General features: G+C 62.5%; 54 protein-coding genes, 1 tRNA gene and 1 CRISPR repeat array (1 of these 56 only partly in view). Of the genes, 22 read left to right on the forward strand and 33 right to left on the reverse strand.

Features of this window, described 5'->3' with window-relative positions:
- Positions 1-229, reverse strand: the 5' portion of a protein-coding gene (locus BN1134_RS11405; RefSeq protein WP_042047355.1) for a helix-turn-helix domain-containing protein. Its footprint begins 176 nt before the window's first position; 229 of the gene's 405 nt are visible here — the first part of the coding sequence; it begins with the start codon at positions 227-229; its stop codon lies off the left edge, out of view.
- Positions 230-325: 96 nt separating this feature from the next.
- Here BN1134_RS11405 and BN1134_RS11410 point away from each other — a divergent pair, with 96 nt between their 5' ends.
- Entirely contained in the window at positions 326-1,219 is an 894-nt protein-coding gene (locus tag BN1134_RS11410) for an aldo/keto reductase (RefSeq protein ID WP_042047356.1), read from the forward strand.
- A gap of 51 nt (positions 1,220-1,270) precedes the next feature.
- Here BN1134_RS11410 and BN1134_RS11415 read toward each other — a convergent pair whose 3' ends face one another.
- Entirely contained in the window at positions 1,271-1,555 is a 285-nt protein-coding gene (locus BN1134_RS11415; RefSeq protein WP_084214788.1) for an RNA recognition motif domain-containing protein, read from the reverse strand.
- Between the two features lie 189 nt (positions 1,556-1,744).
- Positions 1,745-2,305 (reverse strand): hypothetical protein, encoded by a 561-nt coding sequence (locus BN1134_RS11420; protein ID WP_052449474.1) that lies wholly within the window; start codon positions 2,303-2,305, stop codon positions 1,745-1,747.
- Positions 2,306-2,433: 128 nt separating this feature from the next.
- On the opposite strand from BN1134_RS11420, the gene mepA reads away from it, so the two are divergent.
- From mepA to BN1134_RS11445, 5 genes are all read left to right on the forward strand, one after another.
- Positions 2,434-3,171 carry a penicillin-insensitive murein endopeptidase gene (gene mepA, locus BN1134_RS11425; protein ID WP_042047358.1) on the forward strand — a complete coding sequence of 246 codons (738 nt, stop codon included), beginning with the start codon at positions 2,434-2,436 and terminating at the stop codon, positions 3,169-3,171.
- 59 nt (positions 3,172-3,230) lie between these two features.
- Positions 3,231-3,824, forward strand: coding sequence for a LemA family protein (locus tag BN1134_RS11430; protein ID WP_408862670.1), 594 nt, complete (start codon positions 3,231-3,233; stop codon positions 3,822-3,824).
- Complete coding sequence (locus BN1134_RS11435; protein ID WP_042047359.1) at positions 3,821-4,561, forward strand: TPM domain-containing protein; 741 nt, start codon at positions 3,821-3,823, stop codon at positions 4,559-4,561. Before BN1134_RS11430 ends, BN1134_RS11435 begins: the two co-directional genes overlap by 4 nt.
- Before the next feature lie 15 nt (positions 4,562-4,576).
- The gene (locus BN1134_RS11440; RefSeq protein ID WP_042047360.1) at positions 4,577-5,194 is read left to right on the forward strand and encodes a TPM domain-containing protein; all 618 of its coding nucleotides are present in this window, start codon (positions 4,577-4,579) and stop codon (positions 5,192-5,194) included.
- A 169-nt stretch (positions 5,195-5,363) separates the two neighbouring features.
- A tRNA-Ser gene (locus tag BN1134_RS11445) sits at positions 5,364-5,451 on the forward strand.
- Positions 5,452-5,563: 112 nt separating this feature from the next.
- Positions 5,564-8,157: direct repeats of the CRISPR family, unit length 29 nt; unit sequence CGGTTCATCCCCGCGGACGCGGGGAACAG.
- Between the two features lie 84 nt (positions 8,158-8,241).
- Here BN1134_RS11445 and cas2e read toward each other — a convergent pair.
- The 11 genes from cas2e to BN1134_RS11500 form a co-directional block, all read right to left on the reverse strand.
- Positions 8,242-8,535, reverse strand: coding sequence for a type I-E CRISPR-associated endoribonuclease Cas2e (gene cas2e, locus BN1134_RS11450; protein WP_042047361.1), 294 nt, complete (start codon positions 8,533-8,535; stop codon positions 8,242-8,244).
- Positions 8,532-9,449 carry a type I-E CRISPR-associated endonuclease Cas1e gene (gene cas1e, locus BN1134_RS11455; RefSeq protein WP_042047363.1) on the reverse strand — a complete coding sequence of 306 codons (918 nt, stop codon included), beginning with the start codon at positions 9,447-9,449 and terminating at the stop codon, positions 8,532-8,534. The genes cas2e and cas1e overlap by 4 nt, the downstream gene beginning before the upstream one ends.
- The gene (cas6e, locus tag BN1134_RS11460) at positions 9,449-10,060 is read right to left on the reverse strand and encodes a type I-E CRISPR-associated protein Cas6/Cse3/CasE (RefSeq protein WP_042047364.1); all 612 of its coding nucleotides are present in this window, start codon (positions 10,058-10,060) and stop codon (positions 9,449-9,451) included. The genes cas1e and cas6e overlap by 1 nt, the downstream gene beginning before the upstream one ends.
- Entirely contained in the window at positions 10,051-10,698 is a 648-nt protein-coding gene (gene cas5e / locus BN1134_RS11465) for a type I-E CRISPR-associated protein Cas5/CasD (RefSeq protein ID WP_042047365.1), read from the reverse strand. The genes cas6e and cas5e overlap by 10 nt, the downstream gene beginning before the upstream one ends.
- 1 nt (position 10,699) lies before the next feature.
- A complete protein-coding gene (cas7e, locus tag BN1134_RS11470) occupies positions 10,700-11,836 on the reverse strand; it encodes a type I-E CRISPR-associated protein Cas7/Cse4/CasC (protein ID WP_042047366.1) in 1,137 nt (378 codons plus the stop codon).
- Positions 11,837-11,856: 20 nt separating this feature from the next.
- Positions 11,857-12,372 carry a type I-E CRISPR-associated protein Cse2/CasB gene (gene casB / locus BN1134_RS11475; RefSeq protein ID WP_042047367.1) on the reverse strand — a complete coding sequence of 172 codons (516 nt, stop codon included), beginning with the start codon at positions 12,370-12,372 and terminating at the stop codon, positions 11,857-11,859.
- Positions 12,369-13,922: a type I-E CRISPR-associated protein Cse1/CasA gene (gene casA / locus BN1134_RS11480; RefSeq protein WP_232300633.1), complete on the reverse strand. Its 1,554-nt coding sequence runs from the start codon at positions 13,920-13,922 to the stop codon at positions 12,369-12,371. The genes casB and casA overlap by 4 nt, the downstream gene beginning before the upstream one ends.
- Positions 13,923-14,286: 364 nt before the next feature.
- On the reverse strand, positions 14,287-16,989 hold the full coding sequence (locus tag BN1134_RS11485; protein ID WP_042047369.1) for a CRISPR-associated helicase/endonuclease Cas3: 2,703 nt from the start codon (positions 16,987-16,989) through the stop codon (positions 14,287-14,289).
- A gap of 39 nt (positions 16,990-17,028) precedes the next feature.
- Positions 17,029-18,015, reverse strand: coding sequence for a helix-turn-helix transcriptional regulator (locus BN1134_RS11490; RefSeq protein WP_042047370.1), 987 nt, complete (start codon positions 18,013-18,015; stop codon positions 17,029-17,031).
- 245 nt (positions 18,016-18,260) lie between these two features.
- Positions 18,261-18,770: a GNAT family N-acetyltransferase gene (locus tag BN1134_RS11495; RefSeq protein WP_042047371.1), complete on the reverse strand. Its 510-nt coding sequence runs from the start codon at positions 18,768-18,770 to the stop codon at positions 18,261-18,263.
- 56 nt (positions 18,771-18,826) lie between these two features.
- The gene (locus BN1134_RS11500) at positions 18,827-19,426 is read right to left on the reverse strand and encodes a helix-turn-helix domain-containing protein (protein WP_042047372.1); all 600 of its coding nucleotides are present in this window, start codon (positions 19,424-19,426) and stop codon (positions 18,827-18,829) included.
- 43 nt (positions 19,427-19,469) lie between these two features.
- Between BN1134_RS11500 and BN1134_RS11505 the strand changes: the two genes are divergently transcribed.
- Entirely contained in the window at positions 19,470-20,168 is a 699-nt protein-coding gene (locus tag BN1134_RS11505) for a B3/B4 domain-containing protein (RefSeq protein ID WP_042047373.1), read from the forward strand.
- Positions 20,169-20,473: 305 nt separating this feature from the next.
- Complete coding sequence (locus BN1134_RS11510; protein ID WP_042047374.1) at positions 20,474-20,944, forward strand: DUF2919 domain-containing protein; 471 nt, start codon at positions 20,474-20,476, stop codon at positions 20,942-20,944.
- A 63-nt stretch (positions 20,945-21,007) separates the two neighbouring features.
- Here BN1134_RS11510 and BN1134_RS11515 read toward each other — a convergent pair whose 3' ends face one another.
- From BN1134_RS11515 to mltA, 3 genes are all read right to left on the reverse strand, one after another.
- On the reverse strand, positions 21,008-21,709 hold the full coding sequence (locus BN1134_RS11515; protein WP_042047375.1) for a hypothetical protein: 702 nt from the start codon (positions 21,707-21,709) through the stop codon (positions 21,008-21,010).
- A 50-nt stretch (positions 21,710-21,759) separates the two neighbouring features.
- A complete protein-coding gene (gene proC / locus BN1134_RS11520) occupies positions 21,760-22,572 on the reverse strand; it encodes a pyrroline-5-carboxylate reductase (protein ID WP_042047376.1) in 813 nt (270 codons plus the stop codon).
- A 157-nt stretch (positions 22,573-22,729) separates the two neighbouring features.
- A complete protein-coding gene (mltA, locus tag BN1134_RS11525; RefSeq protein WP_042047377.1) occupies positions 22,730-23,851 on the reverse strand; it encodes a murein transglycosylase A in 1,122 nt (373 codons plus the stop codon).
- A 169-nt stretch (positions 23,852-24,020) separates the two neighbouring features.
- Between mltA and BN1134_RS11530 the strand changes: the two genes are divergently transcribed.
- Positions 24,021-24,269: a DUF1289 domain-containing protein gene (locus BN1134_RS11530; RefSeq protein ID WP_042047378.1), complete on the forward strand. Its 249-nt coding sequence runs from the start codon at positions 24,021-24,023 to the stop codon at positions 24,267-24,269.
- Positions 24,270-24,320: 51 nt separating this feature from the next.
- Here BN1134_RS11530 and fruA read toward each other — a convergent pair whose 3' ends face one another.
- From fruA to fruB, 3 genes are read right to left on the reverse strand one after another with little or no spacing between them, the layout of a single operon-like run.
- A complete protein-coding gene (gene fruA, locus BN1134_RS11535) occupies positions 24,321-26,039 on the reverse strand; it encodes a PTS fructose transporter subunit IIBC (RefSeq protein ID WP_042047379.1) in 1,719 nt (572 codons plus the stop codon).
- Positions 26,036-26,986, reverse strand: a complete 951-nt coding sequence (pfkB, locus tag BN1134_RS11540; RefSeq protein WP_042047380.1) for a 1-phosphofructokinase — start codon at positions 26,984-26,986, stop codon at positions 26,036-26,038. The genes fruA and pfkB overlap by 4 nt, the downstream gene beginning before the upstream one ends.
- Complete coding sequence (gene fruB / locus BN1134_RS11545; RefSeq protein ID WP_042047381.1) at positions 26,983-28,110, reverse strand: fused PTS fructose transporter subunit IIA/HPr protein; 1,128 nt, start codon at positions 28,108-28,110, stop codon at positions 26,983-26,985. Before fruB ends, pfkB begins: the two co-directional genes overlap by 4 nt.
- A gap of 286 nt (positions 28,111-28,396) precedes the next feature.
- On the opposite strand from fruB, the gene cra reads away from it, so the two are divergent.
- Both cra and BN1134_RS11555 read left to right on the forward strand, forming a co-directional pair.
- Positions 28,397-29,380 (forward strand): catabolite repressor/activator, encoded by a 984-nt coding sequence (gene cra, locus BN1134_RS11550; RefSeq protein ID WP_042047382.1) that lies wholly within the window; start codon positions 28,397-28,399, stop codon positions 29,378-29,380.
- 214 nt (positions 29,381-29,594) lie between these two features.
- Entirely contained in the window at positions 29,595-30,788 is a 1,194-nt protein-coding gene (locus tag BN1134_RS11555) for an aromatic amino acid transporter (protein WP_042047383.1), read from the forward strand.
- A 58-nt stretch (positions 30,789-30,846) separates the two neighbouring features.
- Here BN1134_RS11555 and fbp read toward each other — a convergent pair whose 3' ends face one another.
- Positions 30,847-31,875 carry a class 1 fructose-bisphosphatase gene (fbp, locus tag BN1134_RS11560; protein ID WP_042047384.1) on the reverse strand — a complete coding sequence of 343 codons (1,029 nt, stop codon included), beginning with the start codon at positions 31,873-31,875 and terminating at the stop codon, positions 30,847-30,849.
- 308 nt (positions 31,876-32,183) lie between these two features.
- On the opposite strand from fbp, the gene BN1134_RS11565 reads away from it, so the two are divergent.
- Both BN1134_RS11565 and BN1134_RS19730 read left to right on the forward strand, forming a co-directional pair.
- Positions 32,184-33,797 (forward strand): peptide ABC transporter substrate-binding protein, encoded by a 1,614-nt coding sequence (locus BN1134_RS11565; protein WP_042047385.1) that lies wholly within the window; start codon positions 32,184-32,186, stop codon positions 33,795-33,797.
- A gap of 132 nt (positions 33,798-33,929) precedes the next feature.
- Positions 33,930-34,079, forward strand: coding sequence for a hypothetical protein (locus tag BN1134_RS19730; protein ID WP_156991747.1), 150 nt, complete (start codon positions 33,930-33,932; stop codon positions 34,077-34,079).
- Between the two features lie 108 nt (positions 34,080-34,187).
- Here the strand turns inward: BN1134_RS19730 and ppiD are convergent, their stop codons facing one another.
- From ppiD to BN1134_RS11600, 7 genes are all read right to left on the reverse strand, one after another.
- Positions 34,188-36,098 carry a peptidylprolyl isomerase gene (gene ppiD / locus BN1134_RS11570; protein ID WP_042047386.1) on the reverse strand — a complete coding sequence of 637 codons (1,911 nt, stop codon included), beginning with the start codon at positions 36,096-36,098 and terminating at the stop codon, positions 34,188-34,190.
- 122 nt (positions 36,099-36,220) lie between these two features.
- A complete protein-coding gene (gene hupB / locus BN1134_RS11575; RefSeq protein WP_042047387.1) occupies positions 36,221-36,493 on the reverse strand; it encodes a nucleoid-associated protein HU-beta in 273 nt (90 codons plus the stop codon).
- Positions 36,494-36,727: 234 nt separating this feature from the next.
- Positions 36,728-39,091, reverse strand: a complete 2,364-nt coding sequence (gene lon, locus BN1134_RS11580; RefSeq protein ID WP_042047388.1) for an endopeptidase La — start codon at positions 39,089-39,091, stop codon at positions 36,728-36,730.
- A gap of 140 nt (positions 39,092-39,231) precedes the next feature.
- Complete coding sequence (gene clpX / locus BN1134_RS11585) at positions 39,232-40,509, reverse strand: ATP-dependent protease ATP-binding subunit ClpX (RefSeq protein WP_042047389.1); 1,278 nt, start codon at positions 40,507-40,509, stop codon at positions 39,232-39,234.
- A gap of 77 nt (positions 40,510-40,586) precedes the next feature.
- Positions 40,587-41,210, reverse strand: a complete 624-nt coding sequence (gene clpP / locus BN1134_RS11590) for an ATP-dependent Clp endopeptidase proteolytic subunit ClpP (protein ID WP_042047390.1) — start codon at positions 41,208-41,210, stop codon at positions 40,587-40,589.
- Between the two features lie 86 nt (positions 41,211-41,296).
- Positions 41,297-42,604 (reverse strand): trigger factor, encoded by a 1,308-nt coding sequence (tig, locus tag BN1134_RS11595; protein WP_042047391.1) that lies wholly within the window; start codon positions 42,602-42,604, stop codon positions 41,297-41,299.
- Positions 42,605-42,893: 289 nt separating this feature from the next.
- Positions 42,894-43,274 (reverse strand): diacylglycerol kinase, encoded by a 381-nt coding sequence (locus BN1134_RS11600; RefSeq protein WP_042047392.1) that lies wholly within the window; start codon positions 43,272-43,274, stop codon positions 42,894-42,896.
- A gap of 142 nt (positions 43,275-43,416) precedes the next feature.
- Here BN1134_RS11600 and BN1134_RS11605 point away from each other — a divergent pair, with 142 nt between their 5' ends.
- The gene (locus tag BN1134_RS11605) at positions 43,417-44,481 is read left to right on the forward strand and encodes a 3-deoxy-7-phosphoheptulonate synthase (protein ID WP_042047394.1); all 1,065 of its coding nucleotides are present in this window, start codon (positions 43,417-43,419) and stop codon (positions 44,479-44,481) included.
- 5 nt (positions 44,482-44,486) lie between these two features.
- On the opposite strand, the gene BN1134_RS11610 is transcribed toward BN1134_RS11605, so the two are convergent.
- Both BN1134_RS11610 and btuC read right to left on the reverse strand, forming a co-directional pair.
- The gene (locus tag BN1134_RS11610; protein ID WP_042047395.1) at positions 44,487-45,218 is read right to left on the reverse strand and encodes an ATP-binding cassette domain-containing protein; all 732 of its coding nucleotides are present in this window, start codon (positions 45,216-45,218) and stop codon (positions 44,487-44,489) included.
- On the reverse strand, positions 45,202-46,194 hold the full coding sequence (gene btuC, locus BN1134_RS11615; protein WP_042047449.1) for a vitamin B12 ABC transporter permease BtuC: 993 nt from the start codon (positions 46,192-46,194) through the stop codon (positions 45,202-45,204). The genes BN1134_RS11610 and btuC overlap by 17 nt, the downstream gene beginning before the upstream one ends.
- Positions 46,195-46,464: 270 nt before the next feature.
- Between btuC and BN1134_RS11620 the strand changes: the two genes are divergently transcribed.
- The gene (locus tag BN1134_RS11620; protein WP_042047396.1) at positions 46,465-46,818 is read left to right on the forward strand and encodes a DMT family protein; all 354 of its coding nucleotides are present in this window, start codon (positions 46,465-46,467) and stop codon (positions 46,816-46,818) included.
- Positions 46,819-46,876: 58 nt separating this feature from the next.
- Positions 46,877-47,998, forward strand: coding sequence for a PilT/PilU family type 4a pilus ATPase (locus BN1134_RS11625; RefSeq protein ID WP_042047397.1), 1,122 nt, complete (start codon positions 46,877-46,879; stop codon positions 47,996-47,998).
- 33 nt (positions 47,999-48,031) lie between these two features.
- Here BN1134_RS11625 and BN1134_RS11630 read toward each other — a convergent pair whose 3' ends face one another.
- The 3 genes from BN1134_RS11630 to BN1134_RS11640 are packed head-to-tail and all read right to left on the reverse strand — an operon-like array spanning position 48,032 to position 50,765.
- The gene (locus tag BN1134_RS11630; protein WP_042047398.1) at positions 48,032-48,274 is read right to left on the reverse strand and encodes a FeoC-like transcriptional regulator; all 243 of its coding nucleotides are present in this window, start codon (positions 48,272-48,274) and stop codon (positions 48,032-48,034) included.
- Positions 48,271-50,541, reverse strand: a complete 2,271-nt coding sequence (gene feoB / locus BN1134_RS11635; RefSeq protein WP_042047400.1) for a Fe(2+) transporter permease subunit FeoB — start codon at positions 50,539-50,541, stop codon at positions 48,271-48,273. The genes BN1134_RS11630 and feoB overlap by 4 nt, the downstream gene beginning before the upstream one ends.
- The gene (locus BN1134_RS11640; protein WP_042047401.1) at positions 50,538-50,765 is read right to left on the reverse strand and encodes a FeoA family protein; all 228 of its coding nucleotides are present in this window, start codon (positions 50,763-50,765) and stop codon (positions 50,538-50,540) included. The genes feoB and BN1134_RS11640 overlap by 4 nt, the downstream gene beginning before the upstream one ends.
- A 120-nt stretch (positions 50,766-50,885) precedes the next feature.
- On the opposite strand from BN1134_RS11640, the gene BN1134_RS11645 reads away from it, so the two are divergent.
- The 6 genes from BN1134_RS11645 to BN1134_RS11670 all read left to right on the forward strand — a co-directional run bounded on the left by BN1134_RS11645 (position 50,886) and on the right by BN1134_RS11670 (position 55,269).
- Positions 50,886-51,215 carry a translation initiation factor gene (locus BN1134_RS11645; protein WP_042047402.1) on the forward strand — a complete coding sequence of 110 codons (330 nt, stop codon included), beginning with the start codon at positions 50,886-50,888 and terminating at the stop codon, positions 51,213-51,215.
- A gap of 243 nt (positions 51,216-51,458) precedes the next feature.
- A complete protein-coding gene (locus BN1134_RS11650) occupies positions 51,459-52,016 on the forward strand; it encodes a TMEM165/GDT1 family protein (RefSeq protein WP_042047403.1) in 558 nt (185 codons plus the stop codon).
- Positions 52,017-52,066: 50 nt separating this feature from the next.
- Positions 52,067-53,002: a DUF2157 domain-containing protein gene (locus BN1134_RS11655; protein WP_042047404.1), complete on the forward strand. Its 936-nt coding sequence runs from the start codon at positions 52,067-52,069 to the stop codon at positions 53,000-53,002.
- Positions 52,995-53,981 carry a DUF4401 domain-containing protein gene (locus BN1134_RS11660; RefSeq protein ID WP_042047405.1) on the forward strand — a complete coding sequence of 329 codons (987 nt, stop codon included), beginning with the start codon at positions 52,995-52,997 and terminating at the stop codon, positions 53,979-53,981. Before BN1134_RS11655 ends, BN1134_RS11660 begins: the two co-directional genes overlap by 8 nt.
- On the forward strand, positions 53,978-54,466 hold the full coding sequence (locus BN1134_RS11665) for a GDYXXLXY domain-containing protein (RefSeq protein WP_042047406.1): 489 nt from the start codon (positions 53,978-53,980) through the stop codon (positions 54,464-54,466). Before BN1134_RS11660 ends, BN1134_RS11665 begins: the two co-directional genes overlap by 4 nt.
- 68 nt (positions 54,467-54,534) lie before the next feature.
- Positions 54,535-55,269 (forward strand): substrate-binding periplasmic protein, encoded by a 735-nt coding sequence (locus tag BN1134_RS11670; protein WP_042047407.1) that lies wholly within the window; start codon positions 54,535-54,537, stop codon positions 55,267-55,269.
- The last annotated feature ends 845 nt before the right edge of the window (positions 55,270-56,114 follow it).

Genomic DNA, 56,114 nt, shown 5'->3' on the forward strand with positions numbered 1-56,114 from the left:
CCTCCCTGTCCACCACCTCGGCCTGGCGATAGAGATAACCGCAACCGGTCGCCAGCCACTCCAGCGAACAGTTCGCCCCCATGGCAATCTGGTTGGCCTTGGTCAGGCTCGGCTCGGCCCCCTTGAGGTATTTGCGAATAAGGGCCTCGGAGAGGCCGACTTTGCGGGCGAAAGCGCTGACGCTCCCCGCGCCGATGAGCTGGCTCAGGCGTTCGGCAAAAACAGACATTGTCGTACCATGGTTCGAACTGAATAGGGGTGGCCATCTTGCCATGCCCCCCCGGCTTGGCCAAGATGGGACACTTTCCGCCACGGAGCTTTCACCATGCAACGCCTCGCTTTGCACCCGCAAGGGCCTCAATTCTCCCGCTTCATCATGGGCTACTGGCGCCTGATGGAGTGGCAGCTCTCCCCTGCCGCCCTGCTCGATTTTATCAAGTTTCACCTCGATCTCGGGATCACCACCCTTGATCATGCCGACATCTATGGCGGCTACCAGTGTGAGCAAGCCTTTGGCGCCGCCCTGCGCCTCGAGCCCTCCCTGCGCGAACGCATGGAGGTGGTGAGCAAGTGCGGCATCGCCCTGACCGCAGATCCTGCCCATCAGCTCAACCACTACAACACCAGTCGCAATCACATCATCGCCAGTGCCGAGCGCTCCTTGAGCCACTTGGCGGTGGACAGTTTGGATCTGCTGCTCATCCACCGCCCCGATCCGCTGATGGATGCCGACGAGGTGGCCGAGGCCTTCGTGCGCCTCAAGGAAGCGGGCAAGATCCGTCACGCCGGGGTATCGAACTTCACCCCGAGCCAGTTCGCCCTGCTGCAATCGCGTCTGCCCTTCCCGCTGGTGACCAACCAGGTCGAGATCTCGCCACTGAACCAGAGCGCCACCCTGGATGGCACCCTGGATCAGTGCCAGCAGCTGGCCGTGCGCCCCATGGCTTGGTCCTGCCTCGGCGGCGGCCGGTTGTTCCATGCCCCCGAATACGCTCCGCTGCGCCATGAGCTGGAGACCATCCGCCACGAGGTGGGGGCCGAGACCATGGAGCAGGTGGTCTATGCCTGGGTGCTGATGCTCCCCTCGCGCCCCTTGCCCATCATCGGCTCGGGCAAGCGCGAGCGTATCGCCCAAGCCGCCCGCGCCAGCGACCTCGTCCTGTCACGCCAGCAGTGGTTTCGCATTCGCAAGGCGGCGCTGGGTTACGATGTGCCGTGACCCAAACAAAAGAAGGCACCCCGAGGGGTGCCTTCTTCTTATCTCAACGCATCAGCCGTGACGCGGCGGACGTGATGGACGGCGCGGAGCATCCGTCTTCGGTTTGGCCTGGTTGACGGTCAGGGTACGGCCACCGGTTTCGGTGCCGTGCAGACTCTTGATCGCCGCCTCAGCCTCACTGCTCACCGGCATTTCGATGAAGCCAAAGCCCTTGGACTTGCCGGTTTCACGATCGATGATGATGTCGACTTTGTCGACCTGGCCGAACTGGGCAAACAACTGTTGCAGTTCGTCACTCGTCATCCGGTACGACAGATTCCCTACGTAAATCTTCATGCCATCCACTCTCGATTCAAGGTGCCTTCACTGTGCATCACCACCAGCGGATAAGGCCACAACCCCGCCGATTGTCCGTCGGGACAGCTCCCGACCTCTCCCTGTCACAGCGAAACCACAGCGAGACAGGCAAGCCATTTCTTGGGTCAGTATCCTGTCTTTACTACGGATTGTCGAGAAAATAGTCGGTCACGCCCCCCGCAGTGGCGCCAGGATCGATCGTAACCTGCGCGGCCGCTGCCAGGCGCGGTGAAACGCAAAACGGTAGACATCGGGGGCAACCTGATAGGCCTGCTCAGGAGCCAGACGAAGCAGCGCCAGCCCCTGTGCCAGCATCGCTTCGCTCAACTGCAAATCCAGTGCAAAGCCCAACCACTCCCCTTGATGCCCCACCTGACGCTCCAGATGCACCTGTTGCAGCGCGCTGCGTGGCAGCGCCAACGCCATATCGCGCCCCCCATCGAGCAGATAAAGCTGTTGAGCGTCCCAGCCCAGCTCCGCCAGCCGCCACGCCTGCCAACTGCGTGGCATCAACAGCATCAGCGCCACCAAGGCGCCAAAGAGCAGTGCGACCCAGTGAGGAAAGGTCATCGCACCGAGACCCGACACCAGTGCCCAGCCCACGGCCCCCAGCGCCGCCGCCAGCAAGATGGCAATCACCCAGAGGTAGGGCGCACGAGGCGGCGCCAGCACGGTCACATCGGCGCGGCGCACCAGCTCACTCACGCGCAGGGAAGAAGGAGAGATCATTCTGAATTCCTTGAAAAAGAGGGCGCCACATTGTGGCCACTGCGCTCTGCAGAGGCAAGTCACATGGCTGGCTGCGCCCCCCCTGGCTTGCTATGCTGGCTTGGTTCGATTTTCCAAGGAGTGTTGTCATGTTTCTCTCCCTGCTGCTTGCCTCGGCCCTTCAGGCCGAAGCGATCGGCGGCTATGCAGGCGGTTGTCTCAAAGGGGGCCAGCCACTGCCGCTCTCCGGCCCCGGTTACGAAGTGATCGGGGCCAAACGCCTGCGCTACTATGGCCACCCGGATCTCATCCACTACCTGACCCAGTTAGCCAGTCAGACCCAGCAGGCGGGTCTGCCCAGCCTCTATATCGCCGATCTGGCCATGCCCCACGGCGGCCCCTTTAGCTCGGGCCATCGCAGCCACCAGACCGGGCTCGATGCCGACATCTGGTTTCGCATGAGCGATCGTCCCATCGGGAAAGGTGAGCAGGACAGCCCCGCCGAGTGGCCCCTCATCGACGAGCCCAGTTACCGGATGCTGCCCGGCCGCTTCGGCCCACAGCAACTCACCTTGCTCAAGCTGGCAGCCCAGGCCCGCGAGGTCGAGCGCATCTTCATCAATCCCGCCATCAAGGCCGAGGTGTGCCGGCAGGCCTCGTATGATGACTGGGTGGGCAAGCTCAGGCCCTGGGTCGGCCACTTCAGCCACTTCCATGTGCGCCTGCGCTGTCCGGCAGGCAGCCCGGAGTGCGTGCCACAGGCCCCGATCCCGCCCGGTAACGGCTGCGGGGCCGAGCTGGCCTCCTGGCTCAAGGACAAGCCGCAACTGCCCAAGGTATCGGTGGCCAATCGCCGCCTCCCCCCCCTGCCAGCGCGCTGCGGATGATGTTCAAAAAGAGGCTGAACTGTTATGGTGATGCCCTCAAAATCATGAAGGAGAACAAGATGATAGTTCGCCACACATGGCGCCGTATCACGCAGGGTATGCTGCTGCTTCCCCTGCTCTTTTCGCTCACCGGCTGCGGGGTCAACACCATCCCCGAGCTCGACGAACAGGTCAAGGCAAGCTGGGGTCAGGTCGAGAACCAGTACCAGCGCCGCGCCGATCTCATCCCCAACCTGGTGGCCACCGTGCAGGGCTATGCCAAGCACGAGCAGGAGACCCTCAAGGCGGTCACCGACGCGCGCGCCCGGGTGGGCAGCATTCAGGTCAATGATCCGTCCCAGCTCCAGGCCTATGATCAGGCCCAGACCCAACTCTCCAGCGCCCTCTCGCGCCTGATGGTGGTGGCCGAGCGCTATCCCGATCTCAAGGCCGATCAGCAGTTTCTCACCTTGCAGGCCCAATTGGAGGGCACCGAGAACCGCATCAGCGTGGCCCGCCGTGACTACATCGAGTCGGTGCGCCGCTTCAACACCGAGATCCGCACCTTTCCGGGGGTGATCTGGTCCAAACTGCTCTATTCCGATCTCGAGGCCAAGCCGAGCTTTAGCGCCAAACCGGGCAGCGAAGAGGCGCCCAAGGTGAGCTTCCAATGAGCGCGGTTCCCCGACCTTGGTGGCTCCTGCTGTGGCTATGGGCACTGGCCCTGCAGGCAGCTCCCCCATTCCCGGCCCTGAGTGGCCGGGTGGTCGACGAGGCCCAACTACTTGATCCCAGCCAGCGTGAGAGTGAAACGCGCCGCCTGGCCGCCTTCGAGCAGGCCAGCGGTATCCAGCTGGTGGTGGTCACCCTCCCCTCATTGCAGGAGATGCCCATCGAAGAGTTGGGTTACCAGCTGGGACGCCACTGGGGCATAGGTCAGAAAGGCCAAGACAATGGCCTGCTGCTGATCATCGCCCCCCGTGAGCGCAAGGTGCGCATTGAGGTCGGTTATGGCTTGGAAGGCACTCTGCCCGACGCCATCGCCGCCAACATCATCCAGCGCCGTATCCTGCCCCAATTTCGCCAGGGCGACTTTGCCAGCGGCATCGACGCCGGCGTCACCGCCATCATCCAGGCCCTCGAGGGTCAGTACCAGCCGGTGCAATCCCAGCGCGACGACAAAGACCGCGGTTTCTGGCTGTTTGTGCTGATGGTCATCATCATGATCCTGCTGCACACCTTCCGCGGTGGGCGGGGTGGCGGCGGAGGTAAAGGGGGGCGCGGTGGTCGCAACGGCTTCTACGTGGGCGGCGGCAGCGGTCTCTCCGGCGGCTTTGGCGGCCCCCGTAGTGGCGGCTTTCGCGGCGGCGGCGGTAGTTTTGGCGGTGGCGGTGCCTCCGGCGGTTGGTAATTCAAGGAACAGAGCATGATTTCCAAGCAATTTTTTCACACTCTCAACACCCGGGTGCGCAAGGCCGAGCAGGCCACCGACGCCGAGCTGGTCACCGTGCTGGCCCCCGCCAGCGACGGCTATCGCTTCATCCCGACCCTGTGGGCCGCCCTGCTGGCCATGCTCACCCCGCTGCTGGTGCACGAGCTGGGGTTCTGGATGGCCTGGCACGAGATCCTCATGGTGCAGTGGGCCGTCTGGCTGCTGCTCACCCTGCTGTTTCAGTGGACCCCCATCAAGATGCGGCTGGTGCCCGCCTCGGTGAAGCGCCACCGCGCCTCCTTGATGGCCCGCCTGCAATTTATCGAGCAGGGGCTGCACCGCACCCGGGATCGCCTCGGCGTGCTTATCTTCGTCTCGGTGGCTGAACACTATGTGGAGATCCTGGCCGACGACGGCGTGGCCCAACACATCGAAGATCACGTCTGGCAGGAGCTGATCGACGACTTTGTCGAGCAGGTGCGGCGCGGCAAGGTGGAAGAGGGCTTCGTCGAGTGCGTGCAGCGCACCGGCGAGATCTTGGCGGATGTCTTCCCCCCCACCCATGAGCGCAACGAACTTTCCGACGATCTGGTGGTACTGGATCAGCCGTGAGGCGAGAAAAACGCCAACCGCTGCTCACCCCATGAGCAAATGAAAAACAGCATGAAAAATAAGGGGAAAAAGTGTTGACCACCGCGCACCTTTCCCCTAAATTACGCCCCGTTCCGACGCACAGCGCGGCAGCGTGGAGTTTGCCCACGTTAACAACAATCGACAATTTGGTGAGGTGTCCGAGTGGCTGAAGGAGCACGCCTGGAAAGTGTGTATACGGCAACGTATCGAGGGTTCGAATCCCTCCCTCACCGCCAAATGATAAGCCCAAGCAATTCAATTGCTTGGGCTTTTTCTTATGCACTGCGAGTAGCATCCCTGCAAATGCGGGGAACAGGGATTGAGCTTGTTCCCCAGCACCGTCGCACCCGGTTCATCCCCGCGGACGCGGGGAACAGACCAGAAAACAGCAACGAGCCGAAATAATGCCCGGTTCATCCCCGCGGACGCGGGGAACAGGGCATTCATGCCAAGCTGAGTGTCCTTGTTCTGCGGTTCATCCCCGCGGACGCGGGGAACAGGTCTACGGTCAGCCCTGAAATGGTGCTGCCGGCGGTTCATCCCCGCGGACGCGGGGAACAGGAATGCCCAGAAACTGGCTGACGCACAGACAGCGGTTCATCCCCGCGGACGCGGGGAACAGTCGCTGCTTTTCCTTAGTGGTCGCACCAGATCCGGTTCATCCCCGCGGACGCGGGGAACAGTTGAGCAGACCAGACGCCATTTCCGGATAGACCGGTTCATCCCCGCGGACGCGGGGAACAGATCTGGCAGATTGGCAGTCAGGCACGTTTCTTCGGTTCATCCCCGCGGACGCGGGGAACAGGAAGCTGAGTTGTCGTCAGCCCATGAGCAGGCCGGTTCATCCCCGCGGACGCGGGGAACAGATCAAGAAAACCCGATCACATTAACAGTACAGCGGTTCATCCCCGCGGACGCGGGGAACAGGCAGGCTCCAGCAGGGCGTCAAACATCGCGGCCGGTTCATCCCCGCGGACGCGGGGAACAGGCCTTAATCATCACTGTGTCGCAGTAGCTGCCCGGTTCATCCCCGCGGACGCGGGGAACAGCCACCAAGTCGAGCATTAAAGACACCGAGGTTCGGTTCATCCCCGCGGACGCGGGGAACAGGTCAGTACCCAATTTGCCTCGTCGATCTGCGGCGGTTCATCCCCGCGGACGCGGGGAACAGCGAATAACGAACTCCGAGCCGTTCCGCCTTGACGGTTCATCCCCGCGGACGCGGGGAACAGTGCTCCAGCCAGGCGAGGAACTCCTGTTCGGACGGTTCATCCCCGCGGACGCGGGGAACAGGGTCTCCCCAGTAGCGAGCAATGCGGGTTTTACGGTTCATCCCCGCGGACGCGGGGAACAGAGTTATTGCCAGAGCTCCAAGGGGGAAACCCCCGGTTCATCCCCGCGGACGCGGGGAACAGCATTAGAGGTTGCCTACCATCTCATAATGCAACGGTTCATCCCCGCGGACGCGGGGAACAGGGATTCAACTTGTTCCCCAGCACCGCCGGTCCCGGTTCATCCCCGCGGACGCGGGGAACAGTTCCTCTTACTTGCTGATCTCTCGAACCCGCGCGGTTCATCCCCGCGGACGCGGGGAACAGGTGCAGTTCTGCGTGATTGCCGTTGTCAGACACGGTTCATCCCCGCGGACGCGGGGAACAGCACTTTGGCACTCGCCTCCCGCATCATCAGCTCGGTTCATCCCCGCGGACGCGGGGAACAGGACTGATGATAGAACCCATATACAGATCACGATCGGTTCATCCCCGCGGACGCGGGGAACAGCGCTATCGGTACACCACTCGGTACACCACGAACGGTTCATCCCCGCGGACGCGGGGAACAGTGGCGGCAACTCCGACACTAAAAGTGTTATTGCGGTTCATCCCCGCGGACGCGGGGAACAGGGCGACGTTGGATAGGGTCTTGTGCCAGCCCACGGTTCATCCCCGCGGACGCGGGGAACAGTAACGATCCTCACTCTCGTCCCACAGAACCCGCGGTTCATCCCCGCGGACGCGGGGAACAGCTGATCGCACTGGGCGGTATCCGCCGCCTCTACGGTTCATCCCCGCGGACGCGGGGAACAGCCGAAGGCTATGATAGCGACCGTGATCAATTTCGGTTCATCCCCGCGGACGCGGGGAACAGGTCAGAAGTAGCGTTTTATTTGATAGACGCATACGGTTCATCCCCGCGGACGCGGGGAACAGTAATGATGATCTTTCCGTGTTGGGTTATCAGGCGGTTCATCCCCGCGGACGCGGGGAACAGCTCGATGATAGTTGCTGGATGAAATGTTGATTCGGTTCATCCCCGCGGACGCGGGGAACAGCAGTTCCACACCATGCCCAGCGACTGCCGGTGCGGTTCATCCCCGCGGACGCGGGGAACAGTTCACGTATCCGGCGGGTCAGGGGGGCGATATCGGTTCATCCCCGCGGACGCGGGGAACAGAACGTAATCGTCCAGCACGATCCGCGTTTGAGCGGTTCATCCCCGCGGACGCGGGGAACAGGGCATATCAACCCCCGATCATCTGCTCGACGACGGTTCATCCCCGCGGACGCGGGGAACAGTTGCAGTGCGCCGATAATGCGGATGGCACCACCGGTTCATCCCCGCGGACGCGGGGAACAGGATGGCGATACTGTCGGCCTGCTGACATGGCGCGGTTCATCCCCGCGGACGCGGGGAACAGTATGGTTTTGATTTGCGAGAACATCGTCTCTCCGGTTCATCCCCGCGGACGCGGGGAACAGGCGGGCGAGTTCGGTGACCAGGCATTTGACATCGGTTCATCCCCGCGGACGCGGGGAACAGGACCTCATCATCGGCCATCCTGACTACCACCACGGTTCATCCCCGCGGACGCGGGGAACAGGCGACATAAGAAGAAGGGGCGGCTTGCTCAGGCGGTTCATCCCCGCGGACGCGGGGAACAGTCTTAACGGATATTATTGATTTCAATGGCTTTTTCCAACAATAAAAAAGCCACCGACTAATCCAGATTGTTAATGAACGATAACCTATTGATTTTCAACGGGTAGAAAAGAGACCAATCGGCAGCCATCGAGATCCACCGGCATCCTGCGATTGGCACCCAGGGTTTGAAAGTCAAAACCCGAGTCGTTGTTGGCGGGCCAGGCCATCACAATATTGCCCTGCTCCACCAAGGCCTCACACTGCTGCCAGATCATCTCTCGCACTCGGCGCGACACCTCCCCGACATAGACGCCGGCGCGCACCTCAAGAAGCCAGACGGCAAGCCGGCCACGCAAGCGCGGTGGCACATCCTCAGTGACCACGACCAGCATGCTCATCCCAGGCTCCTGTGGCCTGCGTCCCCCATGCCGGCAGGCTCGGGAATAGCGGGCGGTTGGGCATCCTTGGGGGGCTCGGGCGGGGTGGTGCCCCCGGCGGCGAGCACCTCTTCGATAAGCGGAATGAGTTTCTCCAGAGTGCGCTGCTTGTTAAAGCTGTCACGGCAAGCGAGGCGCACGGCCCGATCCGGGTTGGCATCACCCCGCGCGGCAATCTCAAAGGCCTGGGGCACCACAGTGTCAAACTTGATGATGTCGGCGATGTCATAGACAAACGAGAGGGGCTTGCCACTATGGATAAAACCGATGGCGGGGGCATAACCCGCCGCCAGGATCGCCGCCTCCGTGATGCCGTAGAGGCAGGAGGTGGCGGCGCTGATGCACTGATTGGGCAAGTCTCCCTTCTCCCAGTCCTTGGGATCATAGCGCCGCCCCAGCCACTTCACCCCGTAGCGGGCGGCCAGCAGCTTGTAGGTCTCCCGCACCCGCGCCCCTTCGATACCGCGCAACTGATCCACCGAGCGGCGGCTGGGGGGCGGCTCACCGAAGCGCAGTTCAAACATCTTGCGCACCACCTTGAGGCGCAGATCGTCATCGAGCGCCAGTCTGGCCTGATAGAGCAGCCGATCGGAGCGAGCCCCGCCCGGTTGGCCCGCCGCATAGAGGCGCACTCCGGCCTCCCCCACCCAGACCAGCAGGGTGCCCGCCGTCGCCGCCAGCTTGACGGCAGCATGAGAGACCCGAGTGCCGGGTTCGAGCATCAGGCAGGCGACGGTGCCGATAGGGATGTGGGTGCGAACGCCCTCTTTATCCAGCAGCACAAAGGCACCGTCGATCACATCGAGCTGGCCATATTTGAGAAACAGCATGGCCCGGCGATCCTTGATGGGCAGCGGCTTGAGCGGCGGCAGCATCAGGCTCTCCCCAGTGAAAGCAAGCCACAGCCCAGAGATTTGGCCGGGCCTATTCCCCCCTGTAGCGCCACCAGCAGGGCCTGGGGGTCGTTCACTCTCAAATAGCCCTCGAAGATCGCCGTCAGCACACTGAGGCGACTATCGCCCTTGCGCCCCTGCTGCATGGTCGAGCCACTGACCAGCGCCTGAAGCGGGGTAAAACCATGGCGCTCGCCCTGGCGGGCGAGCCAGGCCAACTGCTCCTCCTCGCGGCACAGTCCCCGGCGCTTGCCATCCCGGGTCACGGTCGGGTTGGCTTGCAGACGAAAGCGATAGGTGTGTTCTGGCTCGAGCCACTGCTCGGGCGCAATGCACTTCTCCTGTACCTCCCCTTGCAGGTAATACGGCAGCTCGCGCAGCGGCCCCCAGTTACCTGCGGTTTGCGACTGCACCAGCAACTGGGGTTGTTGCCAGTTGGCCATCGGCTCAAGGCGCCACAAGAAGCGCGCTGGCGCCGTCTGCTCGTCAGGGGCGAAGGCCCTGGCCAGGGTGCGATGCAGTTCGTAGGGATTGGCCAGATCCCGGCGCGCCTCGCGACTTCTGGGGTTGAGGATCAGTTTGCTCAGGAACATGGCGCCTCCTGCGGCTCCAATGGCAATGTGGTGACAAAACGCGGCCCGAAGCGGCGTTCAGCAAAAGGGGCGATAGGTTGATCGAGGCGTACCGCCCCTTCGCTGGCCTCCAGCAGCAGGCGGCGCACCTGCCGGCCCGCCCCGTCGCTCAACTCGGGGTAGTCGCTCAACGCAGCGATCAGAGCACACTCTTGCAGGCCATCGGGCAGATAGACCGGTGGCGAAGGCAGGCAGCCCTTACGGCCCAAGCTAAGAGGCCAATGGGGCCTCTTCAGCGCTTGGTGGATCTGAGTCAGCAGGAGACTATCGCCTTCCAAACCAACCAGAAAGGCGGCGTCACTCAGGTAGTAGCGGGGGCTGACCACAGTGCGTTTCAGATCCACCTTGCCCGCTGCGTTGATGACCCCGGTCGCCGTCTGATAGTCGCGCAGCACCACCCCTTCCCTGTCCACCCGCACCCCCATGGTGAGGGCGGCGAGATCGTCGACCGGCTCGCTGCGATCCCGCCCCAAGGCGGCGCAGATAAGACCCAGCACCCCCGACTTGGAGGGCTCGAGCTGAGTGTCGCGCTCATCGAAGCGGCTGGTGGTCCCCCAAGATTGCAGGGGCCCCTGCAGCCGCAGTAGCAGTGTCGGCATCTTACTCCTCCCATTGGGTCTCGACGGCGTCGCGCACCCAGGCGGCCAGATCGCTCACCGAGCTACGGGCCAGGCTGTTGTCGAGCTGCCACTTGCCAGTGAGGTCGATATGGGCCCAGCAATCGCCAACATCACCGTAAACAGGGGCCAGCTTGCACGCGTAGTCAGCCAGCGCCGCCACCGACTGCTCGGTCAGGCTCTTGTCATGGCGCGGCTGAATGGGGCGCTCAAAGGCATTGGCCAGGTTGAGGGGGCTTTTGCGCAGACTCACCCCGATAAACTCGGGCAGGTTGTGAGCGGCGAAGCTGTTCTGCTTGCCGGTCGGGATGGCGCGCACCATGGCCTGGATCAGGGCCTCAATGGCCGAGCCGGTGAGCTCTTTGTCCTCTTGCAGGTTTTTCAGCAGCAGACCCACATCGAGCGCCGCATAGCGATAGAAGGTGGCGGAGTTGAACTCGACCTGGCCAATCATGCCAGCACCGGTCTCGTCGGGGCCACCGACGTCATCGATGGCGGTGAAGTAATCAAAGTCACGCTCGACCCTGTGGGTGCTGATGGCGTGAGCCACCTGGCAGGCCGCATCCTGATTGACCTGGGGCAGGTCGGCCAGCATACGACCGAAGAGGGCGACATCCACCGCCTTGCCCCCATCAAGCAGCCCCTTGGCCTGCTTGACCAACTCGGCCGACATGACTGCCTTGCTCTCTTTTTTCCCCTTCTTCTCACCCGCTGCCGGGATGATCAGGGCGTCCCAATGGGCTTCGATCAGCGCGGCGAGACCGGCGATCTCGCGCTCGCCGAGAAACAGCAGATACTCGGTCTTGCCATTGTCCTTGAGCTTGAGTCCAGCCGCCGCCAGGGCCACCTCAATCTTGCCCATCGCCTCCTCCGGATCGCGCCCCATCAGCCTGTCCAGCAGCAGCGCCTGCAATTTTTGGGTACGCAGCGCCCGATACTCGGCCGGGATCAGCTGCTGATCGCGGCTATAGAGGCGGATGGCACGCTTGAAACACTGGCTGCTGACCCGAGCCCGGCGCTGGCCACCGAAGAGGGCATCCTTAGGGGCCCCGGTATCGTCGCGGTTCAGGTTGGAGGGGGCGAAGTTCTGGATCAGATGCAGTTCAACAAACAGCGTCATGGTTTCTCTCCTTGAAGGATTTAGTCGTTTGAATCGGCATTGGCCGCGATACGGTAAAAATCGGTGGCCCAGCGGCGGCGCAATTTATCAAGTTGCTCGGGGCGAGTGGGGTTAAGCCAATCGGTGAGATCCCAGAGCAAACGTTGATAATCGATGGCCAGATCGTGGGATCTGAGCAGGGTCACACAATGGCGCAATGGCTCGGCCAGGGTCTCGCCATCACTCTCAAGCAGGGCGATAAAACGCCCCTCGATGGATGGGCTCTGCTCCTGCTTGCGATAGAGAACGCCCATCGCCTTGGCCAGGGTTGTCTCGTTGTGCTTTGGATGAAGCGCAAAGAGCCCGGCCACCAGATAGTGGGACTGTCGACGGGCCGAGTCGGGGTGCTCATCGGCGGCCATAAAGGGCTCGACATAAGGAAAGACGCGCGGCGCAGTGCCGGGGACAAAAGTGAGACTGCGGCGCAGCTCAGCCAAGGCCCCGCGGTTGTTCTGTGCGAGACGCAGCAGATGGTCGACAAAGGGCTGGTCACTCATTGAACTTCTCCTGTTTCGTTAAGGGCTGTCAGTTGCTCCCGGATGGCAGAGCGCAAACGGGACTGTGCCTTGGCATTGGCACGCCACACACTGGTGCTGCCTCCCAGGCTGGTCAGTTGCACCTCCCAAGCGGCCAGGGCCGCCTCTTTCAGCACCAGCTGCCACTGCTGCTCGGCAGCATCGGGGGCGTCTTCGATACGCGCCAATATCGTCATCAGGGCGCGCTCGGCGCGAGCAAAGAAAAGCGGCGCCACGGGGCCTGCCTCAAATAGGACTCTGGCACGGCTGCGGGTATCCTTCTGCTGGCTATCAGGCAGGGTATCGGCAATCAGTTGGACGGCCGCCCCTCTGAGCGAGGCAAACAGGGTCTCGGCCATCTCCAACATATCTCGGGCCGTTCGAGTTATCTCGGGTTGCTCAAGAAGGGCCAATGGCAACGCCAAGTGTTCTACGCGCCAGCGCAGCAACTTGGCTTGATCGCTAGCCAGCCCGGCCACCAGCAGGCGAAGGTGTTTTTTGCTCAGCGATTTGTTTAAGCGGGTGGCGCTATTGAGGATCGCTGCCGGAGCCGACTTTTTATCGCCCCCATCGGGCAGCAGGGCCGGCAGATCGCGCCAGAGGGCTCGCCCCTCGCTAAAGGTGAGGCGCACAGGCCCGGCGCTCCCCTCACGGAAATTGGCCATGGGGTCGGGGGCATGGGGATCCTCGTCCAGCCCCTCCCCGGCCGCAAAACGCAACCAGCGGATGGTGCCATCCTCTTCGCCTTGAAACAGCACGGCCCGGGTCTGGCGGGTATAGCGATCGTTGGGGCCGGTCGCGAGCCGCGGCGGCGCCTTGAGGTTGGCGATGGTCAGTGCCGGCTGCTCCCAGCTCGGCACGTCTTCATGGTCAGGCGAGGCGGGATGTAAGCCCAGAACCAAGGTTTGCGCCAGGCACTCCCCCAGCGGCAAAACGGCCGCCGTATTGGCCAAGGGGCCCGCCTTATCGGCATCACGAAACACCTTAACCAGCCCACCCGGTGTGCACTGCAAGAAACCGAGCAGGGTCCGGATGGCATGAGACGATGAGATGGCATCAGGCGCTGTGTCCACCGAGTGGTTAAACACCACAGGGGCATTGCCACTGACGCTGGCCAGATCGATCTGCGTCCAAGGTTTGAACTTCTCGCCGGTCTCGGTGGCCGTGGCCAGCCCGGCCACCTGCATAAAGGGGAGCTCGGGGTGAAACAGCCAGAAGCGATCACGCCACTTGTCCAGGTAGGCGGTAATGGCCTCGGTCGGTAGCCCCTGGCTAAACCAGTGGCGCAACTCTCGTTGCCCCCAGTTAGACATCTGTGCGCTTAAGGCCCGGTGGGTGATGGCAAGCAGCAGGCGATATTGGGCCATCAGGGAGGGTGGCGCCGTCTCGGCCAAGGCCACTATCTGCGACGCCTGATCAAACAGGGCCAGCAGGCCCAGCTCCCGAACCTCACCGCTGAGCATTTTGACCGGCAGCCAGGGCTCGTCGAGTAAGCTAACCTTCTTTGTTGTTGTGATCTGATGACTTATCACGCTCCCCCTCCCATCGAATGTCACAGCGAAACTGAAAACGTTGCACACCTTGTTTTCGCCAAGCCACAAAGAGCAGCACAACAACAACTAGTGCAGCCCACCCCGACCCTGACTCAAAAAAGCCGGCAACCAAGCTAATAAATTGAGACCCCATAACCGCGCTCACTTTATGATCACAGGGACTAAATGTACCATCGAGAAAATAAAGATCAAAGACTAAGTTGTTTTGGTTTAAATTGCATTTATCGACCAGCTATGCGATTGTTTATCCACTCCCTACTTTGCAGGGATGAACCAACTAACTTGTTTGCGAAGTTATTTTCCCCATTCCATGGGGATGAGGGGGCGGCAACGCCCCCCACTTCTATGTCCTGCTCCCATAGATAAGCCCCAACTCTCCATCGAGCTGAACCACTAGCCTGCCATCGAGTTGTGCCCTTCCCGCGTTATCGAGTAGCAGCGGGGCGCTGTAGCGAAGCAAGGGGCTCTCGGCAAAGGCCCGCACCTCGGGTTGCGACTTGATAGCCTTGACCAAGGCTTGATTGGAGAGGCTGAGCTGGCGGGCGCAGAGCTGGCAGGCCAGCTCGGGGGAGAGAGAAGCATCGAGATCGAAGGGATCAGCGTCAGGCGCCACCGCAACCCCCTTATCCGAGACAAAGAGCGGCACCACGGTGACACTCGGTTTACCTAACCGGGTACAGTTGGCAAGCCCCATCTCCTCGCCCTCGCCCTCTTCATGACCCCTCGGTTTGTTCCAATAGGCGGACCCCTGATCCGCATCCGCCCTGATGGCTACGTTGTAAGAGCGCTGACGCTTATCTTGCTGAGTGACCAGATAAGTGGCGTAGCTGTACTCCTCGATATATTGGCGCAGCGCCTCATCCACCGAATCGGGCAACTCCCCGTCCCCATAAACGGCCTGCACCAACCGATCGATATCCTTAGGTAATTGCAGACAGGTCTCATCGAGCAGCCGCACCCAGGTCATGGCGAGCAGGTAAGGGTCGTAGACAAAACGCCGACGGGTGGTCGCCAGATCGGGCAATGTGCCAGGAGTGAGGCCGGCCACCGTCAACACCGGCTGCCGATGGGGCTCGGGGCGATGGGGGCGTTGGTGGCGGTGCAGCCGCCCCACCCGTTGCAGCAAGAGATCGACCGGGGCGAGATCGCTGATCAAAAAGTCAAAATCGATGTCCAAAGATTGCTCGACGACCTGGGTCGCCACCAGCAAGGCCCGGGCCGGACGTTTCCCCTCTTTACCAAAGGTGGCAAGCACCTCGGCCTCTCGCTGCGCCCGCTCATCGGCAGGGAAGCGGGCATGAAACAGCAGCAGGGTAAGATCGGCCAGCGCCTGCGTCTTGAGCAAGGCATAGAGCTGCTGCGCCCGCTCGACCGTATTGACGATGATGGCGCCGCAGCCCCCGTGGGTCAGAGCCTCGAGCGCCACGCAGAGCAGATCCTCCGGTGTGGTGCCACAGCCAGCCAACCTGACCGGCGCCATCTCCCGACTCTCTATCTGGTCATCCCAAGCAAGGCCGCGATCATCGGCCAGCACCAGGCGTGGGTACGCCAGTGCTGGCAACACGGCTGGATCAACCCGCCATGCCTTGAGTAATCCATCACGGCGCTGTGTGGGCAGGGTGGCACTCATCAGCACCACCGAGCAGCCTAACCCTTTCAGCCAGCGCAGCAACGCCTCTATCAGCCCCTCGGTATAGGTGTCGTAGGCGTGCACCTCGTCGAGAACCACCACCCGGTTGGCCAGCCCCCAGAGCCGCACGAAGTGATGCTTGACGTTAAGAATGGAGAAGAGCGCCTGATCGATGGTACCCACCCCATAGGGGGCGATCAGCGGGCGCTTGCGACGAGAGAACCAGCGGGCTGCCTCAACCCCTTCACGCTGTTTGCCATCTTCTCCCCACACATCGTTAAGTGCAGCCATCATCTCCTGACGGGCGGCGCCACCGTGGATCAATTGCAGATCGGGAGCCTGATCATGGGCAAAAGCGTCCATGAACAGTCGGGCGCGGGCGAACAGGGCATTACCGGTGGCCTGGGTCGGCAAGGCCAGGTAGAAGCCGCGATGGCCGAGGGTGCGCTGCAGATGCAGGTGCGCCATAAAGGCGAGCTCGGTCTTGCCCTCCCCCATGGGCGCCTCCACCAGCAGCAGGGCTGGCCCCTGGCTCGTTTGCAGCAAGGCAATCCCCTGTTGCTGCAAGGCTCTCGGCATGACCGGCTGATCGGCAGCCAACATTCGGCCCAGTTGCCTATCGAGAGGCTCGGGCTCGGATAGCAAGGGGGCAAAGGGGCGCCAGCCGATGGCCATCAGCGCCTGATGCGCCAGCCTCTTAGCATCGGTGTAGTGATCCCTGAGATCATCGTGACGAATACCGAGGGAGAACCACTCGACGTTGGAGCCGATCCAATCGGCAATAGCGGTCAGCCCTGCCAGCCAGTTGATGGCGGGCAGCGCCAGCTCGTCAACGGTGACCTCTCCCGATGGGGAGAGCACGGCCCAGTAGGTATCGAGCAATACCTGCCGGGCTTGCAGCCAAACGCTGCCTTCCCGCCGCGGCAAACCATCCTCGATTTCCTTTTGTGTCAGCGGGTAACCGTGATGTGCGCCTACCGCCTCAGACACTTGCTGGCACCAGAAAAAATCGGCGCCGGTTCGCGCCGGTAGCCACTCTTCCAGAATGGCTGTCGTCGCCCAGTCATGGCGATCGCTGCGCAACGAGGCTGCATTGTCAAAGGTCAGTCCGTGTGCCTTGTCAAACTCCCGTCCCTGTGGCCATTTGGCCTGAAAACCCGGGATGGCCTTGCCCACGTCGTGTAGCCCGGCAAGGGCCGCCAGCCAGCGGGGGGCCGTCTCAGCCGCCAGGCCGAATTGGCTGGCCAAATGTTGGTGGCTGGAGGGTTCGAGCTCGAGGATAGCCTCGGCCACCGCCGCCACATCCAGCATGTGGGCCAGCAAGGGGTGACCCTGATCTTCACCGCTTTTAGCCCAGAGGATGGCGGCCTGCGGATGGAGGCGTGAAAACAGGATGGGGTCTTTCAGATCGTCCATATCAGCTCCTCTCTCTTCTTGCGACCCATTATTCCCCATTCACTGGCTCACCGGCGGGACCACTGACGCCGATGTGTCGTGTTTTTTGAGGCCCGCCGTCATGGCGGCAGTCACGCTGCGTCGAAGCGTGGGGGGCGATAGCACCTCGACCTCGCCGCTAAAGCGCAGCAGGTCGCGCACCAGCTCGCGCTGGTCGGCATAGGGGAAGCGCAGGCGGATATGGCCGCTTGGCTCTATGGTCTGGCATTGCTCCCGGTGCCACTGCACATCCCTGACCCAGGGGGCGGCACTGGGGTCAAAACGCAGCTCGGCCTGCTGCAAGGCGCTGCCGGCGAAGATGCCGTAACCGCTTTCGAACAAGGCGTCGAGCTCCCCGCTTTCGCGCTCGCAAGCGGCCTCATCGAGCGCAAGCGGCTCGGCGATGCGGCTTAAGGCAAACAGGCGCAGGGCCACTCGCTCGTGACACCAGGCGAGCAGGTACCAGTTGTCGCGATACCAGCACAGGCGCTGGGGCGAGACTTGGCGCGGCTCGGCTTCATGCAAGGTGGCGTGATAGATAAAGTGGAGCCGGCGCCGGGCAAACAGGGCCTGCACCAGGGGAAGAAAGAGCTCGGGGGCCACGTATTGGCGCCCTATGCTCTCGACGCGCAGCCGCTCGGCCTGTCCCTGCCACTGAGGGCCGAGTAGATCGCCGATGCGCGCCTGTAGCTGGGCCAGCCCCTGCTGATGCAGACCGGGCTGTACATCTTGCAGCAGACGGTGGGCCATCAGGAGGGCGAAGGCCTCCGACTCGCTTAGCCAGACCCCGGGCAGGGTAAAGCGGCCATCGCGGGTGTCGTAGCGATAGCCCCGGGCGGCGCGATCCCAGACGATGGGGGCCTGGTAGCGATCCCGCAGCAGCGCCAGCAGCCGCTTGAAGGTGCTGGTCGAGCACTCGAGTCGCTCGAGGATCAGGGATTGGGGGACGGGGCGGCGATGATCCAGCAGCAGCTGGTGCAATCTTAGGGCGCGGTCGAGCTGTTCCATTTTGTTGATAACACAGGCCAATTTTGAGCAATGTATCATTTTGCCGAAAACAAAACTCTATTGAGTCTCACAATCAGCCTGTGTCACCAAAAGAGATGAAAGCTGGCGGGTCTTCGATAACCAGCAACGAGGGCAAGGGGTGAGGTGCGGCGCCTCACGCACACCGAGCGCCAGTCAGTGGTTGCTCTTCGCTATGCAATAGCGCATAAGCTGAGCCCTTTTCCTAGCGGCGTATCCTCCTTCTCTCAGACTGGCGTTCCATTCTCACCCGATGGCGCCGTGATGCAGCGCCTCATGTGGATCAGTGCCACCCGCTCTCCTCGCCCATTGCGGCGCTCCTCGATGGAAAAAGGCACAAATCCCATCCTGGAATAGAGTAAGCACCCTGCCACATTGCGATTGAAACACGCTATCTGCACCTCGCAGGCCTGATACTCCCGCCACGCCAGAGCCACCATCTGCTCAACCATGTGGCCGCCCATCCCCTGGCCCCTCGCCTCCGGTGCCACCACCAAGTTGCCAATCGAGCAGATCCCCTGCTCCTCCCAGCGATAGAAGTTGGCAAACGCCACCACCCGGCCTGCGTTTTCCAGCACCATGGCATGACGACGCTGCTCGATCGCAGCCTGTAACTGCACCACGGTCAGCGGGAAAGCGGCGCGCGGAAAAAAGAAGAAGAGCTCTTCTTCACTCTGCGCAAACGCACAAATAGATAGAAGATCTGACGCCTGTACGGCGCGAAAACGCAGTGTCATCGCGATGATTCTCCTTCAATACGAGCCCCACTCCCCTTTGCATCGGGAAACTGCGATCAGTGAAACTCAGCCACCGTCATGGTGAAGATCAGCAACTGGTCCGTCTGGTTGGCATAGGCGTGGGGCACATCGGTGCGAGCCACCGCAGAAGCCCCCTCACCCACATCCAGCAGCTCCTGTGCGATCTCCAGCGTCAAGGTGCCCTGCTCGACGTGAAACAGCTCGAAGGTGCCCTGCGGGTGACCTGATGAAGCGAAGCGCTCGCCCGGCTGCATCTCCCAGCGCCACAGCTCGATCATGGTGGGGCCGCTGCTGCCGGCGAGCAGACGCGCCGAGCCCCCCTGCTCGCCCTGCCACAGGGTGGGGATCGCTACGGCCTCCACCACCCGAACGGTCGGGGCCGGGGCCACCTCAACGATGTCGGCCACCGAGATGCCGAGCACCGCCGCCAGTTTGCACAGGATGGCGATGCTGGGATTGGCGGCGCACTTTTCTATCTCTACCAGCATGCCTTTACTCACCCCAGCACGGCGGGAGAGCTCGTCGAGGGAGAGCTTCTGCTGCTGACGAAAGCTCTTGAGGCGGTGCGAAAGGGCAGCGCTGATGCGTTCAGCATCACTGCCTATATCGGTCGATATATTGACTTTGGTGCTCATCGGTCATTAGTATGGTCTTAAATAGTCAATATAGGATTCTGTCATGACCCCGGTTTCGCCGTCAATCGATCCCCGCGTCCTCACCCTCGCCCCCGGTTTTCGCGCCATCAGCATCAGGGTCGAGGCCGCCGAGCTACGCCACCCCGAGGTGGCCAGCCACGCACTGCAACAAGCCTGCCAGAAGGTTGGCGCAGGCGGCGCTCCCTGGAGCGAGGCCCATCTGGCCGCCTGGGCCGACGCATTTCGCGCCTTCGGTGCCAAGCCGCAGCGCACCCCCTGCTCGGCCGAGGCGCTGCGTAAACGGGTGCTGCGCGATGGGACCTTGCCCAGCATCGATCCGGTGGTCGATCTCTACAACGCCATCAGCCTCGAGTACGCCATCCCGGTCGGGGGTGAGAACCTCGCGGCCTATGTGGGCTCCCCACGCCTGGTGGTGGCCGACGGCAGCGAGCTGTTTGACACCATCAAGGAGGGTGCCCCGGCTCACGAGTCACCGGAGGTGGGGGAAGTGGTGTGGCGTGACGAGCTGGGGGTCACCTGCCGGCGCTGGAACTGGCGGCAAGGGGTGCGTACCCGCTTGGGGGCCGATGCCCAGCAGATGTGGTTCATTCTGGAGAGCCTGCCGGCCATGCCACTTGAGGCCTTGCAGGAGGCCGGAGAGCGCCTGATGGCGGGGTTGCAGCACATGATGCCGGGGGCACGCTGCATCCAGACCCTCATCGACCCGGATCAGTTCGCCTGATCGGTTTTCGGTAACTCGGGTAGCCTCCTGGGCAGGAAGAAACCGCAGGCGGCCCGGGTGGCAAGCGTCGGCTGCTCCCAGGCGCCACACAGGTCTTTCTGATGTTGCCGGGCCCGGGTGAAATGCTGGCACTGACCGCAACGTTCCATGTCTGTTTGCTCCCTTATCGTTTGGCAGAGCCGCTGTGCTCTGCCCTCACAGATATCACACACAGTTTAAAAATCAACGTGATAGGCATGCTTAAAGGGCTTGGATCCGCGTCATGTTGTCCCCATATCGGCTCCATCATCCCGATGGACATCCCCATGACGCTCTACCCCGAACACCGCTACGATCGCCACGGCCAGCTCAAGCCCCCCTTCTGGCTCTGGCCCATCGCCCTGCTGCTGACCCGCTCCCTATGGCTCTTTTTAATGGCCGGCGTCACCCGCCAGGGGGGCAGCGACATACTGGCACTGCTTTATCCCGAGCCGCGCAGCCTCTATATGGCGATGGCCGTCGATCTGCCCGCCGCCTTGGCCCTGCTCGCCTGCGGCGGCGCCCAGAGCCAGCCGTGGCGCAGCTGGTTGCGCCGTCACACTCAGCCCCTGCTGCTACTCTCGGCGGGCGGCGGGCTGCTGCTGCAACTGCTGGCGCTGCACACCCAGCAGTGGAGCTTTCACTGGGCCAGTGCGCTCACCCTGCTTGGCAACCTGTGGGCCCTCTGTTATCTGCTGCGCAGCCGCCAGCTGCGCGATTACGCCGCCGACCGCCCCATGCCCTCGGCGCTGCATTGATCACGCGTGCGGCACGGATACAGCAGCGGCGGCCCAAGGGCCGCCGCTGTGCATGGAAGGGAGTCAGCGCGCCGTGACGCGAATTTGCAGGCGCTGGTTGAACGTCTGCGCCTGCTGCCCGCCCCCCGCCGTCCCCAGGGCTCTGCCCTGCTGATCCTGACTGATGGCCCCCAGCTCGATCCACTCCCCCGGCCGGCCGCTCACCTCACTGGAGAGGTTCGTGCCAGCGCCCATGCCCGTCGCACTGCGGCTGCTCAGTGCCACCGTGACCCGATCGCCCACCAGGGTCGGCGTGGCGGCAATCCCCTCGCGCTCTTCGAGCAGCACGACCCAGCGCCCGCCGCGCCAGCCATAGAGGGTCACCGGGCGGGTCTGGCCCAGAGTCAGGCTCACCGGCCGACCGGAGAGACCGCTCACCTGCCACTCCCCCTGGCTTTGGGCTGTGCGACTCACCGCGCCGACGCCAAGGCCGTGACGAGCGCCCACCTGCCAGCCCGACTCACTACGCTCACCGACCACCCGCCACTGCACGCTCAGCATCAGGGGCGGCCGGTTGAGGGCCTCCAGAGTCTGCTTTACCTCGGCCAGCCGGGCCGGCTCACCGCTGACCACCAGCTGGCCGCCCAGGTGGCTCACCCCCAGATCCGGATAGAGTTCGCTTAAGGTGCGCGCCATGGCCGGCGCGTCATAGACCTCGCGCACCAACACCTCGGCACGCAGCGGCAACGCCAGTAACAGCGCCAACCCGTATGCCACTCGTTTCATTGCCCGCCTCCCGATGCAAGACGGGCCCTGCCGGCCCGTCCTTCTCATGCTTATTTACTCTGGCTCATCGCCTCGGATTTGCGCATGCATTGCAGCATGGCCTCCATCACGCCGGCGCGCAGCCCTTTATCTTCCAGCACCTTGACCGCTTCGATGGTGGTGCCGCCGGGCGAGCAGACCATGTCCTTGAGCGCCCCCGGATGTTGGCCGCTCTCCAGCACCATCTTGGCCGAGCCGAGCACGGTCTGGGCGGCAAACTCATAAGCCTGGGCGCGCGGCATGCCCCCCAGCACGGCGGCATCGGCCATCGCCTCGATAAACATGAACACATAGGCAGGGGCGGAGCCGCTGACCGCCGTCACCGCGTGGATCAGCGACTCGGGCACCACCTCGGCGCGCCCGAAACTCTCCAGCAGGGCCACCACCTCGGCGACCTCGGCCGCATCGACATTGGCATTGGCGGTGAGCGAGCTCATGCCGGCATTGACCAGCGCCGGGGTATTGGGCATCACCCGCACCACCTTGCGCTCGGCGCCGACCGCCTTCGCCAGGCTCGCCAGGGTAACCCCGGCGGCGATCGAAACCAGGATCGCCCCCGTCTTGAGGCGCGGCGCCAGATCGGCAAGCACCTGGGTGATCACGTTCGGTTTGACCGCGGCAAACAGGATGTCGGCCTGCGCGGCCACCTCGGCGGCAGAGGCGGCGCCACGCACACCGAAGCGAGCCACCAGATCGTCCACCTGGCTCTGCTGCAGATCGAAGACATGAATATCGCCGGCCGCCACCTGTCCGCTGGCGATGATGCCAGCGATGATCGCCTTGCCCATGTTACCGGCCCCGATAAATCCTATCTGTTTGCTCATTGCGCAGTCCTGCTCAAGATGAAGGCAAGGCGACAAGCCTTGCGAAAAAAGAAGTGGCAAGACGATAACAACCGCGCCCCAGCCAGGCAAGGGCCGCACCACCACGCATAACGAAAAGGGCCGCCCATGGGCGACCCTTCTCATCGTGGTGGCGTGATTACAGCCCCAGCTTCCAGACCCGGCCGAAGTGCTTGTAGTGGCCCGCCGCCACCCCGGCCTGCTCGCCACGGCCATGGTAGAGATCCAGGTGCCCGCCCTTGACCGCCCCGCCGGTATCGAGGGCAATCAGCAGGCGCAGCTCGTGGCGACCGGTCCAGTTGCCCTCTTTATCGAGCAGCGGAACCTCGGCCAGGATGGGGGTGCCCATCGGCAGCAGGCGGCGATCGGCGGCCACGGCCGCCATGCCGAGCAGGGGAATGCCGGCAGCCCCGATCACGTCGTTAGTCGGGCGGCGCTGGAAGAAGACATAAGAGGGGTTGTTCTCTACCAGCTCTTTGACCGCCGATTCGGGGCGGCTGTCGGCCCACTCCTTGATCGCCTTGAGCGACATCTTCTCCTTGGGCACCTCGCCGCGGTCGATCAGCACCCGGCCGATGCTGACGTAGCCATGGCCGTTCTTGCCCGCATAGCCGAGGTACTGCATCTGATCGGTATCGCCGTAGTGGACAAAGCCCGACCCCTGCACATCCATCAGGAAGTTGTCGATAAGCGACTTGCTGTAACCGAGCTCCAGCCCCCGGTTGGCCAGCGCGCCTTGGTGGATCTCGGCGCGGCTCGGGCAACGCCCGCCGCAGTTGGGCATCGCATAGATGGGGTATTTGAACTCGCCACTTTTCTGGTGACGCACCTCGAGCACCGGCGAGAAGTAGCCGGTGAAGAGGATGTTGCCACGGTTATCGGCCCCCCCCAGTTGGGAGAGGGTGACGCCATAGCTCGGCAACTTGACCGGATCGCCCCCCGCCGCTATCCAGCGGTTGAGCTTGTAGTAGAGGTTGCCATAGCGGCTGGCCATCCGCTTGGAGCGGTCAACCACGATCTGGCTCTGCGGGCCGAACATGCGAAAGTTGTGGGGCCGGTTGCTGTTGACCCGAGCCACCGGATTGAGATCGCCCGGCAGCACCCCGTCGAGGTACTGGCGCCCTAAGTTCTCTTCCTGGTTGCAGTTGAGAAAGCAGCTCTGCGCCTTGGGCTTGGGCGGACGTTTCTGGGCATCGCCCGAGCCGGCACAACCGCCGATCACCAAGGGGATGGCCAACCACCAATAGGAGCGTTTCTTCATTGAGTCCTCATACAACACCACGCCTCTGATGGCCGGCAAGATGCCAAAAAGCCATCCACAAAGCAAACGCCTTAACCGCTGCGATGCGTTTTTTTCAACGCCGGTTACCTACGGGTTACAAGGGCCAGAGCATGGGTTATAACATGAGCAGCACCGCGCAGGAGTGACCATGGAGCAGCTTGAATTTTTCCCACTGCAAAGCCCCTGCATCGGGGTGTGTGAGCTCAACAACAAGGGATACTGCAAGGGGTGCTTTCGCAGCCGCGACGAGCGCTTCAACTGGCAGAGAATGAGCGAGACCGAGCAGCAGGAGGTGCTGCGCCTGTGCCGGGATCGCCAGCGCCGGGTACTGGCGGCCAAACGCAAGGCGGCGGCCGCAGAGGGCGAGCCGCCCGAGCAGTCCAGCTTCGATCTGTGAAATAAGAAAAGGGGCGGCCCATGGGCCGCCCCTCTCGTTTGCGCCGGATGATCAGGCCGTCGCCAGCTTGGCCGACGCTTCACCGCGCTTGAGCATGGCGTAGGAGACGCCGGTGAGCAGCGAGCCCGCCGCAATCGCCACGATATACATCATGACGTTGCTGATGGCGTTCGGGATAAACAGCACGAACAGGCCGCCGTGGGGCGCCATCAGCTCGCAGCCAAACAGCATGGAGAGGGCGCCGGTCAGGGCACCGCCGATCATGCAGGCCGGGATGACGCGCATCGGATCTTTGGCGGCAAACGGGATCGCCCCCTCGGAGATGAAGCACAGCCCCAGCACGAAGGAGGCCTTGCCCGCTTCCTGCTCTGCCTTGATGAACTTCTTGCTGGCTAGGAAGGTGGCAATCCCCATCCCCAGCGCCGGCACCATGCCGGCTGCCATCACGGCCGCCATCGGGGCATAGGTCTTGGAGGCGAGCAGGCCGACCCCGAAGGCGTAGGCCGCCTTGTTGACCGGGCCCCCCATGTCGAAGCACATCATGGCGCCGATGATGACACCGAGCAGCACGGCGTTAGCCGAGCCCATGTTGTTGAGGAACTCGGTCATGGCGTTCATGATGCCGGCCACCGGGCCGCCAACCACGTAGATCATCACCAAGCCGGTAAACAGGCTGGCCGCCAACGGAATGATGAGGATCGGCTTGAGCGCCTCCAGGGTCACCGGCAGGCGCACCTTGTCACTCAAGAACTTGGCGCTGTAGCCGGCCAGGAAACCGGCGGCGATCCCACCGAGGAAACCGGCCCCGAGGGAGCTGGCCAGCATGCCGCCGATCATGCCGGGGGCGAGGCCAGGACGGTCGGCGATGGAGTAGGCAATATAGCCAGCCAGCACCGGGATCATCAGGGCAAAGGCCGACGCGCCGCCGATCTTCATCAGGGCCGCCGCCAGCGTTCCTTCTACCTTGAACGCCTCGATACCGAACACGAACGAGAGGGCGATGATGAGGCCACCGGCCACCACCATGGGCAGCATGAAGGAGACACCGGTCAGCAGGTGCTTGTAGGGGCCGGCCTTCTCCTCCTTCTTGGCCACGCTGGCGCCACTGCTGTGGCGATAGACCTTGGCCTCGCTCCAGGCGCGCTCGATCTCGGCGCGGGTCTTCTTAAGCGCCGCCCCCGTGCTGGTGCGATAGACGCTCTTGCCATCGAAGCGGGTCATGTCCACCTCGATGTCGGTGGCGAGCAGCACCAGATCGGCGGCGGCGATCTCCTCGGCGGTCAGGGCATTCTGGGCACCGACCGACCCTTGGGTCTCGACGCGGATCTGATAGCCGAGCTGGGGCGCCATGTTCTCAAGGGCCTCGGCCGACATGAAGGTATGGGCCACCCCGGTCGGGCAGGCGGTAACCGCCACGATGCGCTTACCGGCCTTGGCCGCGGCAGCCGGCGCGGCGCTGGCCACATGGGCATACGCTTTGGCCTGCGCGCTGGCGGCCTCCAGCAGCGCCTCGGGGGCCTGAATGGCCTGCTCGATGTCACCGCGATAGAGGCGCTTGCCGTCAAAACGGGCCAGATCCAGCTCGGTGCTGGCGGCGACCACCACCAGCTCGGCGGCGGCCACCTCGGCGTCGCTCAGCGTCTGGGCGTGGCCACGGGCCTCAGTCTTGACCTCCCAGCCTTTGGCCTTGGCCGCCTGCTCGAGGCGGCGGGCGGCAAGAAAACCGGTGGCGATGCCCGCCGGGCAGGCCGTCACTATGATTGCTTTCATTGGGCATCTCCTTGAGTCATCAGTTGTGTGATCACCACACGTTCCATCAGGGGCGCAAGCTGATCGCGCCCGGCAAATCCAACGGCAACCTGGCTCACCGCCAGGGCCGAGGCGGCGGTGGCCAGACGCACCGTCTCCTCTTTGGGCAGTCCGGCGGCAAGGCCGTAGACCAACCCGGCCACCAGGGAATCACCGGCGCCGACCGTGCTCACCACCTGCATCCGCGGCGGCACCGCACGCAGCACCCCCTCACGGCTGAACCAGAGCAGGCCACGGCTGCCGTCGGAGACGACCACCTGGGCCACCCCCTTGGCCAGCAGGGCCTCGGCACACTCGCGCTGCTCGGCATCGGTCTCGATGGGGCGACCGGCCCACTGGCCGAGCTCCTCACGATTGGGCTTGACCAGGGTCGGCGCCCCCTCCAGCCCCACCCGCAGCGCCGCGCCGCTGCAATCGAAGATCACCTGCTTGCCGCGCGCCTTGAGGCGCACGATAAGATCGCGGGCAAACTCGGGCTCGACCCCCTTGGGCAGGCTGCCGGCCAGCACGAACCAGTCGTGATCGAGGCAGAGCCGATCGAGGGCGGCCAGCAGCGCCTCACGCGCCGGCTCATCGATGCTCAGCCCCGGCAGGTTGAGGTCGGTCACCCGGCCGGCCTGCTCGGCAATCTTGACGTTGATGCGGGTCTCGCCACGGACACGCACGAAGGCATCCTCCAGCCCCTTGCGCTGGAACAGCTCGACGAAGGGGGCCTGATTGCCCTCCCCCAGCCAGCCGGTGACGGTCACGTCACAACCGAGATCCCGCAGCACCATGGCCACGTTGATCCCCTTGCCGGCGGCGCGCAGGGAGGCCTGCTCGACCAGATTGACCTCGCCCGGCACTAAGGTGGCGAGACGGGTGGTGAGATCGAGGGCCGGATTGAGGGTGATGGTGGCGATCTTCATGCTTGTGCTCCTTCACCCAGACCGGTGGCGATGGCCTCGCCCAGCCCCTTGAGGGCGGCCGCGGCATCCGCGCCACTGGCACGGAAGGCCAGACGATGGCCGCACTTGACGCCAAGGCCGATCACCTTCATCAGGCTCTTGGCATTGACCTCTTCACCGCTGCCGTCAAGGTTGGCGACGCGAATATCGGCACCATACTCCTTGGCCACCTTGACCAGCATGGCGCCGGGGCGGGCGTGCAGGCCATGGGGGTTGACGATGGTGAAGGTGGCGCTATGCCCTTCACCCGCAACTTCCGGCGCCGGGGCGCGCGGCGCCTCGCTTTGCAGCAGGGCAAGGCCCTGACTCGCCAGCTCAGCCAGACGACCGGCGGCGGCCAGCTCGGCCAGACGGGTCAGTTGCACCTCGTGGCCGGCCCCATTGGCACACAGCAGCAGCAGGCCGTTGACCGGCTCATCGCCGGCGTGCAGCGGCTGCTCCGGGGTAGCCAGCAGCCAGCCGGCCTGGGCGGCGCGGGTGCGGGCCAGCCACAGCCCCTGCCCCAGATGAAGCGGCGCCTGCCCGAGCAGGGCCGCCAGGGTATCGGTGTCCATCCAGCCGGCCGACTTGGCGCGAGCGGCCGCAGCCAGTTGCAGCTCGTTGAGCGAGGCCGCCGGGAAGTGCTCGAGGCGCTGGAACTGCGGCTCGGCCGCCGCCCCCTGCCCGCTCAGCACGGCGATGATATCGGCCACCTCAGTGGTATCGCGCAGACGCAGCGCCGCCGCCTCGTCACCCAGCACATGGGTGAGCTGGCGCAAGATGCCGAGGTGTTCGTCGGACTTGGCGGCGATGGCGATCACCAGATAGGCCAGCTGGCCATCGTCCCACTCGACCCCTTGCGGGAACTGGGCCACCTGCACCCCGGTCTGGCGCACCAGATGGCGGGTGTCGGTGGTGCCGTGGGGAATGGCGATGCCATTGCCAAGGTAGGTGGCATGCTGGGCCTCACGGGCCTGCATGCCGGCCAGATAACCGCTCTCGACCAGGCCGGCGGCCTCGAGGCGACCAGCCAGCAGGGCGATCGCCTCACCCTTGTTGGCCGCTTTCTGTCCCAGCAGGATCTGTTCGGGTGCCAAGGTCAGCATAAAGTCTCTCCGTCATCGTCTATTTGTTGTGTCAGCTTCAGTGTAGACCACCAAAAACTGAAACGTTTCAGCTTGCAGGGTTCAGCGAACACGTTGCTGAACCACTCAACCTTGACTCAGGCTGTTTCTCATCGCCAATTCAGGTGGAGCACGCTTGCAAGCTGAATCGTTTCACTTATATTTAAGACTGAATCGTTTCAGTGAATTGATCAAGCCCGGCGCCAACGCCACATCTCGATGGTATGATCGGGCGCACAATTTTCATCATCCGGAGCCGTGAAAACCCATGAAACTGGAAGAGATTGCCGCCCTAGCGGGGGTATCCCGCACCACGGCCAGCTACGTGATCAACGGCAAGGCCGAGCAGTACCGCATCAGCCAGGCCACCCGTGACAAGGTCATGGCCGTGGTCGAAGCGCACCACTACCAGCCCGACAGCCGCGCCGCCTCCCTGCGCGGTGGCCAGACCCGCACCCTGGGCTTCATCCTGCCGGATCTGGAAAACGCCAGCTACGCCAAGCTGGCCAAACGCCTCGAGCAGGGGGCCCGCGCCGAGGGGTATCAGCTGCTCATCGTCTGCTCGGAGGATGAACCCGATACCGAGCGCGAGCTGGCCAAGATGCTGCTGGCCCGCCATGTGGATGTGCTGCTGGTCGCCAGCTGCCTGCCGGCAGACGATCCCTGGTATCGCGAGCGCCAGCGTGAAGGGGCCCGCATCATCGCCATCGATCGGGCGCTCGATCCGGCCTGGTTTGTCTCGGTCACCAGCGAGAACCGCAAGGGGTGCGAGGAGCTGACCCGCTCTTTGCTCTCCCCCACCCTGCCGAGCATCGCGCTGATCACCGCCATGCCCGATCTCACCATCAGCGAGGAGCGCCGCCAAGGGTTCGTGCAGGCCCTCGAGGGGCACCCGGCCAAGGTGTGGGAGTGCGCCGGCGCCCACTTCGATCGCCGTGAGGGCTATCGCCTGATCCGCCAGCTGCATGAGCAACGAGGCAGCCTGCCGGCCGCCCTGGTCACCACCTCCTACATCCTGATGGAGGGTGTGCTCGATTACCTGCTGGAGCAGAGCGTCGACATGAGCAGCCTCGCCATGGCCACCTTCGGCGATGATCGGCTGCTCGACTTTCTCCCCTGCGGCATCAACTCCCTGCCCCAGTCCCACGACGAGATCGCCACCCGAGCCCTCACCCTGGCGTTCGGTGCCATCCATGGCGATTACCCGGCCGGCGTACACGTGATCGCGCGGAGTCTGTGCCGCCGCTCGTAACGATATCGTTCCACAACCCCGCTATTTTTGTTGCCACTCGCCCCCCTGGTGGCTTGCCACAGGGGGTTGCCTTGTTTACAGTGCCCCTCCTTAACCCGATCTTTCTCACTAGCGAAAGGTCAAAATACCGACGATTACGCCACCCTGCACCCCATTGGCGAAAAATAGAACCAAAATCGGCCCCAATCGTACAATATTCTTTACGGAAGAGTTCATGCACTCCAAGACCCTCGGCTGTACCCTGCTCATCGCCGGCACCACCATAGGCGCCGGCATGCTGGCCCTGCCGCTGGCCGCCTCCCCCCTCGGCGGACCGGCCACCCTGATCCTGATGCTGGTGCTGTGGGCTCTGATGGCCTACACCGCCATGTTGCAGGTTGAAGCGAGCCTCACCACGTGTCATACCCACCTGCACCAACTGGCCGAGCACCTGCTCGGCGCCTGGGGCAAGCGTCTGGCCGCCTTCTGCGTGCTGATGCTCTTTTACTCGCTGGCGGCCGCCTACATCAGCGGCGGCAGCAGTCTGCTGAGCCAGGCGCTCGGTGATGAGGGCATCACGCTGAGCCAGGAGCGCAGTGCCTGGCTGTTTACCCTCTTCTTTGGTGGCATGGTCTGTATCGGCACCCGCTCGGTCGACTACCTCAACCGCCTGATGTTTGCCACCAAGCTGGTGATCATGGTGGCGGTGCTGGCCATGCTGCTGCCGCGCGCCGAGGGGCAGCACCTGCTGGCCATGCCGCTCGAGCAAGGGCTGCTGCTGGCGGGCCTGCCGGTCATCTTCACCTCGTTTGGCTTTCACGGCTCCATTCCCAGCGTCCTGCTCTATCTCGGCCGAGATCCGCGCCAGCTGCGCCGGGTCTTCGTCTGGGGCTCAGCCCTGCCGCTCATCCTCTATGTGCTGTGGCAGGTGGCCATCCTCGGCCTGCTCGGCCAGCAGCGTCTGCTCGCGACCGGTGGGGCATTGGATGGTCTGCTGGCGGGGGTGGGCCAGGTGATCGACTGGAGTACCTTCAGCCAGGCCATGCATCTGTTTGCCGATCTGGCGCTGGCCACCTCTTTTCTTGGCGTGACCCTGGGGCTGTTTGACTTCATGGCCAAGGCCCTCAACCGCCGTGACAACGCCACCGGCCGCCTGCAAACCGGCCTCATCACCTTCGTGCCGCCCCTGCTGTTTGCCCTCTACTTTCCTCAGGGCTTCATCATGGCGCTCGGCTATGCGGCGATTGCGCTGGCGGTGCTGGCGGTCTTGCTGCCAGTCACTCTGGTATGGCAATCGCGCAAAGTCCCCGAGCAAGGGGGGTATCGGGCCCCTGGCGGTACCTACGGCCTACTCGCGGCCACCCTGCTCGGCCTGCTCATCGTCGGTGTGCAGGTGAGCGTCTCGGTGGGGCTGCTGCCCGCCCTGTAAGCAGGCGCCCGCCAATAAGAAGGCCACCCTAGGGTGGCCTTCTTGCTATGCGCTCACATCAACTTTGCGGCGCCTCATGGGAGGAGAACTCCCGCATGAAGGCTTCGGCGCGCTCCACCATCTTGGTCGAGCCGACGAAGTAAGGGGTGCGCTGGTGCAGCGAGGTGGGCTCGATATCGAGGATACGGCGGAATCCATCCGACGCCTTGCCCCCGGCCTGCTCTATCAGCAGGGCCAGCGGGTTGCACTCGTAGAGCAGGCGCAGCTTGCCCTTGGGCGCATTGGTACCGGACGGGTAGATATAGATGCCGCCTTTAAGCAGGTTGCGATGAAAATCGGAAACCAATGATCCGATATAGCGGGCGGTGTAGGGCCTGTGGGTCGGCTCATCGAGCTCCTGGCAATATTTCAGGTACTTCTTCACCCCATCCGGGAACTTGATGTAGTTGCCCTCGTTGATGGAGTAGATCTTGCCCTCCTCGGGGATACGCAGGTTCTCGTGGGAGAGGCAGAAGCAACCGATAGAGGGATCGTAGGTAAAGCCGTTGACCCCGTTGCCGGTGGTGTAGACCAGCATGGTCGAGGAGCCATAGACCACGTAACCCGCCGCCACCTGGCGCCGACCCGGTTGCAGGAAATCCTCCAGCACCACAGGGGTGCCGGGCGGGCTGACACGGCGATAGATGGAGAAGATGGTGCCGACGGAGACGTTCACATCGATGTTGGAAGAGCCATCGAGCGGGTCGATCAGCACCACGTACTTGGAGTGCTTGGAGAGGGCCGAATCAAAGACGACGAAATCCTCCTCCTCTTCCGAGGCCATGCCACACACCTCGCCGCGCGCCTCGAGCGCCGCCTTGAAGCGCTCGTTGGCATAGACATCGAGCTTTTGCTGCACCTCCCCTTGTACGTTTTCGGCACCGACCGAGCCGATGATATCGGCCAGCCCCGCCTTGTTGATCTCCCGGTTGACTACCTTGGCCGCCAGCCGGATCGAGCTGAGCAGGGAGCTCAGTTCACCGGTAGCCGTCGGGTACTCGGTCTGCTTCTTGACGATAAACTCACCGAGCGTGACCATGTTTTTCATCGTGTTTCCTTAACGTAAACCGTTGGCGTTGAAAACGTTTGCAAGCTTAAGCAAAAAAATCGCTGTTCTTGGCGGACAGCGTATTGTTACCGAATGTAACTTTTTTTTTGGTTTTTTGCAGCGAATTAACTGGGCTTAAACGTGGCGGACTCTGCCATGAAATACGCCATCGCCCCCTTAGCATCGCCGAGAACAGGCTCATAAACCGCCACTTTATTTTTACCGCGAGTTTTCACTTTGCTTGTCATGCCCCTGGCGTTACCGCACACTGCCGGATGCTAGGAAGCAAACATAACAAGGATATGACGATGCAAAAAACGCGGATAACGGCTATCTGTGCCGCCCTGTTCACCTATTCCGTCTGCGCCGCCGAGGTGCCTGCCGGCACTGCGTTACTCCCCCCAGAAGAGCAGATCTTTGTGCGTAATATCGGCACCGAGCCCGCCTCTATCGATCCGCAGCGGGTTGAAGAGAGCGCCGGCAACGAGGTGGTCAACGATCTGTTCGAGGGGTTGTTCACGCTCGATGCCAACGGCAAGCCGACGTTGGCCGGCGCGTTGAGCTATGAGGTTGACCCCAGTGGCACCGTCTACACCTTCAAACTCAGGCCCGAAGCCAGGTGGTCCAACGGCGATCCGGTCACCGCCGCCGACTATGTGTACGGTTGGCAACGCGCCGCCGATCCCAACACTGCCTCCCAGTACGCCTGGTTTATCGCCTTGATGGGGCTCAACCATGCCAATGCCGTGATACAGGGCAAGCGGCCCCCCTCCGATCTGGGGATCACGGCACGGGATCCGCACACCTTGCAGGTCACTCTGGCAGCACCGGTGCCCTTCTTTCTCAAGACCCTCACCCACTACACCACCTTCCCAGCCCACAAGGCGACCATAGAGAAGTTCGGCTCAGAGTGGGTCAAACCGGGCAATATCGTCTCCAACGGCGCCTACCGGCTCAAAGAGTGGACGCCAAACGAGCGCCTCATCGCCGAGCGCAATCCCCACTACTGGAACAATACCAAGACGGTGGTCAACAAGGTCATCTATCTGGAGGTGGTCTCCGATACCGCCGCCTACAACCGCTACCGCTCCGGCGAAGTGCACTACACCCCCTACCCCCTCGATCAGTACCGCAAGATCAAGCAGACCATGGCTCAGGAGCTGATCAACCTGCCGATCCTGGCCAGCTACTACTACGTCTTCAACACCCAGCGCAAACCGTTCGACGATAGCCGGGTGCGCCGCGCCCTCTCGCTTGCGATTGACCGCGAGGTGATCACCGACAAGATCCTGGGCCAGGGGCAGATCCCAGCCTATAGCTTCACCCCACCCATTGTCGACGGGTTTGAGCTAACGCCGCCCCAGAGCCAACTAATGAGCAAGGAAAAACGCATCGAGCAGGCCAAGGCGCTGCTCGCCGAGGCCGGATATGGCCCCGGCAAGCCGCTCCAGGTCGATATCCTCTATAACACCAACGAGAGCCACAAGGTGATCGCCCTCGCCATCGCCTCCATGTGGAAACGCAACCTGGGGGTGAGCACCGAGATTAACAACATGGAGTGGAAGAGCATGGTGTCGGCCCTGAACGAGGGGAACTTCAACATCAGCCGCTATAGCTGGAGCGGCGACTACAACGATGCCTCCACCTTCCTCGATATCATGAGCAGCTCGAGCAGCGCCAACAGCGGCAAATGGGTCAACGCCGAGTATGACGCCCTGCTGGCCAAGGCCCACGACGCCATGGATCCCGCCGAGCGCAACCACCTCTATCAGCAAGCCGAGACGCTGATCGATAAGGAGGCCCCCATCGCCCCCATCTACTTCGCCGTCAAATCCCGCCTGCTCAAGCCCTTCGTCAAGGGATTCCCACTGCACAATCCACAGGACATCGTCTACAGCCGGGACATTTATCTGATCAAGTAGTCAAAATCAGGGGAAGTCAGCATCTTCCCCTGGTTTTCTCACTCATTGGCGTCACGTTCGCCGATATTCATCTTAGGTTCACTCGCCGATGTTAGGGTGCACCCTCCACAAACCAACCAAAGGAGTCCTCTTATGGAAGAGACGATCCGCGAAGAAGTGGTACAGATCCGTCAGGAAGCCGAGCAACTCGGCCTCGAGCGCGCCCGTAGCAAATGGGATGAGCGCGTCAGCAAGCTGGAGCAAGATCTCCCGTCCCGTTACGAAGAGCCGGAGCAGAACTAGTCTCAGGCAAGGGGACAAGCCTTGCCTGAGGCCGTAGTTCCAAACGTCATCCAATAAAAAACCACCCCAACCGGGGTGGTTTTTTTATGGTTCAACCGCTTGCCGAGCTTATTCCACTGCGGCTTCCTGCGCGGCAAAATACTCTATCTTGGCCGCTTTGCGCAGGCTGTCGACAAACGCCTTGTAGTCGGCCTGAGCCTTCGACTGACCCATCTGTCCCTTGATGAGCTCGGCCATCTGGGAGGGCTTCTCAGGCTGGCTCACCTTATCGAGCGCCACGATCACTTGATCGCCATTGCTCTGGGTGAGCAGTTCGACACTCGGCTGCTTGGCCGGATGTGGCATGCGGAAGATCTGGGCCACCAAGCTCTGATCCAGCTCCTGGGCGAAGCGGGTCAACCCCTTGTGCTCCTCCAGCTTGAGGTTCAAAGCCGAGAGCTCCTGATTGACCTCAGCACCGGACTTGAGCTTGCCGAGCAGCTCCTGCCCCTTGCTGCGGGCCACTTCACTCGCCTTGCTGCGCTTGATATCGGAGACGATAAGCTCGCGCACCTCATCGAGCGCCTTGACGGCCTTCGGCTTGTGATCCATGACGTGCAGCACCAGCGCCTTGCCATCACCAATCTCAATGACATCGGAGTTGGTGTTCTCCTCACGCAGCATCTCAGAGAAGGCGGCAGAGAGCACCTTGGCATCGTTGAGCGGTGCAGGAGCGGTGGCCTGGCTGAAGTAGTCGCTGGAGATCACCTTGAGGTCAACGGCCTTAGCCGCGGCATCCAGAGAGTCTGGGTTTTCAAAGCTGGCATCGGCCAGTTTCTGCTGGGCCGCGAAATAGCGCTCGCGGGCCTTGTCCTTCTGCAGACGCTCGCGTGTATCGGCCTGCACCTCGTCAAACGGGCGCACCGCTGCGGGCTCGACCCCGAGCAGCTTGATGATGTGGTAGCCAAACTGGCTCTTCACCACGCCGGAGAGCTCCCCTTCCTTCGCCAGAGCAAAGGCCGCCTTCTCAAAGGCCGGGTCCATGACGCCCTTCTCGAACCAATCGAGCTCGCCGCCCTTCTTGGCGGAGAAGGTATCGGAAGAGTCGCGCTTGGCCAGCTCGGCAAAGTCGGCGCCACCGTTAAGGGCCGCCAGATCCTCCTCGGCCTTCTTCTCGGCCGCCTTCTCATCCTTACCCGGTGGGATCAGGATGTGAGCCACACGGCGACGCTCATTGCGCTGGAACTGCTCCTGGTGCTGATCGTAATAGTCACGCACATCCTGGTCGGTCACCTGGATATCCTTGGCCAGATCGGCGGCATCCAGCAGTAGATAGTCAACCCGGATCCGCTCGTCATTCATGAAGCGCGGCTGGTTGGCTGCGTAGAACTGCTTGATCTCCTCGTCACTGACTTGAACCTGATCGAGGTAAGACTCCGCCGGCAGGCGAACCAGGCGCACATCACGGCTCTGCTGATAGAGCTTGTCGAGGCTGGACGCCTCTCCACCCAGCACAAACTCAGTGCCAAGCAGAGCGCCCATCAGCTGTTGACGGATCATGTCCTGACGGATGCTGTCACGGAACATCTCCGGGCTCATGCCGGCGCGGCGAATGAGTTGCAGGTAGCGATCATTGTCAAACTTGCCGTTTTGTTGAAACTCCGGCATGGCCGTAATGGCTTGCTTGATCTGCTCGTCACCGATACGCAGCCCGAGATCGTGAGCCTTGGCATCCAGCAGTGCCTGATCGATCAGACGATCGAGCACGCTGCGGCGCAGTTGTTTGATGTACTCAGGATTGTCGGCCAGCTGATTGAAGGCATCCCCCATCTGAGCTTCCAGACGGGCGCGCTCGTTACGGTAGGCATTTTCCAGAGTTTGGGGTGAAATTTCGTTATCGTTGACGCTAGCCACGGCGTTCTTGGCTGGGCTGTTTACATAGCTGCCCACCCCGGCCAGTGCGAAGGAGAGGATGATCAAGCCCAAGATGCCCTTGGCCACCTTGCCCTGCGCCCCTTCACGGAGTTTATCCATCATCATGTCGGTACAAATGCTCCGGCGGAATAATAAAAAGGCGCACCGGATACGATGCGCCTTGGTCAAATCAGTATGAGAGAAGCCCTCTCACGTGCCTGATCCGGGATCAGGACAGCCGAGGCGGCTTAGTTTACTGCGTCTTTCAGAGCCTTGCCGGCCTTGAAGGCAGGTACCTTACCGGCAGCGATTTCGATGGTGGCACCGGTCTGCGGGTTGCGGCCAGAACGGGCAGCACGCTCACGCACAGCGAAAGTACCGAAACCGACCAGAGCGACCTGATCACCGGCTTTCAGGGACTCGGTGACCGCATCGATGAAGGCATCCAGCGCACGACCGGCAGCGGCCTTGGAGATATCAGCGCCATCGGCAATCTTGTCAATCAGTTGAGATTTATTCACTCTTATTTTCCCCTATTATCGAACATCGCTACGGCGCTGATTTCCCTGGCCGCAACAAGTGGAGGTTTTATAACAAGCCTCCTGATCAGTTGCAAGTGACAATCTGGCGCTAAACCGCGCCACATCACGCCTTGCGACTCATCACGAGTTTCCCGGTCGGGGAACAAGGCTACTGCCCTTATTTGAGCCTTGCAAGCCTTGCTACCCGCCGTAATGCACCAAATTTGCGGTGCATCATGCTTTCTGGTTGGAAACCACCTCAAAACCCTGCGGATTTTCGGCCAGCGCCAGCTCCAATACCTGATCGATCCAGCGAACCGGATGGATTTCCAGGTCGGCCTTGACGTTTTCCGGGATCTCTTCAAGGTCGCGCTCGTTCTCCTTGGGGATGAGCACACGCTTGATGCCACCACGGTGCGCCGCCAGCAGCTTCTCTTTAAGGCCACCGATGGGCAGCACCTCGCCACGCAGGGTGATCTCCCCTGTCATGGCCACGTCAGCGCGCACCGGATTACCGGTCAGGCTGGACACCAGTGCGGTGCACATAGCGATACCGGCACTGGGGCCATCTTTCGGGGTTGCCCCTTCCGGCACGTGAACGTGAATGTCGCGTTTCTCATAGAAATCGCCATTGATACGCAATTTCTCGGCGCGAGAGCGCACCACCGTCATGGCCGCCTGGATGGACTCTTGCATCACGTCACCGAGCGAGCCGGTATAGGTCAACTTGCCCTTGCCCGGCATACTGGTCGCCTCGATGGTCAGCAGATCGCCGCCCACCTCGGTCCAGGCCAGACCACACACCTGACCGACCTGATTGTGATCTTCCGCCTTGCCGTAATCAAAGCGCTGTACCCCGAGGAACTCTTTGAGATTCTCAAGATTTACAGTGACATGCTTGATATTTTTATCGAGCAGGATCTTCTTGACCGCCTTGCGACAGATTTTGGAAATTTCACGCTCAAGCCCCCGTACACCCGCCTCACGGGTGTAGTAGCGAATGATACCCATGATGGCCGAGTCTTCGAGCGTGATCTCGGACTCCTTCAGACCATTTCGCTGGATTTGCTTCGCGACCAGGTGCTGCTTGGCGATGTTGAGCTTCTCATCCTCGGTGTAACCGGAAAGGCGGATCACCTCCATCCGGTCGAGCAACGGGCCCGGAATGTTCATGGAGTTGGAGGTGGCCACAAACATCACATCGGAGAGATCGTAATCGACCTCCAGATAGTGATCGTTGAAGCTGTTATTTTGCTCCGGATCGAGCACTTCCAGCAGGGCGGAGGCGGGATCACCGCGCATGTCGGAGCTCATCTTGTCGATTTCATCGAGCAAGAACAGCGGGTTCTTCACCCCAACCTTGGCCATCTTCTGGATCAGCTTGCCCGGCATGGAGCCAATGTAAGTACGACGGTGACCGCGGATCTCCGCCTCATCGCGTACCCCACCGAGCGCCATACGCACGTACTTGCGACCGGTCGCCTTGGCAATCGACTGACCGAGCGAGGTCTTACCCACGCCAGGAGGGCCAACCAGGCAGAGGATCGGCCCCTTGAGCTTGTTCACCCGCGCCTGCACGGCGAGATACTCAAGGATGCGCTCCTTGACCTTGTCCAAGCCGTAGTGGTCAGCGTCCAGGATGTCCTGGGCCTTGCCAATGTCCTTCTTGACCTTGGAGCGGGCCTTCCAGGGCACCTGCACCATCCAGTCGATGTAGCCGCGCACCACAGTCGCCTCGGCCGACATGGGGGACATCATCTTGAGCTTGGAGAGCTCGGAGAGGGCCTTCTCGCGCGCCTCCTCCGGCATGCCGACCTCATCAATCTTGTTGCTGAGGGCCTCGAACTCATCCGGATTGTTCTCATCCAGCTCACCGAGCTCTTTCTGAATGGCCTTCATCTGCTCGTTGAGGTAGTACTCGCGCTGGCTCTTCTCCATCTGTTTCTTGACGCGGGAGCGGATGCGTTTTTCAACCTGCAGCAGGTCGATCTCCGACTCCATCATCGCCATCAGAAACTCAATGCGCTCGGCGACGGAGGCAAACTCCAGCACTTTCTGCTTGTCTTCCAGCTTGAGCGGCATGTGGGCGGCCATGGTATCTGCCAGGCGCGCCGCATCATCGATAGCCGCAATGGAGGTGAGCACCTCGGGCGGGATCTTCTTGTTGAGCTTGATGTAACCTTCGAACTGACCAATGGCAGAGCGCACCAGCACTTCGGCCTCGCGCTCAGCCAGCCCTTCGGAGGTGAGGTAGCTTGCCTCCCCCACGTAGTAGGCTTGATCGTCGATCATCCGCTCAAGACGGGCACGCTGCCCCCCCTCCACCAGCACCTTGACGGTGCCGTCGGGCAACTTGAGCATCTGGAGGATGTTGGCCACGGTTCCGACCGAGAACATTTCCTCGACCGTCGGGTCGTCTGTAGAGGCATCCTTCTGGGCGATCAGCAGCACCTTCTTATCGTGCTCCATCGCCGCTTCCAGACACCGAATCGATTTTTCCCGCCCCACGAAGAGTGGAATGACCATATGGGGATAAACCACCACGTCACGAAGAGGCAGGACGGGAATCTCTATGCGTTCTGAACGCTCTAGGTTCATAAATGTCCTCTCGGCTTATTATACCGTTGGCTAGCGCTTGGCTGAGTATATGGGGGCGACTTGAAGCGATTCAATGCGTACTCGGCCAAAAAGGATGAAAGGGGCAATTTGCCCCTTTCATTTGATTAAAAATCAGTCACTTACTCGGAAGCGGCGGCCTGGGTTTCAGGGTGCTCGTAGATCATCAAAGGTGGTGTGTCACCCTTGATGACCCCTTCATCGATCACCACCTTGCTCACCCCTTCCAAGGAAGGCAGGTCATACATGGTGTCGAGCAGTACGGCCTCCACGATGGATCGCAGGCCACGGGCACCAGTCTTGCGCTCCATCGCCTTCTGGGCGATAGCGACCAGGGCATCGTCACGGAACTCCAGCTCCACCCCTTCCAGGTCGAACAGGGCACCGTACTGCTTGGTCAGCGCGTTCTTCGGCTCCTTGAGGATCTGGATCAGGGCTGCCTCATCGAGCTCGCTCAGGGTTGCCACAACCGGCAAACGACCGATGAACTCGGGGATGAGACCGTACTTGATCAGATCTTCCGGCTCGACCTTGGCAAAGGTCTCGCTCAGGGTTGCCTTGGCATCCTTGGATTTCACCTCGGCACCAAAACCGATCCCGGTTCCCTTGACGGCACGCTGCTCAATCACCTTGTCGAGGCCGGCAAAAGCGCCGCCACAGATAAAGAGGATCTTGGAGGTGTCAACCTGCAAGAACTCCTGCTGCGGATGCTTGCGGCCCCCTTGGGGAGGCACAGACGCAATCGTGCCCTCAATGAGCTTGAGCAGCGCCTGCTGCACCCCTTCCCCGGAGACATCACGGGTGATGGAGGGATTGTCCGACTTGCGGGAGATCTTGTCGATCTCGTCGATATAGACGATACCGCGCTGAGCCTTCTCGACGTCGTAGTCGCACTTTTGCAGCAGCTTCTGGATGATGTTCTCCACGTCCTCGCCCACATAACCGGCTTCGGTCAACGTGGTGGCATCGGCCATGGTGAAAGGAACGTCCAGCAAACGAGCCAGGGTCTCGGCCAGCAGGGTCTTGCCACTACCGGTCGGGCCGATCAGCAGGATGTTAGACTTGCCGAGCTCCACCCCGTTGGTATCCACATGGCTTGAGCGCAACCGCTTGTAGTGGTTGTAAACCGCCACGGCCAGCACCTTCTTTGCATGCTCCTGGCCAATCACATAATCGTCCAGATGCGTGCGGATCTTGTGCGGGATCGGCAACTCTCCCCCTTCCTTCTTCGGAGAGATATCGCGGATCTCTTCGCGAATGATGTCGTTACACAGCTCGACACACTCGTCGCAAATATAGACGGAAGGGCCAGCGATAAGCTTGCGCACCTCATGCTGGCTCTTGCCGCAGAAGGAGCAGTAGAGCAGCTTCTCACCCTCACCCTTGCGTTTGTCTGTCATTCAGAAACCTCTATCGTCAATGCGCGGTTACCCGCTTTCTGTCCCCGTTAGTGTACAACAGCCCGGGGACAAGTACCTTAACCGCGCTGGGACAACACACCATCCACCAGACCATACGCCACGGCCTGCTCGGCAGACATGAAGTTGTCGCGATCAGTGTCGCGCTCTATGGTAGCGATGTCTTGCCCGGTGTGGAATGCCAGACGCTCGTTCAGGGTGTTCTTGATCTTGAGGATCTCCTGAGCGTGGATCTGGATATCGGACGCCTGTCCCTGGAAGCCACCCAGCGGTTGGTGGATCATCACGCGAGCATTGGGCAGGCAGAAACGCTTGCCCTTGGCGCCGCCAGCCAGCAGGAAGGCGCCCATGGAGCAGGCCTGCCCCATGCAGACGGTGCTGACATCCGGCTTGATGAACTGCATGGTGTCATAGATGGACATACCGGCGGTCACCGACCCACCCGGCGAGTTGATATAGATGCTGATGTCCTTGTCCGGGTTCTCAGACTCGAGGAACAGCAGCTGGGCCACGATCAGGTTGGCCATTTGATCTTCAACCTGACCGGTCAGGAAGATCACCCGCTCCTTGAGCAAGCGGGAGAAGATGTCGTAGGAGCGCTCCCCCTTGGCGGTCTGTTCGACCACGATCGGCACCAGGGCACTGCTGGGAGAGTCGGTCACATCGTTATAGTTTTTGAACATAAGGCATTGTCCCTAAAATAAAATGGCCCGGGTGGAGTACACACGGGCCATTATAAGTAACACTCTTGACCTTAAGTCAAATGTTCTTAGGCGGCGACGGACTTGTTGATAACGTCGTCGAAGGCGACCGCTTTCTCGGTCACTTGAGCCTTGCTCAGGATGAGGTCGATAGCCTGATCTTCGATAGCCAGGTTACGAACGCCATTGAGGGCCTGCTCGTTGTTCTTGTAGTACTCGATCACTTCCTTCGGATCTTCGTAGGCAGTGGCCATGGACTCGATGATGGTATCCACGCGAGCATCGTCAGCCTTGATCTCGTTGGTGCGGATCACTTCGCCCAGCAGCAGACCAACACGGACACGGCGCTCGGCTTGATCCTGGAACAGCTCGGCCGGCAGTTCCGGCGCGTTGCCACCCTGGAAGCCACCAAAACGCTGCATGGCCTGCTTGCGCATGGAGTCAATCTCCTGAGCAACGGCAGCCTTCGGCAGATCGATGGTGTTGGCATCAACCAGACCGTTCAGCACCTGCTCCTTGACGGCGTTCTTCAGGGCCTGAGCCAGCTCGCGCTCCATGTTCTTGCGCACTTCAGCCTTCAGCTCTTCGACGTTGCCGCTTTCGATACCAAAGCGCTTGACGAACTCTTCAGACAGCTCCGGCAGGATCTGCTCTTCAACCTTGTGCAGCTTGGAGGCAAACTTGGCCGCCTTGCCCTTGAGGTTCTCGGCGTGGTAGTCCTCCGGGAAGGTCACGTCGATGGTGAACTCGTCACCGGCCTTCTTGCCCATGATGGCGTCTTCAAAGCCCGGGATCATGCGACCGGCACCCAGTACCAGTGCAAACCCTTCGGCCTTGCCGCCTTCGAACTCTTCACCGTCGATGGAGCCGACGAAGTCCAGGGTGACACGCATGCCATCGGCAGCGGCGGCATCCACATCAGCCCAAGTGGCGTGCTGCTTGCGCAGGGTGTTCAGCATGTTGTCCAGATCGGCGTCAGTCACGCTGGCCACCGGCTTCTCAACCTTGATGGTCTCCAGGCCGGAAACCTGAACTTCCGGGTAGACTTCGAAGGTGGCGGAGAACACGAAGTCCTGGCCTTCCTTGATCTCTTGCGGGTCCATGGTCGGAGCGCCAGCCGGGCTCAGCTTGTTGTCGATGATGGCCTTGATGAAGTTGGTCTGCATCATTTCATCGGCAACGCGGGCGTGGGCCAGGGCACCAAACATCTTCTTGATGATGGACAGGGGAGCCTTACCCGGGCGGAAACCGTCGATACGACGAGTCTTGGCCAGGCCGCTCAGCTCTTTCTTCACGGCGGCATCAACAGTCGCAGCCGGTACGGTGATAGTCAGGCGGCGTTCCAGACCCTGGGTTGTCTCTACAGAAACTTGCATTCTTTTACCTCGTTCAACTCAGCACTCGGTGCTGACCCTTATCTCCCCAAGGGTCTCCCCGGGGTCTTCCTGGTCATACAAAGACGGTCGTCTTTGCGCAAATGAAAATCAGACGCGGCATTATAGCGGCGTGTCGCAGGTGAGTCGAGCCGACCTACCCGCATAATCTGTGCATCAGCGCGCGATTTTGACGCGCGGACGGCACCGAAAATGGTGGCTAAGCCCCCCGATTGCAAGGGCTTTATCCTCTTTTATGCGTCAACTGCTGAAAAAGAGAACAATCGGGCCATTACCACCAGTGCAGCAGGTTACGCCCGATCAGCGCGCCCCACACCAGCAGATTCAGCATCAGGCAGAGAAAGACCGCCGCCGAACCAAGATCCTTGGCCCGCCCCGAGAGTTCGTGGCGCTCAGCGCCGATGCGATCGACCACCGCCTCGATGGCGGAGTTGACCACTTCGAGGATCACCACCAACCAACTGATACCAATCAGCAGCAGCGTCTGCTCAAGAGAAGCGCCGACCCAAAAGGCCAGCGGCATGAGAAACAGGATCAGCAACAGCTCCTGACGGAAAGCGGCCTCGTTGGCCCAAGCGGACTTGAGCCCCTTGATGCTGTATCCGGTGGCGTGAATAATCCGGCTCAAACCGGTCACGGCAGGTTTGCCCACAAATTACCTCTGAACATGGCGCCTGATAAAAAACCGCCCCATCCTACCAGAGCCTCGTGCGGTTTCAATCAAGCCGCTTTTGCTTTATGTTAGCCACTGCTTTTCACGGCGCCCGCCGCCACACAGAACTTCGAGTCTTCTTATGTCCATTCACACTGACGAACTGAGAACCCGGCGGATCAACGATCTCATCACAGCGCGGGAGCTGGCCCGCGACTATCCCGTGGACGATGCCCTCGCCAACCGGCTGCTCGATGCCCGTCGCGACATCGAGGCGATCCTCTCGGGCGAAGATCGTCGTCTGCTGGTCATCATCGGCCCCTGCTCCATCCACGATCCGGATGCCGCCCTCGAATACGCCCGGCGCCTGCAACCGCTACGCGAGCGTTTTGCCGCCAGCCTGTGCATCGTGATGCGCACCTACTTCGAAAAGCCGCGCACCATCGTCGGCTGGAAGGGGCTCATCAATGATCCCCACCTAGATGGCAGCTTCGATGTCAACGAGGGGCTGCGCCTGGCGCGCAAGCTGCTGCTTGAGATCAACCGCCTTGGCATGCCGACCGCCACCGAGTTCCTCGATATGGTGACCGGGCAGTATATTGCCGATCTCATCAGCTGGGGCGCCATCGGCGCGCGCACCACCGAATCCCAGGTACACCGCGAGATGGCCTCGGCCCTCTCCTGCCCGGTGGGCTTTAAAAACGGCACCGACGGCAGCACCCGCGTCGCCATCGATGCGGTGCGCGCCGCGCGCCATAGCCACATCTTCTACTCCCCGGATAAAGACGGGAAGATGACCATCTACCGCACCGCCGGCAACCCGCATGGCCACGTGATCCTGCGCGGTGGCCACCGTCCCAACTACGACAGCGCCAGCATTGACGAGGCCTGTGAGGCGCTGGCCGAGGTGGGGCTGCCCGAGCGACTGGTGGTGGATTTCAGCCACGGCAACAGCATGAAAGATCACCGTCGCCAGTTGCTGGTGGCCGAGGATATCTGCGATCAGCTGCGCCGCGGACGCCGTGGCATTGCCGGCATCATGGCCGAGAGCTTCTTGGAAGAGGGGCGCCAGGAGGTAGTGGGCGGGCGCGCCGCCACGTTTGGGCAGAGCATTACTGACGCCTGCCTCAGCTGGCGTGACAGCGAGCGGCTCATCACCCTGCTGGCCGAGGCGAGCCAGGCGCGCCTGAATCACCCCGGCGCCTGAGTGCCTTAAAGCGGCAAGAACCAGTGCCGGCCGGCCGCCTCGACGCGGCCGGTCTTGATCTGAAAGACCCGCTCGATGAGCGTGGCCTCCACCGCCTGCGGTGGGCCGGCATAGGCGCACTCGCCCCGCTCCAGACACACCACCCGCTGCGCCCAGTGCAGGGCGGTATTGAGATCATGGAGCGACACCAGCACCAGCACCCCCTGCCCCACCAGCTGTTTGAGCAACTGCAACAGCGCCTGTTGATGATGCAGATCGAGGCCCGCCAACGGCTCGTCGAGCAGCAGCACCTTCCCTTCCCCATCCGGCCACACCTGCAGCAAGGTGCGCCCGATCAACACCCGCTGCAATTCACCGCCAGAGAGGCGGGTCGAGTCGCGCGAGAGCAGCGCTGAGAGCGCCAGCGCCTCCACCACGGCCGCCACCCCCTCGCGCAGCGCCTTCTCGGGCACGCCCAGGGTCAGCAGCTCGCTGACCGCCATGCCAAGCCCGGTCGGGATCTTCTGGGTCAGCATGGCGCGCCGGCGCGCCAGCGCCGGCCAATCGAGGGAAGAAAGTGGCTCCCCCATCAGGGTAATGGCCCCTTCATCGGGAGCGAGCAGTCCCGCCAGCAGGGAGAGCAGGGTCGACTTGCCGCTGCCATTGGGGCCGATCAGCGCCACCGCCTGCGCGCATTCAAAGCGCAGGCTAAGCGGTGCCAGCCGTCCGTGCAGCGCCACCTTATCGAGCGTCAGCATGATGTCTCACCAGCAGGAAGATAAACAGCGGCGCCCCCAGGGTTGCGGTCACCACCCCGATGGGGAGCTCCCCCACCGTCGTGGCATGGCGGGCCAGCAAGTCCGCCCCGAGCAGCAGGGCCGCCCCGCCCAGGGCCGAGGCCGGCAGCAAAATACGCGGCGCCCCGGCGCCGCACAGCCGCAGCAGATGCGGCACCAGCAGGCCAACAAAGCCGATGACGCCACTGAGCGACACCGCCAGCGCGGTGAGCAGGCAGACCAGCAGGATGAGGCGGGTGCGCTCGCGCGTCACATCGAGCCCCATCAGGCGGGCCTGCGCCTCCCCCAGTTGCATCAGCTCGAGCCGTCCTGCGCGCCGGACAAGCAGCAGCAGGGCCAGCAACATCAGCGGCATGGCGCCGGTCAGGGCACCGCTGCCATAGGCCAGGCTGCCCATCATCCAGAACATAAACTCGCGCAACGAGGCGTCATCGGAGAAGTAGAGCAGCCAGGTCATGGCCGCATTGGCCAGCATGCTCACCGCAATGCCGAGCAGCAGCAGGCGGGCCACATCGAGACGCTGGCGCCGCGCCAGATGGGTCAGCAGCAGGGTCACGGCCAGGGCGCCACCAAAACTGGCCAGCGCCAGCCCCCAGGCGGGCAGATCCCAGCCAAGCAGGCGCGCCAGGCTCATCGCCAGCATGGCGCACAGACCGGCGCCGCTCGAAATACCGAGCAGCCCCGGCTCGGCCACCGGATTGTGCAACAGGATCTGCAAGGTGGCGCCGCTCATGGCCAGCGCCGCCCCCACCAGCATGGCCAAGAGGGTGCGCGGCAGGCGCAGTTGCAGCAGCACCTGCTGCTGCATGGGATCGAGCGGCCACCATGAGAATGCCCCCAGCAGCAGCGAGAGCAGGGCCAGTAACAGCAAGGCGGCCAGCAGCGCCAACAGCAGCCAGCGCTGCCGGCGGCGGTGAGCGTGAGCCAGTTCGGTCAGGGAAGAGAGGGGCAGCGGACGTTCCTCACGCCGGGGGCGATCTGTATCTGAAAAGAGCCCGATAGTGCCATTTTTCCCGCTTTTCTCCAAGATGAGCCCTCTTTCCCCTGGCGCGGATGCGCAGGGGCGTCTCACCTGATGGAAAAATCGCCGATCTCCGTGCGGCGCTTCTGGCAATGTGCCGTTGGCGCAATAAAATAGGCCCCCCTACTTTATCCCGCCGCGTCAGCACGCTATAAACGTCGCCTCACCTCTTCTCGGAGCCCCAACATGAACCCCATCATGTCCAGCATCGGCCTTTTGTTGTGCAGCAACGTCTTCATGACCTTCGCCTGGTATGCCCACTTAAAGAACATGAGCCACAAGCCATGGATCATCGCGGCACTGGTGAGCTGGGGCATCGCGCTGTTTGAATATCTGCTTCAGGTGCCGGCCAACCGCATCGGCCACCAAGTACTCACGGTGGGCCAGCTCAAAATTTTGCAGGAGGTGATCACCCTGACGGTCTTTGTGCCCTTCTCGGTTTTCTATCTCAAAGAGGAGATCAAGCTCGACTACCTGTGGGCAGCGCTATGCATGCTGGGGGCCGTCTTCTTCGTCTTTCGTGAGAAGCTCCTCGCATGATCCGGGAGAGCCATCGACTTTATACTCTGTTCTAACATCGCCAATTTGAGGACATCACATGGAACTGCAACCCCTGTTGCGCATCCTGGCTCTACAGGATGGTTCGGATCTTTATCTCACCACCGGCGCGCCACCGAGCGCCAAATTCCAAGGCGTGCTCAAGCAGCTCGGCAATGAACCACTGGCCCCCGGCGAAGTCGCCGAGGTTGCCGACAGCATCATGGATGAAGAGCAGAAACTGGTCTTTGCCAAGGAGCTGGAGATGAACCTGGCCCTCTCCATCCCCAAGGTGGGGCGCTTTCGCATCAACATCTTCAAGCAGCGCAACGAGGTCTCGCTGGTCGCGCGCAACATCAAGACCGAGATCCCCCGTTTTGCCGATCTCAAGCTGCCCCCCGTGCTGCTCGATGTCATCGTCGAGAAGCGCGGGCTGGTGCTGTTTATCGGCGGCACCGGCTCGGGCAAGTCGACCTCACTGGCGGCCCTCATCGATCACCGCAATGAAAACAGCGGTGGCCACATCATCACCATCGAAGATCCGGTCGAATACGTGCATCAGCACAAGAAGTGCATCATCAACCAGCGCGAAGTCGGGGTCGACACCCGCAGCTTCCACGCTGCGCTGAAAAACACCCTGCGCCAGGCGCCGGACGTGATCCTCATCGGCGAGATCCGCGATCGCGAGACCATGGAGCACGCCCTCACCTTCGCCGAGACCGGCCACCTTGCCATCTCCACCCTGCACGCCAACAACGCCAACCAGGCGCTCGATCGCATCATCAACTTCTTCCCCGAAGAGCGCCGCCCGCAGCTGCTGCAAGATCTTGGCAACAACCTCAAGGGCTTCATCTCCCAGCGCCTGGTCAAGACCAAGGAGGGGGGACGGCGCGCCGCCGTCGAGGTGATGCTCGGCACCCACACCATCCGCGACATGATCAAGCGCGGCGAGTTTGGCAGCCTCAAGGAGGTGATGGAGAAATCCCGCGCCCTTGGCATGATCACCTTTGACGAGGCGCTGTTTGAGCTGGTGGTCGAGGGGGCCATCGAAGAGGAAGAGGCCATCAAGAACGCCGACTCGGCCAATAACCTGCGCCTCAAGGTCAAGTTGTGGCGCGAGAAGGGGCAGATAGGCAACGCCCTCGACTCCACCACCTGGTCGCTCGACATCGGCGACCACTGACCACAAGGCCCGCAGTTGCGGGCCTTGTTCGTTTCAGGGCCGTTGCACCAGCCCTATCTGTCCGTGTGGCAGCCACTCAAACTGCACCTCTTCGCGCATGCCGCAACAACTGCCGCTACAACCGCCGCTGTGGCACTTGCGTACCCGGCCTTTGCGCATCCACACCCCGAGCATCGCCTCGATGGCATCTTCCGAGGTGTTGAAATGGCGGGCCAGATCGCGGCGGCTGGCACGCCCCTGGCTTGCCAGGTAATCCCCCAACTCACGCAGGATCACAGCAGCACCGCCTTGCGCGCCACGATATCGCCGTGACGGCGCATCGCCGCCCACAGCAGCACGCTGATAAAGAGGTAGAAAAGGAACCAAAGCAGGCTCTGCTGCGGATGCCGAACAAAGGTCATCCCCTGATAGAAGAGGGTCGAGCACATGAAGGCGGTGTAGTTGCACCACAGGGCGGTGAAGATGGCCCAGCCACGGCCGGTCTCGCGCACCAGGGCCCCCATGGCGGCGGCGCAGGGCATGTAGAGCAGCACGAAGATGAGGTAGGCCAGGGCGCCGGCGGCGCCGTCGAAGTGCGCCTGCATGTTGCTGTAGGTGGAAACATCCACCGCCTGGGCCTCGGCGGCGGCCGCCTGATCTTCCACCTCCCCGACGGCAATCCCCATCGGATCGCGCGGATCGATGGCCGCCAGATTGGCCGGTATGGTGGCCAGCGCCTCCTTGGCGCTCTCCCACAGGTTGTATTCGCTCGCCGCCTCCTCTTCGCCCTTGCCGGCATAGAGGCTGTTGAGGGTGCCCACCACCGCCTCCTTGGCGAAGATGCCGGTGACGATGCCGACCGTGGCCTGCCAGTTGTCATCGCGAATGCCGAGCGGGTGCAACACCGGGGTCACCGCCTTGCTCACGGTAGCGAGGATCGAGCGCTCGCCGCCGGCATGGTCGAAGCGACCATCGGTGCCGAGGTTATTGAAGATGCTGAGCACCGCCACCACCAGCACTATGGTCTTGCCGGCCCCGAACACGAAGCTCTTGAGTTTCTGCCAGGTCTTGAGCAGCACGTTAGCAAGCTGCGGCAGCTCGTAGTCCGGCATCTCCATCAGCAGGCTCTCGCTCTTGCCCGGCAGCAGGGTGCTGCGCAGCCACAGGCCGGTGAGCACCGCCACCACCACCCCGAGCAGGTAGAGGGCAAACACCAGATCCTGGCCGCTGTGGGGGAAGAAGGCCACGGCAAACAGGGCATAGACCGGCAGGCGGGCCCCGCACGACATGAAGGGGGCCATGGCCGAGGTCATCAGTCGCTCCCGTTCGGCCCCCAGGGTGCGGGCGGCCATCACCGCCGGCACCGAGCAGCCAAAGCCCATCAGCATGGGCACGAAGGCCTTGCCGGGGAGCCCGAGGCGACGCATCAGCGCATCCACCACGAAGGCGGCGCGGGCCAGGTAACCCGAGCTTTCAAGCACCGCCAGAAACAGGTAGAGACAGGCGATGACCGGGATGAAGGTGGCCACCGTCTGCAAGCCAGCGCCAAAGCCGTCGGCCAGGATGGCCCCCACCCAGTCGGGGGCGGCCACCGTCTCCAGCAGATGACGGGTTCCCTCGACAAACAGGGCGCCCCCCAGCACGTCGAAAAAGTCGATGAAGGCGCTGCCCACCTTGATGGCGAACATGAACATCAAGTACATCACCAGCAAGAAGAAGGGGATGCCGACCCAGCGGTTGAGCAGCACCCGATCGATGCGCTCGCTGCCAGCCGCCGAGAGTTTGCCTCTCTGGTGGCGATGCTGCTGGCACCAGGCGTGGATGTGGCCGTAGCGCACGTCCGCCAGTTGCAGATCGATGTCATGACCGCGCTGCATCCGCTCGGCGAGCGCCAGCGCCAGCCCCTGTCCCTCCGGGGTCAATGCCCCCAGCAGCGAGCTGTCCCCTTCCAGCAGGCGCAGGGCACGGCCACGGCGGGTGGCGTGGTGATCGTCTGGCAACAGGGCGGCCAGCTCGGCGATGGCGGCCTCCAACTCGGGGCCGTAGTCAAGAGCCAGCGGCGCCTGCTCGGGGGTGAAGGTGAGCAAGGCATCCTTAAGCGCCGTCACCTGGCGGCGGCTGCGGGTCGAGAGCGCCACCACGGGGCAACCGAGGGCGGCCGAGAGGGCCCGGGTGTCGAGCTCGATGCGCCGTTTTTCCAGCAGATCCATCTTGTTGAGCACCACCAGCACCGGCAGCCCCAGCTCGCGCAGTTGCAGGGTCAGGTAAAGGGAGCGCTCGAGACTGGCGGCGTCGATGACGTTAAGGAACAGATCCGGCTGCTGGCTCTGGATATAGCGGGTGGCGATCTGCTCGTCGATGGAGTCATCCTGATTGCCAAGGCCATAGATGCCGGGCAGGTCCATCAGCTCCACCTCGAAGCCACGATGCTCGAAGCGGCCGGTCTTCTTCTCGACCGTGACCCCGGACCAGTTGCCCACCTGCTGGCGAGCACCGGTCAGGGCGTTGAACAGGGAGGTCTTACCGCTGTTGGGATTGCCGACGGTGACGATGTTGAGTTTCATACCCGCTCTACCTCTATCTGGCGCGCCAGGCTCTTTTGAATGGAGAGACAGATCCCCTGGCACTGGATCTGGAGCGGATCGCCAAGCGGCGCGGCACGTAGGAACTGCACCTCGCTGTGGGGCAGCAGCCCCATGACCATCAGCTTGCGGCGCACCTGACGGGTGAGTCGGTTCATATCGAGAATGCGGGCACATTGTCCCGGCGCCAGGTCGGTAAGATCCATGGCCGCCTCCTGAAGTTTAAACAAGAATAATTCGCTTTTACTGACCGGCATTATAAGCGGTACTTGGCGCTCGGATTTGCGTAAAATCAAACTTCGCTTAGCAAATACCAGAGTAAAACGATGTCACACGATGCCAACAGCAGACTGGTCTACTCCACCGATCGGGGTGCCATTACCGAGCCAACCCAGGCCAAGCAGGCCTCTGCCTTTGCTGAAGACGGGATAGTGCGCATCCGGCGCGAGACCAAGGGGCGCAAGGGCGCCGGCGTCATCACCATCCACGGGGTGCCGGCCGAGCAGCAAAAGGTCGTCGCCACCACCTTGAAGAAAAAGTGCGGCACCGGTGGCTCGCTCAAGGAGGGGATCATCGAGATCCAGGGGGACAAGCGCGATCTGATCCGCGCCGAGCTGGAGAAGGCGGGCTTTACCGTCAAGCTGGTGGGCGGCTGAGAGGCTTGCCTATCCGGGCGCTTTTCCCTAGAATGCCCGCTCCCATCGAGGGGGAGTAGTCGCGCCGCCTGACGCCATGCAGGCGACGGCCCTGATCAACATACTTGGTGCCAAATCACCATGGTCAGGGCGCGCAGCCAGCGGGCCGCGTTGACAAGACCTTTGACGGGCGAGTGTCGCAACCGGGGACGGACGACGCTTGCCGGTCTTTGGTTGATAACAACTCCGTCCCCCGGTCATTTTATGGAAGCCCTGCTCACCTCCACGCTCAGCGTGGCCATCGCCGAGATCGGCGACAAAACCCAGTTGCTCGCCCTGCTGCTCATCTGCCGCTTTAGAAAGCCCTGGCCCATCATCGCCGGCATGCTGGCCGCCACCGTGCTCAATCACGCCTGCGCCGCCTGGCTTGGCGAGATGATCAGCCGCTGGCTCGACCCTAAGCTGCTCACCTATCTGGTGGCCGGCGCCTTCATCGCCATGGCGATCTGGATCTTGGTGCCGGACAAGATGGACGACGAGGAGAGCCCGCTCGATCGCTTCGGTCCTTTTGTCGCTACCTTTATTCTCTTCTTCATCGCTGAAATCGGCGACAAGACCCAGATTGCCACCGTGCTGCTGGCCGCCAAGTACGACGCCTTCTTCCAGGTGATTGCCGGCACCACCCTTGGCATGATGCTGGCTAACGTGCCTGTGGTGCTGCTTGGCAAGCTCGGCGCCGATCGCCTGCCGATGCGCCTCATCCGCGCCAGCTGCGCCCTGTTGTTCACCTTGCTCGGTGTCTCGACCCTGCTGCTCTCCTGACGTTTCCCCCCCTTTCATGGGATACTCCGCCCATCAGATAAGGAGATCCCATGTTTCCACCCTCTCGCGCCCCCCTCTTTGAGTGGGTTCGCCGCGGCCACCTGGCGCCGCAACATCTGGCGCAGGCCGAGCGACTGCTCGGTCTGCCCCCCTCAAAAGCCCAGTGGCAACAGCTGCTCGATCGCCTGCTATTGCTGCTCGGCACCCTGTGTCTGGCCGCCGGCCTTATCTTCTTCATCGCCTTCAACTGGCACCAGCTCGGTCGCCTGAGCCGGCTGCTGCTGGTGACCGCCCCGCTGCTGGCCGTGCTGCTACTGGGGCTGCGCCCCCTCACTCCCCCACAGCGTCAGGCGCTGCTGCTGTTTGCCGGCCTCAACCTCGGCGGTCTGCTCGCCCTCATTGGTCAGACCTACCAGACCGGCGCCGATCCGTGGCAGTTGTTTGCCCTGTGGGCCGCCCTGCTGCTGCCGTGGGCCCTGCTCGGGCGCAGCGCTGTGCTCTGGGGACTGGCCTGGATGCTGGGCCAGCTGGCGCTGGTGCTCTATTGGCCGCTCGGTATCGAGAGCCTGTTTGCCTTCGATGAAGAGACGCTCGCCTGGTGCTTAACCCTCGGTAACGCCCTGCTGTGGGGCGTGCTGCTCGCCCTGCCCAGGCACCTGCGCCCGCCCCTGCCCACCTATCTGCCGGCGCTGGCAGCCGGCCTTGGCGCCACCTTGCTGGTACTGCTGAACCTGTTCGAGCTGACCTCCCCCCTGGCCTGGGTGGCCTGGCTTGGCTGGCTCGGCGCCGGCTATCGCCTTTGGCATGGCCGCTTTCTCACCGGACTGGCGCTCGGCGCCCTCTCGGTCATCTGCGTCATCTTGGTGGCGGTCGGCAAGTGGGTCGACATCGACATGAACGGCTTTTTACTGCTCGCCCTGCTCGCCATCACCCTCTCGGTGCTGGCGGTGCGCTGGCTCAAACTCGGTGGAGGGGCCCATGAGTGAACTCTGGCAACGTCTGCGTGACGCCGATCTGGTGAGCGGCGAGCCCCCCGTCAGCGATCCCCCCCACTGGAGCAGCCGGTTGCTGCTCGGGGTCTCGGGCTGGCTGGCCGCCCTGTTTTTGCTGTTCTTCCTGTTTCTTACCTTCATGAGCCTCATCCGCTCCAGCAGTGGCGCCCTGCTGCTCGGCGCGGGTCTGCTGGCCCTGGCTCGCGCCATGATGCTGGCCAAGGTGCAGCGCGATCTGCTCGCGCAGTGCGTGCTGGCCCTGGTGCTGGCCGGCGATGGTTGGCTGCTCTATGGCCTGCTCGATAGCATCGATACCGGCTCGCCCTGGCTGTGGGTGGGGCTGGCGGCGCTCTCCTTGACGATCGCCCTGCTCTTTGCGCACTGGTTGCTGCGCCTTTTTCACGGCTTTGCCGCCGGCCTGCTGCTGGCCATTGCGCTCGATATCCTCGGCCTGCATGGATTGTGCGAGCCGCTGCTGCTGCTCGCCGTGCTGAGTCTCTCCTTCGCCATGGCGCGCTGGCCGCGCCACAGTGCGCTGCACGAGAGCCTGCAACTGGGTCTGGCACTGGCGCTGCTGGCCTTGACGCTGCTCCCCGGCCAGTACTGGGAGATAGCGCCCTGGCAGAGCCTGGCCCCGGCCTATTTGCCGCACTGGCCCACCGCTCCGCTTTCGCTGCTGCTCTTGCTCGCCTTTACCTTCCGCTGCCGCCTGCCCTGGTTGCCGGCCCTGCCGCTGCTGGCGGCCTCGGCCCTACTGCCCGGCTTTGCCGCCGGTTGCCTGTTGCTGCTGCTCGGCTTTCGCGACGGCCAGCGTGGGCTCTGGACGCTCGGCCTGTTGCTGCTGCTCAGTGCCGGCGCCCTCTATTACTACGATCTGCGCCTGACCCTGATGATCAAGGCCGCCCTGCTGGCCCTGTGCGGCGCGCTACTGCTGCTGGTGCGCCAGCTCACTCTGATAAGGAGTCCTGCATGAGAGCCCATCGGCAACGTCTCATCGCCCTTTATGGCATCCTGCTTGTGCTGCTGCTGGGCGCCGACGTGGCGCGCCGCGAACTGGCCCTGGCCAGTGGCGAGACCATCCTACTGGCGCTGGCGCCGGTCGATCCGCGCTCCTTGATGCAGGGGGACTACATGCGTCTCGATTACGCCATCAGCCGCGAGCTGCGCACCCTCCCCACCCCGCCGGCCTCGCTGGTGGTGCGCATCGACCCGCAGAGGGTCGCCCACTGGCTGCCCGGCGCCGATCCACAAACACTGGCGGCCGACGAGCGGCGGCTGCAACCGATGCACCAGACGCAGATCGGGCCCGATGCCTACTTTTTCGAGGAGGGAGAGGCCAAGCTGCTGGAGCAGGCCCGTTATGGGGAGTTTCGCCTTAGCAAAGAGGGCAGGATGCAGCTGATCGGGCTGGCTGACGCGGCCGGAAAACCGCTCGGTCAGCGCAGAGAGCGTTGGTAACCTCTTGAATTAACGGCCACTTATGGCAACACTCAGACAATGGAGATGCACGACAAAGGGAAAGGTCGATGAAACGCTGGCTTGCCATCACCCTCTGGGGCCTCACCGCTTCGGCCCTGGCCGAGCTGGAGCACCTCGAATACTTCACCGAGGAGTATCCCCCCTACAGCTACACCACGGCGCAAGGTGAAGTGACCGGTCTGGCGGTCGAGACCCTCAAGGAGGTGTGGCAGCGCACCGGCACCCCGCCCCAACCGATCCGGGTACTGCCCTGGGCGCGCGGCTATTACCTGCTCACCCAAAAGCCCAACGTGGTGCTCTTCTCGACCGCCCGCACCGCGGTGCGCGCTCCCCTGTTCAAGTGGGCCTGCCCCATCGGCTACTCGGAATATGTGCTGCTCGGCCTGAGCAAACGGGCGCTCACGCTCACCACGGATGCCGAGCTGGGCCGTTATTCGATAGCGGCGGTGCGCGCCGATGCCTCGGAGCAACTGCTGCTCAACAAGGGGATGGACGATACCCGCATCGTGCCGGCCAACCGCCTCGGCCAGGCGCTGCGCATGCTGCTCTCCGGGCGGGTCGATCTGGTGGCCACCGGCACGCTCGCCGCCAACGACACCATTAAAGAGATGGGGATCGATCCTGCCAGCATCAGCAAGGCCTATACCCTGAGCGCCGAGGAGCTGTGCTACGCCTTCAGCCGGGCCGTCAGTGACGAGACGGTGCAACGCTTCCAGCTGGGGCTGACCGGCACCCTCGCCAGCCCCCACTATGGCGCGCTACAGCGGCGCTTCATGCCCTGAGCCTCCTCCCATCCATATGCCAAAAGGGCGCCGACGGGCGCCCTGCTTTTGTTCCCGTGATCGCCCGCAAAAAACCACGCGTTTCTGATAGTTACATCAAAAATGCGCTGGTCAGCCGGCGCCTGCCTCCTTAAGATGGCCAAAGGAGCCTGATGGCCCCCATGGACGGTCAAGGGCGCACGGTGGCAGCGATAAGCCAGGGGCGGTAGCGTCTTTGTCGAAATGGAGCCGAGGCGGACGCCAGAGCGACCGCACCACGGCGAGGGGCGAGGACGCTCTCCTCGAGGGGGTTTTGGTTTGCTCCCCTCACCTCTTGGGGGAGAGGGTCAGGATAAGGAGTCGCCAACAGCTTTGGGCATGGCTCCGCCATACAGGACACGAGGGAGCTGCCCTCGACAGAGTTTCGCCGCCCTTCGGGCTGGGGCGAGTGACTTTGGAAACACCCGCCCTCTTTGGCAAATAACACCAAAGGTCTTCTCCCCCGCTTGCTCGCCCTCCTGCGTCGGGATCCCTCGGCGCCCCCGTTTGTCCAACGGCACGCGCCGATGGGCTTTGACCTTTACTATCCATGGCATCGGTCAACGTCCGCTGCCGACATCCTTGTCCTTGCGCCAAACCGGGTCGAGCATTGCTCGTCTAATACCGGTTTTGCCCATGCCACAGCGGCGCTCGCTCGGCATTGCCTCGCGGCCTCGACAAACGGGCTCACCTCGGCGAACAACAGGGAGTAACACCCAACCCTCAACCCCAAGGGCAAGGGCAAGGGCAAGGGCAAGGCAAGGCAAGGCAAGGCAAGGCAAGGCAAGGCAAGGGCAGTTAATACTATGCTAGAGAAAGTCGTTATC

This window comes from Aeromonas simiae (assembly GCF_000820125.1).
Lineage (GTDB): Bacteria > Pseudomonadota > Gammaproteobacteria > Enterobacterales > Aeromonadaceae > Aeromonas > Aeromonas simiae.

Excerpts from the sequence above, each read along its gene's own strand:
- BN1134_RS11410 (WP_042047356.1), top strand. The coding sequence starts at position 326 with ATGCAACGCCTCGCTTTGCACCCGCAAGGGCCTCAATTCTCCCGCTTC.
- BN1134_RS11415 (WP_084214788.1), bottom strand. The coding sequence starts at position 1,555 with ATGAAGATTTACGTAGGGAATCTGTCGTACCGGATGACGAGTGACGAA.
- BN1134_RS11420 (WP_052449474.1), bottom strand. The coding sequence starts at position 2,305 with ATGATCTCTCCTTCTTCCCTGCGCGTGAGTGAGCTGGTGCGCCGCGCC.
- mepA (WP_042047358.1), top strand. The coding sequence starts at position 2,434 with ATGTTTCTCTCCCTGCTGCTTGCCTCGGCCCTTCAGGCCGAAGCGATC.
- BN1134_RS11430 (WP_408862670.1), top strand. The coding sequence starts at position 3,231 with ATGATAGTTCGCCACACATGGCGCCGTATCACGCAGGGTATGCTGCTG.
- BN1134_RS11435 (WP_042047359.1), top strand. The coding sequence starts at position 3,821 with ATGAGCGCGGTTCCCCGACCTTGGTGGCTCCTGCTGTGGCTATGGGCA.
- BN1134_RS11440 (WP_042047360.1), top strand. The coding sequence starts at position 4,577 with ATGATTTCCAAGCAATTTTTTCACACTCTCAACACCCGGGTGCGCAAG.
- cas2e (WP_042047361.1), bottom strand. The coding sequence starts at position 8,535 with ATGAGCATGCTGGTCGTGGTCACTGAGGATGTGCCACCGCGCTTGCGT.
- cas1e (WP_042047363.1), bottom strand. The coding sequence starts at position 9,449 with ATGCTGCCGCCGCTCAAGCCGCTGCCCATCAAGGATCGCCGGGCCATG.
- cas6e (WP_042047364.1), bottom strand. The coding sequence starts at position 10,060 with ATGTTCCTGAGCAAACTGATCCTCAACCCCAGAAGTCGCGAGGCGCGC.
- cas5e (WP_042047365.1), bottom strand. The coding sequence starts at position 10,698 with ATGCCGACACTGCTACTGCGGCTGCAGGGGCCCCTGCAATCTTGGGGG.
- cas7e (WP_042047366.1), bottom strand. The coding sequence starts at position 11,836 with ATGACGCTGTTTGTTGAACTGCATCTGATCCAGAACTTCGCCCCCTCC.
- casB (WP_042047367.1), bottom strand. The coding sequence starts at position 12,372 with ATGAGTGACCAGCCCTTTGTCGACCATCTGCTGCGTCTCGCACAGAAC.
- BN1134_RS11485 (WP_042047369.1), bottom strand. The coding sequence starts at position 16,989 with ATGGACGATCTGAAAGACCCCATCCTGTTTTCACGCCTCCATCCGCAG.
- BN1134_RS11490 (WP_042047370.1), bottom strand. The coding sequence starts at position 18,015 with ATGGAACAGCTCGACCGCGCCCTAAGATTGCACCAGCTGCTGCTGGAT.
- BN1134_RS11495 (WP_042047371.1), bottom strand. The coding sequence starts at position 18,770 with ATGACACTGCGTTTTCGCGCCGTACAGGCGTCAGATCTTCTATCTATT.
- BN1134_RS11500 (WP_042047372.1), bottom strand. The coding sequence starts at position 19,426 with ATGAGCACCAAAGTCAATATATCGACCGATATAGGCAGTGATGCTGAA.
- BN1134_RS11505 (WP_042047373.1), top strand. The coding sequence starts at position 19,470 with ATGACCCCGGTTTCGCCGTCAATCGATCCCCGCGTCCTCACCCTCGCC.
- BN1134_RS11510 (WP_042047374.1), top strand. The coding sequence starts at position 20,474 with ATGACGCTCTACCCCGAACACCGCTACGATCGCCACGGCCAGCTCAAG.
- BN1134_RS11515 (WP_042047375.1), bottom strand. The coding sequence starts at position 21,709 with ATGAAACGAGTGGCATACGGGTTGGCGCTGTTACTGGCGTTGCCGCTG.
- proC (WP_042047376.1), bottom strand. The coding sequence starts at position 22,572 with ATGAGCAAACAGATAGGATTTATCGGGGCCGGTAACATGGGCAAGGCG.
- mltA (WP_042047377.1), bottom strand. The coding sequence starts at position 23,851 with ATGAAGAAACGCTCCTATTGGTGGTTGGCCATCCCCTTGGTGATCGGC.
- BN1134_RS11530 (WP_042047378.1), top strand. The coding sequence starts at position 24,021 with ATGGAGCAGCTTGAATTTTTCCCACTGCAAAGCCCCTGCATCGGGGTG.
- fruA (WP_042047379.1), bottom strand. The coding sequence starts at position 26,039 with ATGAAAGCAATCATAGTGACGGCCTGCCCGGCGGGCATCGCCACCGGT.
- pfkB (WP_042047380.1), bottom strand. The coding sequence starts at position 26,986 with ATGAAGATCGCCACCATCACCCTCAATCCGGCCCTCGATCTCACCACC.
- fruB (WP_042047381.1), bottom strand. The coding sequence starts at position 28,110 with ATGCTGACCTTGGCACCCGAACAGATCCTGCTGGGACAGAAAGCGGCC.
- cra (WP_042047382.1), top strand. The coding sequence starts at position 28,397 with ATGAAACTGGAAGAGATTGCCGCCCTAGCGGGGGTATCCCGCACCACG.
- BN1134_RS11555 (WP_042047383.1), top strand. The coding sequence starts at position 29,595 with ATGCACTCCAAGACCCTCGGCTGTACCCTGCTCATCGCCGGCACCACC.
- fbp (WP_042047384.1), bottom strand. The coding sequence starts at position 31,875 with ATGAAAAACATGGTCACGCTCGGTGAGTTTATCGTCAAGAAGCAGACC.
- BN1134_RS11565 (WP_042047385.1), top strand. The coding sequence starts at position 32,184 with ATGCAAAAAACGCGGATAACGGCTATCTGTGCCGCCCTGTTCACCTAT.
- BN1134_RS19730 (WP_156991747.1), top strand. The coding sequence starts at position 33,930 with ATGGAAGAGACGATCCGCGAAGAAGTGGTACAGATCCGTCAGGAAGCC.
- ppiD (WP_042047386.1), bottom strand. The coding sequence starts at position 36,098 with ATGATGATGGATAAACTCCGTGAAGGGGCGCAGGGCAAGGTGGCCAAG.
- lon (WP_042047388.1), bottom strand. The coding sequence starts at position 39,091 with ATGAACCTAGAGCGTTCAGAACGCATAGAGATTCCCGTCCTGCCTCTT.
- clpX (WP_042047389.1), bottom strand. The coding sequence starts at position 40,509 with ATGACAGACAAACGCAAGGGTGAGGGTGAGAAGCTGCTCTACTGCTCC.
- clpP (WP_042047390.1), bottom strand. The coding sequence starts at position 41,210 with ATGTTCAAAAACTATAACGATGTGACCGACTCTCCCAGCAGTGCCCTG.
- tig (WP_042047391.1), bottom strand. The coding sequence starts at position 42,604 with ATGCAAGTTTCTGTAGAGACAACCCAGGGTCTGGAACGCCGCCTGACT.
- BN1134_RS11605 (WP_042047394.1), top strand. The coding sequence starts at position 43,417 with ATGTCCATTCACACTGACGAACTGAGAACCCGGCGGATCAACGATCTC.
- BN1134_RS11610 (WP_042047395.1), bottom strand. The coding sequence starts at position 45,218 with ATGCTGACGCTCGATAAGGTGGCGCTGCACGGACGGCTGGCACCGCTT.
- BN1134_RS11620 (WP_042047396.1), top strand. The coding sequence starts at position 46,465 with ATGAACCCCATCATGTCCAGCATCGGCCTTTTGTTGTGCAGCAACGTC.
- BN1134_RS11625 (WP_042047397.1), top strand. The coding sequence starts at position 46,877 with ATGGAACTGCAACCCCTGTTGCGCATCCTGGCTCTACAGGATGGTTCG.
- feoB (WP_042047400.1), bottom strand. The coding sequence starts at position 50,541 with ATGAAACTCAACATCGTCACCGTCGGCAATCCCAACAGCGGTAAGACC.
- BN1134_RS11640 (WP_042047401.1), bottom strand. The coding sequence starts at position 50,765 with ATGGATCTTACCGACCTGGCGCCGGGACAATGTGCCCGCATTCTCGAT.
- BN1134_RS11645 (WP_042047402.1), top strand. The coding sequence starts at position 50,886 with ATGTCACACGATGCCAACAGCAGACTGGTCTACTCCACCGATCGGGGT.
- BN1134_RS11650 (WP_042047403.1), top strand. The coding sequence starts at position 51,459 with ATGGAAGCCCTGCTCACCTCCACGCTCAGCGTGGCCATCGCCGAGATC.
- BN1134_RS11655 (WP_042047404.1), top strand. The coding sequence starts at position 52,067 with ATGTTTCCACCCTCTCGCGCCCCCCTCTTTGAGTGGGTTCGCCGCGGC.
- BN1134_RS11660 (WP_042047405.1), top strand. The coding sequence starts at position 52,995 with ATGAGTGAACTCTGGCAACGTCTGCGTGACGCCGATCTGGTGAGCGGC.
- BN1134_RS11665 (WP_042047406.1), top strand. The coding sequence starts at position 53,978 with ATGAGAGCCCATCGGCAACGTCTCATCGCCCTTTATGGCATCCTGCTT.
- BN1134_RS11670 (WP_042047407.1), top strand. The coding sequence starts at position 54,535 with ATGAAACGCTGGCTTGCCATCACCCTCTGGGGCCTCACCGCTTCGGCC.